At 73.9% G+C, this 57,671-nt stretch carries 51 protein-coding genes and 1 riboswitch (1 of these 52 running past the window's edge); of the genes, 27 read left to right on the top strand and 24 right to left on the bottom strand.

Annotated elements, in window-relative coordinates; translation table 11 throughout:
* Positions 1-21: 21 nt before the first annotated feature.
* On the bottom strand, positions 22-1,071 hold the full coding sequence (locus AB1207_RS09155) for a 3-isopropylmalate dehydrogenase (RefSeq protein WP_367637750.1): 1,050 nt from the start codon (positions 1,069-1,071) through the stop codon (positions 22-24).
* Positions 1,072-1,194: 123 nt separating this feature from the next.
* Between AB1207_RS09155 and AB1207_RS09160 the strand changes: the two genes are divergently transcribed.
* The 7 genes from AB1207_RS09160 (at position 1,195) to AB1207_RS09190 (ending at position 8,180) form a co-directional block, all read left to right on the top strand.
* Entirely contained in the window at positions 1,195-2,385 is a 1,191-nt protein-coding gene (locus AB1207_RS09160) for a sensor histidine kinase (protein WP_367637751.1), read from the top strand.
* Entirely contained in the window at positions 2,375-3,100 is a 726-nt protein-coding gene (locus tag AB1207_RS09165; protein WP_367637752.1) for a response regulator transcription factor, read from the top strand. Before AB1207_RS09160 ends, AB1207_RS09165 begins: the two co-directional genes overlap by 11 nt.
* Before the next feature lie 90 nt (positions 3,101-3,190).
* A complete protein-coding gene (locus AB1207_RS09170) occupies positions 3,191-3,862 on the top strand; it encodes a hypothetical protein (RefSeq protein WP_367637753.1) in 672 nt (223 codons plus the stop codon).
* Between the two features lie 147 nt (positions 3,863-4,009).
* Positions 4,010-4,783, top strand: a complete 774-nt coding sequence (locus AB1207_RS09175; RefSeq protein WP_367637755.1) for an ABC transporter ATP-binding protein — start codon at positions 4,010-4,012, stop codon at positions 4,781-4,783.
* A gap of 12 nt (positions 4,784-4,795) precedes the next feature.
* Complete coding sequence (locus AB1207_RS09180; protein WP_367637756.1) at positions 4,796-7,315, top strand: ABC transporter permease; 2,520 nt, start codon at positions 4,796-4,798, stop codon at positions 7,313-7,315.
* An 18-nt stretch (positions 7,316-7,333) separates the two neighbouring features.
* On the top strand, positions 7,334-7,639 hold the full coding sequence (locus AB1207_RS09185; RefSeq protein ID WP_367637758.1) for an antibiotic biosynthesis monooxygenase family protein: 306 nt from the start codon (positions 7,334-7,336) through the stop codon (positions 7,637-7,639).
* Between the two features lie 10 nt (positions 7,640-7,649).
* Positions 7,650-8,180 (top strand): alpha/beta hydrolase, encoded by a 531-nt coding sequence (locus tag AB1207_RS09190; RefSeq protein WP_367637759.1) that lies wholly within the window; start codon positions 7,650-7,652, stop codon positions 8,178-8,180.
* A gap of 4 nt (positions 8,181-8,184) precedes the next feature.
* On the opposite strand, the gene AB1207_RS09195 is transcribed toward AB1207_RS09190, so the two are convergent.
* Positions 8,185-9,495: an LLM class flavin-dependent oxidoreductase gene (locus AB1207_RS09195; protein ID WP_367637760.1), complete on the bottom strand. Its 1,311-nt coding sequence runs from the start codon at positions 9,493-9,495 to the stop codon at positions 8,185-8,187.
* Complete coding sequence (locus tag AB1207_RS09200; protein WP_367637762.1) at positions 9,495-10,817, bottom strand: O-acetylhomoserine aminocarboxypropyltransferase/cysteine synthase family protein; 1,323 nt, start codon at positions 10,815-10,817, stop codon at positions 9,495-9,497. Before AB1207_RS09200 ends, AB1207_RS09195 begins: the two co-directional genes overlap by 1 nt.
* A gap of 111 nt (positions 10,818-10,928) precedes the next feature.
* Positions 10,929-11,034, bottom strand: a riboswitch (SAM riboswitch).
* Positions 11,035-11,101: 67 nt separating this feature from the next.
* On the opposite strand from AB1207_RS09200, the gene AB1207_RS09205 reads away from it, so the two are divergent.
* Positions 11,102-12,409, top strand: coding sequence for an NtaA/DmoA family FMN-dependent monooxygenase (locus tag AB1207_RS09205; protein ID WP_367637764.1), 1,308 nt, complete (start codon positions 11,102-11,104; stop codon positions 12,407-12,409).
* A gap of 1 nt (position 12,410) precedes the next feature.
* Here AB1207_RS09205 and AB1207_RS09210 read toward each other — a convergent pair whose 3' ends face one another.
* The 5 genes from AB1207_RS09210 to AB1207_RS09230 are packed head-to-tail and all read right to left on the bottom strand — an operon-like array spanning position 12,411 to position 16,723.
* A complete protein-coding gene (locus AB1207_RS09210; RefSeq protein WP_367637765.1) occupies positions 12,411-13,277 on the bottom strand; it encodes an LLM class F420-dependent oxidoreductase in 867 nt (288 codons plus the stop codon).
* A 52-nt stretch (positions 13,278-13,329) separates the two neighbouring features.
* Entirely contained in the window at positions 13,330-13,725 is a 396-nt protein-coding gene (locus AB1207_RS09215) for a DUF3253 domain-containing protein (RefSeq protein ID WP_367637766.1), read from the bottom strand.
* A complete protein-coding gene (locus tag AB1207_RS09220) occupies positions 13,722-15,032 on the bottom strand; it encodes an ABC transporter substrate-binding protein (protein ID WP_367637767.1) in 1,311 nt (436 codons plus the stop codon). The genes AB1207_RS09215 and AB1207_RS09220 overlap by 4 nt, the downstream gene beginning before the upstream one ends.
* 18 nt (positions 15,033-15,050) lie before the next feature.
* Positions 15,051-15,878 carry a carbohydrate ABC transporter permease gene (locus tag AB1207_RS09225; protein WP_367637768.1) on the bottom strand — a complete coding sequence of 276 codons (828 nt, stop codon included), beginning with the start codon at positions 15,876-15,878 and terminating at the stop codon, positions 15,051-15,053.
* Positions 15,875-16,723, bottom strand: coding sequence for a carbohydrate ABC transporter permease (locus AB1207_RS09230; RefSeq protein WP_367637770.1), 849 nt, complete (start codon positions 16,721-16,723; stop codon positions 15,875-15,877). The genes AB1207_RS09225 and AB1207_RS09230 overlap by 4 nt, the downstream gene beginning before the upstream one ends.
* A gap of 139 nt (positions 16,724-16,862) precedes the next feature.
* Here AB1207_RS09230 and AB1207_RS09235 point away from each other — a divergent pair, with 139 nt between their 5' ends.
* Complete coding sequence (locus tag AB1207_RS09235) at positions 16,863-17,468, top strand: flavodoxin family protein (protein WP_367637771.1); 606 nt, start codon at positions 16,863-16,865, stop codon at positions 17,466-17,468.
* 70 nt (positions 17,469-17,538) lie between these two features.
* Here the strand turns inward: AB1207_RS09235 and ilvC are convergent, their stop codons facing one another.
* The 4 genes from ilvC to ilvD all read right to left on the bottom strand — a co-directional run bounded on the left by ilvC (position 17,539) and on the right by ilvD (position 22,943).
* Positions 17,539-18,567 carry a ketol-acid reductoisomerase gene (gene ilvC / locus AB1207_RS09240; RefSeq protein WP_367637772.1) on the bottom strand — a complete coding sequence of 343 codons (1,029 nt, stop codon included), beginning with the start codon at positions 18,565-18,567 and terminating at the stop codon, positions 17,539-17,541.
* 44 nt (positions 18,568-18,611) lie between these two features.
* A complete protein-coding gene (ilvN, locus tag AB1207_RS09245) occupies positions 18,612-19,124 on the bottom strand; it encodes an acetolactate synthase small subunit (RefSeq protein ID WP_106214130.1) in 513 nt (170 codons plus the stop codon).
* Complete coding sequence (locus tag AB1207_RS09250) at positions 19,124-20,959, bottom strand: acetolactate synthase large subunit (RefSeq protein ID WP_367637774.1); 1,836 nt, start codon at positions 20,957-20,959, stop codon at positions 19,124-19,126. The genes ilvN and AB1207_RS09250 overlap by 1 nt, the downstream gene beginning before the upstream one ends.
* 280 nt (positions 20,960-21,239) lie before the next feature.
* Positions 21,240-22,943, bottom strand: coding sequence for a dihydroxy-acid dehydratase (ilvD, locus tag AB1207_RS09255; protein WP_367637776.1), 1,704 nt, complete (start codon positions 22,941-22,943; stop codon positions 21,240-21,242).
* A gap of 126 nt (positions 22,944-23,069) precedes the next feature.
* Here ilvD and AB1207_RS09260 point away from each other — a divergent pair, with 126 nt between their 5' ends.
* Together AB1207_RS09260 and AB1207_RS09265 are read left to right on the top strand one after the other, a co-directional pair.
* Positions 23,070-25,064, top strand: coding sequence for an aldo/keto reductase (locus AB1207_RS09260; protein WP_367637777.1), 1,995 nt, complete (start codon positions 23,070-23,072; stop codon positions 25,062-25,064).
* The gene (locus tag AB1207_RS09265; RefSeq protein ID WP_367637779.1) at positions 25,061-25,951 is read left to right on the top strand and encodes a LacI family DNA-binding transcriptional regulator; all 891 of its coding nucleotides are present in this window, start codon (positions 25,061-25,063) and stop codon (positions 25,949-25,951) included. Before AB1207_RS09260 ends, AB1207_RS09265 begins: the two co-directional genes overlap by 4 nt.
* An 18-nt stretch (positions 25,952-25,969) precedes the next feature.
* Here the strand turns inward: AB1207_RS09265 and AB1207_RS09270 are convergent, their stop codons facing one another.
* Positions 25,970-26,155: a hypothetical protein gene (locus AB1207_RS09270; RefSeq protein WP_367637780.1), complete on the bottom strand. Its 186-nt coding sequence runs from the start codon at positions 26,153-26,155 to the stop codon at positions 25,970-25,972.
* Between the two features lie 141 nt (positions 26,156-26,296).
* Here AB1207_RS09270 and AB1207_RS09275 point away from each other — a divergent pair, with 141 nt between their 5' ends.
* Both AB1207_RS09275 and AB1207_RS09280 read left to right on the top strand, forming a co-directional pair.
* A complete protein-coding gene (locus AB1207_RS09275; RefSeq protein ID WP_367637781.1) occupies positions 26,297-27,262 on the top strand; it encodes an ATP-binding cassette domain-containing protein in 966 nt (321 codons plus the stop codon).
* Positions 27,259-28,080 carry an ABC transporter permease gene (locus AB1207_RS09280; RefSeq protein ID WP_367637783.1) on the top strand — a complete coding sequence of 274 codons (822 nt, stop codon included), beginning with the start codon at positions 27,259-27,261 and terminating at the stop codon, positions 28,078-28,080. The genes AB1207_RS09275 and AB1207_RS09280 overlap by 4 nt, the downstream gene beginning before the upstream one ends.
* Here AB1207_RS09280 and AB1207_RS09285 read toward each other — a convergent pair.
* Both AB1207_RS09285 and AB1207_RS09290 read right to left on the bottom strand, forming a co-directional pair.
* Positions 28,062-31,283, bottom strand: coding sequence for an ATP-binding protein (locus AB1207_RS09285; protein WP_367637784.1), 3,222 nt, complete (start codon positions 31,281-31,283; stop codon positions 28,062-28,064). The genes AB1207_RS09280 and AB1207_RS09285 overlap by 19 nt on opposite strands.
* Positions 31,284-31,323: 40 nt before the next feature.
* Complete coding sequence (locus AB1207_RS09290) at positions 31,324-35,007, bottom strand: bifunctional nitrate reductase/sulfite reductase flavoprotein subunit alpha (protein WP_367637785.1); 3,684 nt, start codon at positions 35,005-35,007, stop codon at positions 31,324-31,326.
* A 160-nt stretch (positions 35,008-35,167) separates the two neighbouring features.
* Between AB1207_RS09290 and AB1207_RS09295 the strand changes: the two genes are divergently transcribed.
* From AB1207_RS09295 to AB1207_RS09320, 6 genes are read left to right on the top strand one after another with little or no spacing between them, the layout of a single operon-like run.
* A complete protein-coding gene (locus AB1207_RS09295) occupies positions 35,168-36,541 on the top strand; it encodes an MFS transporter (protein WP_367637787.1) in 1,374 nt (457 codons plus the stop codon).
* A 10-nt stretch (positions 36,542-36,551) separates the two neighbouring features.
* The gene (gene nirB, locus AB1207_RS09300; protein WP_367637788.1) at positions 36,552-39,086 is read left to right on the top strand and encodes a nitrite reductase large subunit NirB; all 2,535 of its coding nucleotides are present in this window, start codon (positions 36,552-36,554) and stop codon (positions 39,084-39,086) included.
* The gene (locus AB1207_RS09305) at positions 39,083-39,412 is read left to right on the top strand and encodes a Rieske (2Fe-2S) protein (RefSeq protein WP_367637790.1); all 330 of its coding nucleotides are present in this window, start codon (positions 39,083-39,085) and stop codon (positions 39,410-39,412) included. The genes nirB and AB1207_RS09305 overlap by 4 nt, the downstream gene beginning before the upstream one ends.
* A 13-nt stretch (positions 39,413-39,425) precedes the next feature.
* Positions 39,426-40,685, top strand: coding sequence for a uroporphyrinogen-III C-methyltransferase (cobA, locus tag AB1207_RS09310; RefSeq protein ID WP_367637792.1), 1,260 nt, complete (start codon positions 39,426-39,428; stop codon positions 40,683-40,685).
* Positions 40,682-41,779: a uroporphyrinogen-III synthase gene (locus tag AB1207_RS09315; RefSeq protein ID WP_367637794.1), complete on the top strand. Its 1,098-nt coding sequence runs from the start codon at positions 40,682-40,684 to the stop codon at positions 41,777-41,779. Before cobA ends, AB1207_RS09315 begins: the two co-directional genes overlap by 4 nt.
* On the top strand, positions 41,779-42,483 hold the full coding sequence (locus AB1207_RS09320) for a sirohydrochlorin chelatase (protein WP_367637795.1): 705 nt from the start codon (positions 41,779-41,781) through the stop codon (positions 42,481-42,483). The genes AB1207_RS09315 and AB1207_RS09320 overlap by 1 nt, the downstream gene beginning before the upstream one ends.
* Here AB1207_RS09320 and AB1207_RS09325 read toward each other — a convergent pair.
* Positions 42,417-43,340, bottom strand: a complete 924-nt coding sequence (locus AB1207_RS09325; protein ID WP_367637796.1) for a 2-hydroxyacid dehydrogenase — start codon at positions 43,338-43,340, stop codon at positions 42,417-42,419. The genes AB1207_RS09320 and AB1207_RS09325 overlap by 67 nt on opposite strands.
* Before the next feature lie 37 nt (positions 43,341-43,377).
* Between AB1207_RS09325 and AB1207_RS09330 the strand changes: the two genes are divergently transcribed.
* Positions 43,378-44,541, top strand: a complete 1,164-nt coding sequence (locus AB1207_RS09330; RefSeq protein WP_367637797.1) for a PQQ-dependent sugar dehydrogenase — start codon at positions 43,378-43,380, stop codon at positions 44,539-44,541.
* 25 nt (positions 44,542-44,566) lie between these two features.
* Complete coding sequence (locus AB1207_RS09335; RefSeq protein WP_367637799.1) at positions 44,567-45,364, top strand: sulfite exporter TauE/SafE family protein; 798 nt, start codon at positions 44,567-44,569, stop codon at positions 45,362-45,364.
* 42 nt (positions 45,365-45,406) lie between these two features.
* Here AB1207_RS09335 and pdxY read toward each other — a convergent pair whose 3' ends face one another.
* The gene (pdxY, locus tag AB1207_RS09340; protein ID WP_367637800.1) at positions 45,407-46,258 is read right to left on the bottom strand and encodes a pyridoxal kinase PdxY; all 852 of its coding nucleotides are present in this window, start codon (positions 46,256-46,258) and stop codon (positions 45,407-45,409) included.
* Positions 46,259-46,350: 92 nt separating this feature from the next.
* Between pdxY and AB1207_RS09345 the strand changes: the two genes are divergently transcribed.
* Genes AB1207_RS09345 through AB1207_RS09355 form a run of 3 tightly spaced genes read left to right on the top strand, consistent with a single transcriptional unit; the run spans position 46,351 to position 48,756 of the window.
* Complete coding sequence (locus AB1207_RS09345; protein ID WP_367637801.1) at positions 46,351-46,935, top strand: ArsR/SmtB family transcription factor; 585 nt, start codon at positions 46,351-46,353, stop codon at positions 46,933-46,935.
* Positions 46,932-48,149 carry an MFS transporter gene (locus AB1207_RS09350; protein WP_367637803.1) on the top strand — a complete coding sequence of 406 codons (1,218 nt, stop codon included), beginning with the start codon at positions 46,932-46,934 and terminating at the stop codon, positions 48,147-48,149. The genes AB1207_RS09345 and AB1207_RS09350 overlap by 4 nt, the downstream gene beginning before the upstream one ends.
* A 4-nt stretch (positions 48,150-48,153) precedes the next feature.
* Complete coding sequence (locus AB1207_RS09355) at positions 48,154-48,756, top strand: DedA family protein (RefSeq protein WP_367637804.1); 603 nt, start codon at positions 48,154-48,156, stop codon at positions 48,754-48,756.
* Here the strand turns inward: AB1207_RS09355 and AB1207_RS09360 are convergent.
* Together AB1207_RS09360 and AB1207_RS09365 are read right to left on the bottom strand one after the other, a co-directional pair.
* Positions 48,749-49,636, bottom strand: a complete 888-nt coding sequence (locus tag AB1207_RS09360) for a serine hydrolase (protein WP_367637806.1) — start codon at positions 49,634-49,636, stop codon at positions 48,749-48,751. The two genes, AB1207_RS09355 and AB1207_RS09360, sit on opposite strands and share 8 nt — an antisense overlap.
* Entirely contained in the window at positions 49,633-50,511 is an 879-nt protein-coding gene (locus tag AB1207_RS09365; protein ID WP_367637807.1) for a LysR family transcriptional regulator, read from the bottom strand. Before AB1207_RS09365 ends, AB1207_RS09360 begins: the two co-directional genes overlap by 4 nt.
* Positions 50,512-50,604: 93 nt before the next feature.
* Here AB1207_RS09365 and bla point away from each other — a divergent pair, with 93 nt between their 5' ends.
* Entirely contained in the window at positions 50,605-51,495 is an 891-nt protein-coding gene (gene bla, locus AB1207_RS09370; RefSeq protein WP_367637809.1) for a class A beta-lactamase, read from the top strand.
* Here bla and gatB read toward each other — a convergent pair.
* Genes gatB through AB1207_RS09390 form a run of 4 tightly spaced genes read right to left on the bottom strand, consistent with a single transcriptional unit; the run spans position 51,488 to position 55,312 of the window.
* Positions 51,488-53,005 carry an Asp-tRNA(Asn)/Glu-tRNA(Gln) amidotransferase subunit GatB gene (gene gatB / locus AB1207_RS09375; RefSeq protein ID WP_367637810.1) on the bottom strand — a complete coding sequence of 506 codons (1,518 nt, stop codon included), beginning with the start codon at positions 53,003-53,005 and terminating at the stop codon, positions 51,488-51,490. The genes bla and gatB overlap by 8 nt on opposite strands.
* Positions 53,002-54,546: an Asp-tRNA(Asn)/Glu-tRNA(Gln) amidotransferase subunit GatA gene (gene gatA / locus AB1207_RS09380; RefSeq protein ID WP_367637812.1), complete on the bottom strand. Its 1,545-nt coding sequence runs from the start codon at positions 54,544-54,546 to the stop codon at positions 53,002-53,004. The genes gatB and gatA overlap by 4 nt, the downstream gene beginning before the upstream one ends.
* The gene (gatC, locus tag AB1207_RS09385) at positions 54,543-54,842 is read right to left on the bottom strand and encodes an Asp-tRNA(Asn)/Glu-tRNA(Gln) amidotransferase subunit GatC (protein ID WP_367637813.1); all 300 of its coding nucleotides are present in this window, start codon (positions 54,840-54,842) and stop codon (positions 54,543-54,545) included. The genes gatA and gatC overlap by 4 nt, the downstream gene beginning before the upstream one ends.
* Positions 54,843-54,853: 11 nt before the next feature.
* Positions 54,854-55,312, bottom strand: a complete 459-nt coding sequence (locus AB1207_RS09390; protein WP_367637815.1) for an Lrp/AsnC family transcriptional regulator — start codon at positions 55,310-55,312, stop codon at positions 54,854-54,856.
* Between the two features lie 51 nt (positions 55,313-55,363).
* Here AB1207_RS09390 and AB1207_RS09395 point away from each other — a divergent pair, with 51 nt between their 5' ends.
* Both AB1207_RS09395 and AB1207_RS09400 read left to right on the top strand, forming a co-directional pair.
* A complete protein-coding gene (locus AB1207_RS09395) occupies positions 55,364-55,594 on the top strand; it encodes a hypothetical protein (RefSeq protein ID WP_367637816.1) in 231 nt (76 codons plus the stop codon).
* A 31-nt stretch (positions 55,595-55,625) separates the two neighbouring features.
* Positions 55,626-55,907, top strand: coding sequence for a hypothetical protein (locus AB1207_RS09400; protein WP_367637818.1), 282 nt, complete (start codon positions 55,626-55,628; stop codon positions 55,905-55,907).
* Between the two features lie 6 nt (positions 55,908-55,913).
* On the opposite strand, the gene ligA is transcribed toward AB1207_RS09400, so the two are convergent.
* Positions 55,914-57,671, bottom strand: partial view of an NAD-dependent DNA ligase LigA gene (ligA, locus tag AB1207_RS09405; protein WP_437178897.1) — the 3' portion only. Its footprint extends 390 nt past the window's final position; the window shows 1,758 of its 2,148 coding nt (coding positions 391-2,148); its start codon lies off the right edge, out of view; it ends in the stop codon at positions 55,914-55,916.

The raw sequence follows: 57,671 nt of genomic DNA on the forward strand, positions 1-57,671 counted from the left end.
GGGCCCCGGGTCAGGCGCGGATCAGGAGACGGCGGCGGCCAGCGCGTCCCCGACCTCGGAGGTGGACCGCTGCCCGACCTCCCCGGCGGCGCGGCGGGACAGGTCGGACGTCACGGCGGCGTCGACGCGGGCGGCGGCGTCGGTGTGCCCGAGGTGCTCGAGCAGCAGCGCCACGGACAGCACGGCGGCGGTCGGGTCGGCGAGTTGCTTCCCGGCGATGTCGGGGGCGGAGCCGTGGACGGGCTCGAACATGCTCGGGGCCGTCCGGTCGGGGTTGACGTTGCCGGACGCCGCCAGGCCGATGCCCCCGGTCACGGCCGCCGCGAGGTCGGTGAGGATGTCGCCGAAGAGGTTGTCGGTGACGATGACGTCGAACCGCGCCGGGTCGGTCACGAGGAAGATCGTGGCGGCGTCGACGTGCAGGTAGTCGACGGCGACGTCGGGGAACTCCGCACCGACGGCCTCGACGGTGCGCCGCCACAGGTGGCCGGCGTGCACGAGGACGTTGTGCTTGTGCACCAGCGTCAGCTTCCTGCGGGGCCGCGCGGTGGCGCGGGCGAAGGCGTCGCGGACGACGCGCTCGACGCCGAACGCGGTGTTGACGCTGACCTCGGTGGCGATCTCGTGCGGGGTGCCGACGCGCAGGGCGCCGCCGTTGCCGACGTACGGACCCTCGGTGCCCTCGCGGACGACGACGAAGTCGATCTCCCCCGGGGCGGCGAGCGGGGTCGCGACGCCCGGGAAGAGCTTGGAGGGCCGCAGGTTCACGTAGTGGTCGAGGGCGAACCGCAGCTTCAGGAGCAGGCCGCGTTCGAGGACGCCGCTCGGCACGCTCGGGTCGCCGACGGCGCCGAGCAGGATCGCGTCGTGCCCGCGGACCTCCTCGAGCACGCTGTCCGGCAGCGTCTCGCCCGTGCGGTGGTAGAGGCGGGCGCCGAGGTCGTACTCGGTCGTCGCGACCTGGGTCCCGGACCCGTCCAGCACGGCGGAGAGCACCTTGAGCGCCTCGACCGTCACCTCCTGGCCGATGCCGTCGCCGGGGATGACTGCGAGTCGCACGGTGTCCGCCATGCGCCGGAGGTTATCGGAGCGCCAACCCCGGCCACGCGCCCCGACCGTCCCACCGTGGTCGGACCCCCGACGTCGTCCCCGGGGACGACGACCGGTCGGCACGCCCCTCCCTACGCTGTGGCGGTGCAGGACGAGAACACCGGGCGGACCGTCTTCGACGCGGTCGTGGCCTGGACGCGGGCGAACTCGCTCCTCATCGACGCCTTCCTCGCCCTGGGCCTGGCCGGGCTGAGCGTCCTGGCGACCGTCACCGAGCTGTCGCCGCTGGGGCTGCTCGTCGCCGCCGGGATGACCGTGCCGCTGGCCGTGCGCCGCCGGTACCCGGAGGTGTCCGGTGGGCTCGTCGCCCTGTTCGGGCTGCTGCAGCTGGCCCTGCCGACCCCCTCCTTCGGCAACGTCGGGGTGCTCATGGCCGTCTACGCCCTGGCCGCGTACGGCCGGCGCTGGGCGTCGAACGGGGGGCTGCTGCTGGGCCTGTTCGGGTCGGTGGCCTGCGCGGTGCGGTTCTTCTCCGCCACCGGGGCGGGTGCGGTGGTGATCCTCGCGGCGCTCATCGCGTTCTCCGTCGTGGCGAGCTGGTCCCTGGGCAGCCTGCGCCGCGCGCAGCGGCAGAACGAGTTCGCGCTGGTCGAGCGCGCGCGGTTGCTGGAGAACGAGCGGGAGAACGAGTCCCGGCTCGCCGCGACGTCCGAGCGCCAGCGCATCGCGCGCGAGATGCACGACGTCGTGGCGCACTCGCTGTCGGTCATCATCGCCCAGGCCGACGGCGGCCGGTACGCGGCCAAGGCCGACCCCGCGGTGGCGGCGCAGGTGCTGGAGACGATCTCCGGCACGGGTCGGCAGGCGCTGGCGGACATGCGCAACCTGCTCGGGGTGCTGCGCACCGGCCCGGGTGACGACCGCGCACCGCAACCGGACGCGACGATGATCGGGGACCTGGTTGACCAGGTCCGGGCCAGCGGGCTGGAGGTCACCGCGCAGGTGCGGGGCGAGGTCCGCGACCTGCCGCCGGCGATGGGCCTGGCGGCGTACCGGATCGTGCAGGAGTCCCTGACGAACGTCCTGAAGCACGCCGGTCCGCGGGCCCGCACGAGCGTCGAGGTCCGCTGGGAGGCGGACGCCCTGCGCATGAGCGTCGAGGACGACGGTCGTGGTGCCGCGTCGCTGGTGCAGCCGAGCCCGGGGGGCCAGGGGCTCGTGGGCATGGCCGAGCGCGCGCGGCTGCACGGCGGGTCCGTGGTGAGCGGGCCGCGCCCCGGAGGGGGTTTCTCCGTCCGCGCGACGCTTCCCTACAGTGCTCGAGGTGAACGCTGAGGTGACCGCTCCCGAGAACCCCGTCCGGGTCGTCCTCGTCGACGACCAGCAGCTCGTCCGGGCGGGTTTCCGCATGGTGATCGACTCCCAGCCGGACCTGACCGTCGTGGCGGAGGCCTCCGACGGTGCCGACGCGGTCCGCGTCGTGACCTCGACCCCGGCCGACGTGGTGCTCATGGACGTGCGCATGCCCGGTCTGGACGGGATCGAGGCGACCCGGCAGATCACCGGGCGCCTCGGCGAGGACGGCCCGAAGGTGGTGGTGCTCACCACCTTCGACCTCGACGAGTACGTCGTCTCGGCGATCGGTGCCGGCGCCAGCGGGTTCCTCCTCAAGGACGCCCCGCCCGAGGAGCTGCTCGACGCCGTGCGCACGGTCCACTCCGGCGACGCGGTCATCGCGGCGAGCTCCACGCGGCGCCTGCTGCAGCACGTCGGACCGTTGCTGCGGGCGGGGGCGGCGACCCCCGCGAGCACGGCCCCGGGCCTGCCCACCGACCTCACGCCGCGCGAGCTCGAGGTGCTCGAGTGCATGGCCCACGGGCTGACGAACTCCGAGATCGCGGCGCGGTTCGTCGTCTCCGAGGCGACGGTCAAGACGCACGTCGGTCGGGTGCTGGCGAAGACGCACTCGCGCGACCGCGTCCAGGCCGTCGTGCTGGCGTTCTCGGCCGGGTTGGTCCAACCGGGTGAGGTCCTCCGCGACGCGCGGTGACCGGTTGGCGCAAATGCATGACCGCTGAGTCACCCCTACGGCACGATGTGTGACGGCCGCGAAGTCCGCGGTCACTGAGGGGGGTCTCAGATGTTCCACCGTCGTGCGCTGACGCGCGCCCTGATCGCCGCGCCGGCCCTGCTGGCGCTCACCACCGCCGCCCTGGCCACCGCGGGTCCGGCCTCCGCCGCCTCGGGCACCCGGGCCGCACCGCACCTGACGGCGCGGGCCGCCACGCTGGAGCTGCAGGCCCCGGCGCAGACCCGGCCGATGACCGACGACTGCTACGCCGGCTGGAGCTCGGCCCTCTGCGGGTACGGGACGGTCAGCCTCACCCTCACGGGTTTCTCCGCGTTCGGTGGCGTCCCGTCGTGCGACCCCGAGGACGCGGGCTACTCGGACTCCTGCGAGGAACCGGTCGCCTCGCTGGTCGAGACGCGCGGCACCACGGTCGACGTGGTCGTCAAGTGCGGGGGGAAGCTGCTGCCGCGCGTGGCCACCGTGCCCGTCGTCACCGAGCCCTCGCACCTCGTCGGCCCCGCCGACGTCACCGGGTTCACGCGCCTGGACGCCGACAGCGCCCGGGTCCGCGTCGCCTTCACGCTGCCGACGCCCAGCGCCATCGGCGTCTGCGGGAACCGCTCGACGCAGCTGCTGTCCGCCTCGGTCCGGAACGTCACCGTCGGCTGGGCCGGAGCCGAGGGGACGTCCGTCCCGGCCGGCACGTACCGCCTCCCCGGAGCGCACCGCGTCCGCCTGTGAACTGCGCCGAGACCGTCCGGGTCCACCCGCAGGATGACGGGTGGGCACCGCGAGATCACCTCTGGACCCGACGACCGGAGCGGTCCACCTCCCTAGCCTCGAGGAGTTCGCAGGTGCTGCGAGCGACTGCGAGACAGGGAGAACCACGTGTCCGAGACCAACCAGCGGGCCGGGGCGCCGACGGTGCTGCAGGCGGCCCGTCCCGCCGTGCGGGCCGCGGGGCTGCGCAAGACGTACGGCCGGGGGGACGCGGTCGTGCACGCCCTCGCCGGGGTGGACGTGGCGTTCGCCCGCGGTGAGTTCACCGCCATCATGGGTCCCTCCGGGTCGGGCAAGTCGACGCTCATGCACTGCCTCGCCGGACTCGACACGGCGAGCGCCGGTCGCGTGTTCCTCGGCGACACCGAACTCACCGCGCTGCGCGACGCCGACCTGACGCGGCTGCGGCGCGAGCGCGTGGGTTTCGTGTTCCAGAGCTTCAACCTGCTCCCGGTCCTCGACGCCACCGAGAACGTCCTGCTGCCGCTGCGGTTGGCCGGGCGCTCCCCCGACCCCGCGTGGTTCGACGACGTCGTCCGCCGGCTCGGGCTCACCGAACGGCTGCACCACCGTCCCCACGAACTCTCCGGGGGTCAGCAGCAGCGCGTCGCGGTCGCACGGGCTCTGCTGCCGCGCCCCGACGTCGTGTTCGCCGACGAGCCCACGGGGAACCTGGACTCGCGCTCGGGTGCGGAGGTGCTCAGCCTCCTGCGCGGCAGCGTGCGGGAGGTCGGGCAGACGGTCGTCATGGTGACGCACGACCCCGTCGCCGCCAGCTACGCCGACCGCGTCGTGCTGCTGGCCGACGGGCGGATCGCCGGCGGTCTGACGAACCCCACGCCCGACGACGTCCTCGACGCGCTGCGCGACCTGGGGGCCTGAACCGTGCTCCGGGTGACCCTGGCCCAGGTGCGCGCCCACGGCGCGCGCGTCGCCGCGTCCTGCCTCGCGATCGTCATCGCGGTGGGTTTCGTCGTGGCGACGCTGTCCCTCAACGCGACCGCGAAGAACGGTGTGCTGGAGTCGATCGGCCGGCAGTTCACCTCCAGCGCCGCCGTCGTCCAGCCCGACGCGACCGGTGCGGGTGACGTCGCGCAGGACCCGCTGCCGGCCCTGCGCGAGCGTCTCGCCGCCCTGCCCGGTGTCGCGGCGGTCGCCGCGGACCGGTCCACCTACGTCTCGGTGCGCCTCCCCGGCCGGTCCGGCGCCACCACCACCAAGGTGTCCGCCCTCGGCCCCGACGGTGCGCTGCGCTGGGAGCGGGTGTCGGCGGGTCGCCTGCCCGCGAGCGCCGGCGAGGTCGCGGTCTCGGACCGGGTCGACGTCCCGGTGGGCGCCACCGTGGCCGTGACGACCTACCCGTCGTCGGGCCCGGACGGCGCCCCCGCGGACCCGGTGACGCAGGACGTCACCGTGGTGGGCACCGTGGACCTGGCCGGCGACCCGCGCGCCGGACTCAGCCCGCGCCTGTTCGCCCCCGAGGCGACCGTCGTCGCGTGGGGCGCCACCACCGTCGACCAGCTGCGGGTGGCGTCCGCCCCGGGCCGGGACGTGCTGGCCGCGGTCACGGCCGCAGCGTCCGGCGAGCCGGTCCGTGTGCTGTCCGGAACCGCTGCGGCGCAGGAGGTCGCGGACTCCTTCACCGGGGACGCGGCGTCGCTGACGTCCGTCCTGCTGGTGTTCGGCGCGGTCGCCGTGCTGGTGGCCGGTCTCGTCATCGCCAACACGTTCGCCGTCCTGCTGGCCCAGCGGACCCGGGAGCTCGCGCTCCTGCGCTGCGTCGGTGCCGACCGTGGTCAGGTCGGTCGCAGCGTCCTGCTCGAGGCGGCCGTCGTCGGCCTGCTGGCCTCCGCCGCCGGGATCCTCGCCGGCTACGGCCTGGCCGCGGCGGTCGCGGCGGTCGCCGGGCGCGTGGACTCTCCCGTCCCCCTGGGCGACGTCGTGGTGCCACCGACCGCCGTCGCCGCCGGGCTCGCCCTCGGCACGGTCGTGACCGTCCTCGCGGCCGCCGCGCCGGCCCGCGCGGCGACCCGGGTGGCGCCGCTGGCCGCCCTCCGTCCGGTCCTGGCGGTCCCCGTCGGCTCCCGGGCCGGCCTGCTCCGCCTCGTGGCGGGCCTCGTGCTGGCGGTGCCCGCCACGGCCGCCCTGGTCCTGTTCGCCCGGCAGGGCGATCTGGTGCCCGCCGTCGGTGCGGGCGCGGTGAGCTTCCTCGGCGTCCTGCTGCTCGCGCAGCGGTTCGTGCCCGCGGCGGTGGCCCTGGCGGGGCGGCCGTTCCGGCGCGTCGGCGGTGTCCCGGCCCGGCTGGCGGCGGGCAACGCCGTGCGCAACCCGCGCCGGACGGCGGCCACGGCCACGGCCCTGGTCATCGGGGTCACGCTGACGACGGCGATGGTCGTGGGCACGGCCTCCACGCGGTCCTCGGCCGCCGCCGGGATCGACGCCTCGTACCCGACGGACGTCGTCGTCACCTCCCCGCAGGCGCTGGGCGCCGAGGCGGTCGCGGCCGTCCGCGGCACGGGTCACGTCGCGGCGATGACCCTCGTCGACTCGCTGTCCCTCACCACCGCCGACGGGTCGCAGGGGCTGTCGGTGACCGGGGTCGATCCCACGCAGGCCGCGGAGGTGGTGCGCTCGCAGGGCCGCACCCCGCTGCCGCGGGACGGGGAGCTCGTCGTCTCCCGGCAGTGGGCGCGGGACTCCGGCACGGCCGACGGCAGCACGCTGACGCTGCACCGCGTCGACGAGACCACGGGCTCGGCCACCGGCGCGGGGGTGCCGTTGCGCGTGCGGGTCGCGACCCGGTCCTCCGCCGAGGCCACCGTGACCCTGGCCGACGCCCGCCGCCTCGACCCGGCGGCCACCCCGACGGGGGCGTGGATCCGCCTCGTCGACGGCGGTACCGCGCAGCAGGCGGCGGCGACGGACGACCTGTCCGAGGCCCTCGCGAAGGTCCTGCCCACCAGCGACGTCACCGGCATCGCCTCGGTGCGCAACTCACTCGACGACCTCCTCACGACGATGCTGCTCGTGGTGACGGGCCTGCTCGCCGTCGCCGTCGTCATCGCCCTCATCGGAGTCGGCAACACCCTGGCGCTGTCGGTCGTGGAGCGGCGGCAGGAGTCCGGGCTCCTGCGGGCGCTGGGCCTGACCCGCCGCCAGCTGCGGGCGCTGCTGGCCTGGGAGGCCCTGCTCGTGGCCGGGGTGGCCGCCGTCCTCGGGGTGGCCCTCGGGACGGGCTACGGCCTGGCCGGCACGACGTCGGTGCTGGTCCGCGAGACCCCCGTGCAGCTCACCGTCCCGTGGCTGCAGGTCGCCGGCATCGTCGTGGTCGCGGCCGCTGCCGGGGTGCTCGCGTCGGTGCTGCCGGCCCGGCGGGCGGCGCGGACACCCCCGGTGGCCGCGATCGCGGACTGATCCTGGGATCCTGCCCCCATGGCTGTCGTGAAGATCAACGCGATCGAGGTGCCCGAGGGGTCCGGGGCGGAACTGGAACGCCGGTTCGCCCACCGGATGGGGGCCGTGGAGGGCACTGCGGGGTTCCTCGGGTTCGAGCTCCTCCGGCCCGTCGCCGGGGAGACCCGCTACTTCGTCTACACGAAGTGGGAGACCGAGGAGGCCTACCAGGCCTGGGCCGGCGGCGGGGCCCGCGAGGCGCACGCCGGTGAGAGGCAGCGGCCCGTCGCGACCGGCGCCACGCTCCTGGAGTTCGAGGTCGTGCTGGGCGCCGACCCGAGCTGAGGAACCACCCGTGCGCATCGTCGAGGAAGGTCACGCCCCGGGAGCACCCGCGCTGGTGCTGCCGGGGCGCGGCTACGACGTGGACCAGCCCGTCCTGCGGGCCGTCCGGGACGAACTCGTGGCCGCGGGGCACCGGGTCCTGGCGCTGTCCTGGGCCGAAGGCGCGCCGGCGCCGCAGGACGTGCCCGCGCTCGTCCGGTTCCTGCTCGACGACCTGCGCCCCTGCCTGGTCGTGGCGAAGTCGCTCACGACGCTGGCGCTGCCGGTGGCGGCCGACCGGGGGCTGAGCGGGATCTGGCTCACACCGTTGCTGGACCGTCCCGAGGTGGGACTGGCCGCGGCCCGGTCCCACCCGCGGACGCTGCTCGTGGGCGGGACGGCCGACCCGACCTGGAACCGCACGCTCGCGCACGAGAGCGACCGCGAGGTGCTCGAGTTCGACGGCGCGGACCACTCACTGGGGCACCCCGGGGACCCGGCCGGCACGGCGTCGGTCCTGCAGGAGCTGCGCACCGGCGTCCGCGCGTTCCTCGCGGGCTGAGCGCTCAGAACTCGAACAGGTTGCCGCGCAGCCCTCCTCCGCCGTACCCGCTGCGCAGGACCCCGCGTCGGCGCAGGACCGGGACGAGGTCGTCCAGGTAGCGGTGCAGCGTCACGGGGTGCAGGTCACCGGAGAGCAGGAACCCGTCGTTGCCGGCGTCCTCGCCGTACTCCTCGACGAGGTCGGCGAACTCCGCGGCCGTCCCGACGAGGCCGCTGCGGTCGGCGAGCCGTCCCTTGCGCGCCTTGCGCGCCAGCAGTTCCCGCAGCGGCGCGTCGGGCGTCCCGCCCCGCAGCGCCGCGACGGTCCCCCGGGACACGTGGTCGCCGAACACCGCCGGGTCCAGCGGACGGTCCAGCGGGAGCACCGTGAGGTCGGTCTCGAGGTCGCTGGACCAGTGCAGCGCCACCTCGCGCAGGACCTCCTCGGAGGGGGTGCGGGACGCGGCGACGACCCGGTCCGCCTCCTCCCGGCTGCTCACGAGCTCGGGTTTGACGACGAACAGCACGCGGACGTCGTCGGCCTTGCGCCCCGCCGCCGCGGCGGCGTCGAGAACGCGGGAGCGGTACGCGCGGACCTGCGCGACGTCCAACGGTGCGAGGGCGAGCTGGACGTCCGAGCGGGACCCCGCGAACGCCAGCCCCCGCGGCGAACCCCCGGGGGAGACCAGCACGGGTTCTCCCCCGGCGAAGGGCAGCGCGTTGAGCGGACCGTCGAGCGCGAAGTGCTCGCCGCGGTGCTGGAAGGCGTCGATGCGGGACCCGTCGGCGAACCGCCCCGTGACGGGGTCGGCGACGAGGGCCCCCTCGTCCCAGCTGTGCCACAACCGGCGGACGACGTCGATCCACTCCTCCGCCCGGTCGTAGGCGACGTCGTGCGCGACGGGTTCGCGTCCGACGTGCCGGGCGCTGCCGACGTCGGTGACGAGGTTCAGCCCGAACCGGTCACCCGACAGGTGCTGCAGCGTCGCCGCCTGCCGCGCAGCGAGGTAGGGCGGGGTGATCCCCGCGTTCACCGTGGGCACGATGCCGAGGTGGCTCGTCGCGGCGAACAGGTAGGGCGCCAGCAGCAGCGGGTCGTGCTTCGGCCCGCCGTACGCCGCGCGCACCCGCAGGTCCAGCGTGGCGGGGTTCCCGAGCGAGACGGCGTCCTCGACCACGACGAGGTCGAACCCGGCGCGCTCGAGGTCGCGGACGGCGTGCGCGTACAGGTCGGGCCGGGTCCAGTCGTCGTTCCACGCCTGGTAGTCCCGGCCCCAGCCCTGCGGGCCGAAACCTCGGGAGAAGAAGTACCCGAAGTGCTGCAACCGGCCCATCAGGACCCCACCTCCACCAGGGTCTCCTCGGGTGCGGGTTCGTGCGTCGCGGCCAGCGCCCGTTCCAGGTCGGCGACGAGGTCGGCGGATTCCTCCAGGCCGATCGACAGGCGCAGCAGACCGGGCCAGATCCCCGTCTCGAGCCGTTCGGTCTCGGTGCGGTGCGCGTGGGTGGTGCTGGCCGGGTGGATGACCAGCGACCGCACGTCCCCGACGTGCGTCATCCGCGTGAACAGCTCGACGGCGTCCACGAACCGTTGCGCCGCAGACCGTCCGCCGGCGAGCGTGACGGACAGGACCGCCCCGGTGCCGAGCGGCAGCAGACGCTGCGCGACGGCGTGGGAGGGGTGGTCGGGCAGGGCCGCGTGGTCGACGGACACGACCTCGGGACGCGCCAGCAGCCACCGGGCCAGGAGTTCGGCCGTCGCGCTCTGGCGGGCCACCCGCAGCGAGAGCGTCTCCAGGCCCTGCTGGACGAGGAACGCGTTGAAGGGCGAGATGGCCGGTCCCAGGCGAGACGCGACGACCCCGCGGGTGTGCTCGACGTAGGCGCGGCGCGGCCCGTACCGGTCGACCCAGCTCACCCCGCCGAGGACCCCGACGGGGGAGGTGAGGTGCTCGAACCCCGACCAGTCGAACCCCTCCCCCGTCACGACGACGCCCCCCAAGGCGGACCCGTGTCCGGCGAGGAACTTGCTGGCGGAGTGCACGACGACATCGGCCCCGTGCTCCAGGGGGCGCAGCAGGTACGGCGTCGCGAAGGTGTTGTCCACGACGAGCGGGACGCCGTGGCGGTGGGCCACGGCGGCGACGGCCGGGACGTCGAGGACGGCGTTCTTGGGGTTGGCGATCGACTCGGCGAAGAAGGCGCGCGTCGTGGGGCGCACCAACCGTTCCCAGTCGTCGGGACCGGCGGCGAAGTCGACGGCGATCCCGAGCCGGGCGAAGTTCTCCAGGAACAGCCCGCGCGACCCCTCGTAGAGGTCCGCGGCGGCCACGAGGTGGTCCCCGGCCCCGAGGATCCCGAGCAGGGCGACGGTGAGGGCGGCCTGCCCCGTGCCGAGCAGCAGCGCGTCCGTCCCGCCCTCCAGGGCGGCGAGGCGTCGCTCGACGGCGGCCGTGGTCGGGTTCCCCATCCGGGTGTAGACGAACCCGTCGTCCTCCCCGGCGAAGCGGGCCCGGGCCTGCTCGAAGTCGTCGAAGACGAAACCCGCCGTCAGGTGGACGGGGGTGACGCGGGCGCCCGTCACGGGGTCGGGTTCGGCGCCGGCGTGGACCTGCCGGGTGGCGAAGGACAGGGGGGTGCTCGGGACGTGCGGCATCGCAGGGCCTTCCGGGTGCGGGGCGGGTGAGGTGTCGGGGCGGTCAGGCCCGACAGGTCATCCCGGCGCTGCGCAGCAGGTCGATCACGAGACGTCGCGTCAGCGGTGCGTGCTCCATCGGTGGTCCTCTCCCATCGGTCCTGGCGGGAGCACCGACCCGGTGGGGCGGTTGCTGCGGCGTCGACGAGCCAGGTCTCTCGGCCGCTCTGGATGGCACCTCCAGTGGAGAGCACCGCGGCCCGGACTGTCAAGCGCTTCACACGATCGGGGTAGCGTGCGGCGGCGTGATCCTCACGGCGATGCTCTTCTACCCCGGCGGCGAGCACCTCACGAGCTGGCGGCTGCCGGGCGGCCGACCCGCCGACTACCTCTCGGTCGGCTACTACGAGGACTTCGCGCGGACGGCGGAACGGGCCGGGTTCGCCGCTCTCTTCTACGCCGACGAGCTCTACGTGTGGGACCGGTTCCCGTCGGGGGTCGAGCACGTCGCGAACCTGCGGCCCGAACCCTTCGGGCTGCTCGGGGCCCTGACGCGGTGCACCGAGCGCATCGGCCTGGTGGCGACCGTGTCCACGACGTACAACGAGCCGTTCCACACCGCCCGCCAGGTCGGGTCCCTGGACTTCCTCAGCTCCGGCCGCGCGGGCTGGAACCTCGTGACGTCCGCGAGCGATGAGGAGGCGCGCAACTTCGGCCTGGACCGCAACCTCGACCACGCGGCGCGGTACCGCCGCGGCGCGGAGTTCGTCGAGGTCGTGCACGGTCTGTGGGACAGCTGGGACGACGGAGCCGTGGCCCCGGACGTGGCGAGCGGCCGGTACGCCGACCCGGCCGGGATGCACGTGCTCGACCACGAGGGCGAGTTCTTCCGGGTCCGCGGTCCCCTGAACCTGCCCCGGCCGCCCCAGGGCCGGCACGTGCTGTTCCAGGCCGGGTCCTCGGAGGACGGGCGCCGGCTCGCGGGGCAGCACGCCGAGGCGGTCTTCGTCCCCGGGTCGGCCCCGCTGCCCGGCGCGCAGCGGCTGTACGAGGACTACAAGTCCCGCGCCGTCGCGGCCGGCCGCGCGCGGTCGGACCTGCTGGTCCTGCCGGCCCTGTCCCCCGTCCTCGGCGCCACGACCGCCCAGGCGCACGAACGGGTGGACGAGATCGAGGCCCTCACACCGGACCGGCTGAGCCTGGACTGGCTGTCCCACCACCTCGGCGTCGACCTGTCCGACCGCCCCCTCGACGAGGAGTTCCGCTTCGACTTCGCGGGCGGCTCGAACCAGGTCCAGACCGTCTACGAGGGGATCCGCAAGCTCGTCGACCGCGACCGGTTCACGCTGCGCGAGCTGTACCGCGTGATGCTGCGGCGGCGGTTCCTGCCCGGGACCCCCGAGGAGGTCGCGGACTGGATGACGGAGCGGTTCACGGCCGGCGCCGCCGACGGGTTCACGCTCGCGTTCTCCTCCGTCCCCCAGGGGTTGACGGAGTTCGCCGACCAGGTCGTGCCGCTGCTCGTGCGTCGCGGTGTGCTGGCCCCGGAACTGCCGGAGGCGACGCTGCGGGGGAACCTGGGCCTGCCGGTCCCCCGCAGCCGCTGGGCCTGACTCAGGCGCCGAGCTCGGCCAGCCGCGGGACGACCTCCTCGCCGAAGCGGCGGACGCTGCCGGGCTCGAAGTACCCGCGGAACCCGCCGTGGACGTGGGTCACGCCGAGCGCGGCGAAACCTCGGCACTTCTCGACGAACCCGTCGACGTCGGCCGGGTCGGCGACGTCCATGACGGTCTTCTCGATCTCGCCGTAGTCACGGCCGAGGTCGTCGCAGTGGCGTTTGAGCACCTCGAGCTTGTGGGCGATGTCGTCACCCCCGAACAGGTTGCACGCGTCGCCGTACTGCGCGACGAGGCGCAGGGTCTTGCGCTCGCCCCCGCCGCCGATGAGGACCGGCGGGTGCGGCCGGCGCAGCGGCTGCGGGCTGTTCAGCGTGCGGCCCAGCGTGTAGTGGGTCCCCTCGAAGGGTTCCTCCGACTCCGACCACATCTGCCGGCAGACGCGCAGGGTCTCCTCGAGCCGCTCGAACCGTTCGGCCGTGGGGGGGAACGGCAGCCCCAGGCCGGTGGCCTCCTGCTCGAACCACGCCGCGCCGATGCCGAGCCAGGCCCGTCCACCGGACAGGACGTCGAGGGTGGTGACGAGCTTGGCGAGCACCCCCGGTTCCCGGTAGGTGACCGCGGTGACCCAGGCGAGCAGTTCCACGCGTTCGGTGCGGGCCGCGATGAACCCCAGGGTCGTGTACGCCTCGAGCATCGCGCGCTCGGCGTCCCCGATGGGCGGGATCTGCCACAGGTGGTCCATGACGCTGACGGAGCGGAACCCGGACTCCTCGGCCTCGGTGACGACGCGGACGAGGTCCTCGCGGAGGGTGGCGGGGCCGCCCGGGTTGGTGAAGTCGGAGACGTGCAGACCGATGTGCATGGGAACTCCTGACGCGCGGTGGGTCCGGTCGTCCGGACGCTACGCCTGCCCCTCAGCGCAGGCGCACGCGGATGGGTCCCTTCGCGGTCGACGGGTCGACGACGCGGCCGCCCTGGGTGATCTCGGCCTCGCCGGCCGCCACGAGCCGCCGCGCGGCCGACCGGGCCGGTTCCATGAGGTCGCGCCAGTCCTCGCCGCCGACCGCTCGGGCTACCTCGCTCGGGCACACCGTCTTCGACCGACCGCGTTCGTCGAGCAGCCGGCGCAGCGTCGTCTCGAGGTCCGCGTCGACACCGCTGGACGACTTCGCCCGGCGGCGGCAGGCGTCGGAGCAGTACTTCACCGCCTCCCAGTCGCGTTCCCACTTCTTGCGCCATGTGATGGTCCGCCCGCAGACGGCGCAGTCCTTGGTCGGGACCTGGGGCGTGCCTCTCGTGCGCCCGCTCATCCGCGGATCGCCGCGTTGGCCGCGTCCTGGGCCTGCTTCATCCCCTGGGCGACGGGGATGCGCCCGAGGAACACCTCCTTGAGGACCTCGTCGGCCGCGGACTGCCCCGTCTGCGCGCGGGGCCCGTGCGGGGCGGGCATGACGTCTGTCGCGGCGGCGGCGTCCAGGAACGGCTGGACGTCCACGCCCTTGCCCTTCCAGTAGTCGAGGTAGGACTGCTGGGCGGCCGTGACGGCGGGGAAGGCGGCCCCCTCGGCCCCGATGGGTGCGGCCCCCTCCTCGCTGCCGAGCCACTCCAGCACCTTGAGGGCCGCGTCCTTGTCCTTCGTCTTCGCGTTGCCCACCGCCACGATGCCGTTGGTGACGAGGACGCGTCCGGCGGGTCCGGTGAGGCCGGGCGCGATGCCCCACTCGAACTGGGCGCCGTCCGCGACGTTCTTGAGGTTGTACGTCCCGGACTGGAACAGGGCCATGGTCCCCTGGGTGAACTGGTCGCGGGAGAAGTCGCCGTTGTCGTTCGTGTCGGCGGCCGAGGGGGACACCTTGTCGCGGTTGATGAGGTCCACCACGTACTGCATGGCCTCCACGGACTTCGGATCGTCGCCGAACACGTAGGTGTCGTCGTCGGCCTGCCACCGGCCGCCGTTGGACCCGACGAAGTCGTAGAAGATCGCCTGCAGGTCGTAGGCCGCGTTGAAGCCGTACTGCGTCCTGGCCCCCTCGGTGCGCGTCAGCGCCTTCGCCGCGGGCAGGAACGTGTCGCCGGTCCCGGCGGGGTTCCACGTGAGGATCGAGGGGTCGACACCCGCGGCCTGGACGAGCTGGCGGTTGTAGAACAACCCGATGGCGTCCGACAGCTGCGGGACGCCCCAGAGCGACCCCTTGCGCGTGTACTGGTCGACGACGGTCTTCTGCCACCCGCCGACCGCGTCGGGCAGCTCCTCGCCGACGTTGAGGAACGTGCCCGAGTCGACGTAGACCCCGAAGTTCGAGCTGTTGACCCACAGGACGTCCGGCAGCGTGCCGCCGGCCACGTCGGCGGGCAGCTTGTCCCAGTAGCTGGCCCACGGGACCATCTCGATCTTCGGCGTGATGCCCGGGTTCTTCGCGCGGAACGCCTCGAAGCTCTTCTCGTAGGCGGGCTGGACGGTGTCGTCCCAGAGCCGGACGGTCACGGTCGTCCCGCCCCCGGAGGACCCGCCACCCGAGGAACCGTCGTCGGCGATGGAGCAACCGCTCAGGGCCGCGGTGCCGAGGCCCGCCGCCAGTCCACCGCGCAGCAGGTTCCGCCTCGTGACAGTGCTCATGTCGATTCCTCCCGTGGCTCAGCGGAATCCGGTGAGCGAGATGGACTCCGTGACGTGCTTGTTGACGAGCAGGAACAGGACGACGAGCGGCGCCATGGCGAGGGTCGTGGCCGCGGTGACGAGCGTCCAGTTGCCGTTGTACTGGCTCTGCAGGTTCGCGGTGGCGACCGTCAGCGTCTGCCACGTCGGTCCGGTCGTGATGATGAGCGGCCAGAGGAAGTTGTTCCACTGGCTGACGACGGTGATGACGGCGAGCGTGGCCAGCACCGGCCGGGACAACGGCACGACGACGTGCCGCAGGATGCGCAGGGTGCCGCACCCGTCGAGGCGGGCCGCGTCCTCGAGGTCCTGCGGGACGGCGCGGAAGTGCTCGCGCAGCAGGTACACCGCGAACGGCGACCCGAAGAGGGTCGGGAGCACGATCCCCCAGAACGTGTTCCGCAGTCCCGCCTGGGCGAACATGACGTACAGCGGGACGATGGTCACCACCTGGGGGACCATCATCGTCGCGAGGTAGCCCCCGAACAGCACGCGCCGGCCCGGAAACTGCAACCGGGCGAACGCGTAGGCCGCGAGGACCGAGCAGACGAGCTGCCCGACGAGCAGGACGACCACGACCTGGACCGTCACGACGAGCGCCGGCACCAGCGTGTACTGACCGCCGAGGACGTCGGCGTAGTTCTGCCCCGTCCACGGCGCCGGCCACGTCAGGGTCGCCCGGCGCGCCAGTTGCGCGGGCTCCTTCAGCGACGTCAGCAGGCTCAGGACGTACGGCCCGAGCGCGAGGACGGCGCCGGCCAGCAGGACGAGGTAGGTCCCCACGACCCCTGCGGTGCGACGGGTCACGAGGCCACCTCGTAGGTGGTGCGGCGTCCGAACCACCACCGCTGCGCGAGGGTCAGGACCACGAGGAAGACCGTCAGGACCACCGCGATCGCGGCCGCCCGACCCATCCGCAGGGCGGTGAAGGCCTCGGAATAGATCTCGTACGCCAGCAGGGAGGTCGCCCCGCCCGGGCCCCCGCCCGTCATGGCGTAGACCGTGTCGAAGACCTGGAAGCTGGAGATGATCCCGGTGATGAGGACGAAGGAGGTCGTCGGCCGCAGCAGCGGCAGCGTGATGCTCCAGAAGACCCGCCAGGGTCCGGCCCCGTCGACGCGGGCTGCGTCGGCCAGTTGCGCCGGGATGCCCGCCAGACCGGCGAGGAAGAACAGGGCGACGTACCCCACCTGCGTCCAGACCGTCACGAACGCCACGGCCGGCAGCGCCAGGGAGTGGCTCGTCAGCCACTCCACGCGCGTCCCGAGGATCGCGTTCAGGGCTCCCGTCGACGGGTCGAACATCCACCGCCACACCAGGCCGACGACGAGCGGGGCGCAGACCCACGGGACCACGTAGAGGACGCGGAAGAAGGTGGACCCCGGGAGCCGGCGCGCGAGGAGGACGGCGACGAACAACCCCAGCGCCGTCTGGACGGGGATGACGAGGACGGTGAACAGGAGGGTGACGGCGAAGGAGTGCCGGATGCCCGCGTCGCTCAGGACGGTGGCGTAGTTGTCCAGGCCCGCCCAGCGGGCCGGTGAGACGAGGTCCCAGCGCTGCAGGCTGAGCCACAGCGCGACACCGACGGGGACGAGGAGGAACACGACGGTCCCGAGCAGGCTCGGCGCGAGCAGGGCCCACCCCGTCACCGCGTCCCTCGTCCGGCGTGTGCGCACCCGTCACCTCCCGCTCGCCCGGTGGTCAACATGCCACGCCCGCAGTGCGCTCGCGACGGGAGGGGGCTAGGTTGGTGAGGCCCTTGCACGTTCAACGAAACTGGAGGACCCAGTGAGCGACGTGAAGCTCGCGATCGTCTACTACTCCGCGACCGGGACGGTCCGCGCGATGGCCGAGCGCCTCGCCGCCGCCGGCGAGCAGGCCGGCGCCGAGGTGCGCCTGCGCCAGGTCGACCGTCAGCCCACCGGCGGCGAGAAGGCCGCCACCGACGCCCAGCAGGCCGAGGCGGAGGAGTCGCGGGGCGCCGAGGGCGTCACCGCCGACGACATCGTCTGGGCCGACGCCGTGCTGTTCGGCTCCCCCACGCGTTACGGCAACATCGCCGGCCAGCTCAAGGTCTTCATCGACTCCCTCGGCCCGCAGTGGGCCCAGGGTCAGCTCGCCGACAAGGTGTACGCCGGCTTCACGTCCTCCCAGACCGCGCACGGCGGCCAGGAGACGACCCTGCTGGCGCTGTACAACTCCATCTACCACTTCGGCGGCATCATCGTCCCGCCCGGGTACACCGACGGCTCGAAGTTTGTCGACGGCAACCCCTACGGCGTCAGCCACGTCACCGGCGGCGGCAACGACATCCCCCTCGGCGACGTGGAGTTCACCGCCCTGGACCACCTCGCGAACCGCGTCGTCGGGATCGCCCGCAAGTTCAAGGGCTGAGCCCGCAGTCGGGCCGACGCACGAGACCCCCGCACCGGAGCCCGGTGCGGGGGTCTCGTCGTCCTCGGGGTCAGCGCGCGGCGGAACCCTCGACGTAGTCGCTGTCGTCAGACTTCACCCACGCCATGAGCTTGCGCAGCTCACGGCCGGTGGCCTCGATCGGGTGCTGCTCGCCCTGGGCGCGCAGCTCCTTGAACTTCGGGGCGCCGGCGTCCTGGTCCTCGATGAAGTTCTTGGCGAAGGTGCCGTCCTGGATGTCCTTGAGGACGTCCTTCATGCGCTCCTTGACCGACGCGTCGATGACGCGCGGGCCGGAGATGTAGTCGCCCCACTCGGCGGTGTCGGAGACCGACCAGCGCTGCTTGGCGATGCCGCCCTCGTACATGAGGTCGACGATGAGCTTCAGCTCGTGCAGGCACTCGAAGTACGCGACCTCGGGCTGGTAGCCGGCCTCGGTGAGCACCTCGAAACCGGTCTGCACCAGCGCGGAGGCGCCACCGCACAGGACGGCCTGCTCACCGAACAGGTCGGTCTCGGTCTCCTCGGTGAAGGTCGTCTTGATGCCGCCGGCGCGCAGGCCGCCGATCGCCCTGGCGTAGGCCAGCGCCAGGTCCCAGGCGTTGCCGGTGGCGTCCTGCTCCACGGCGACGATCACGGGGACACCGCGGCCGTCGACGTACTCGCGGCGCACCAGGTGACCGGGGCCCTTGGGGGCGACCATGACGACGTCGACGTCGGCCGGGGGCTTGATGTAGCCGAAGCGGATGTTGAAGCCGTGGCTGAAGAACAGCGCCTTGCCGGCGGTGAGGTTCGGCTCGATCGCCTCGGCGTACAGACCGCGCTGCAGGTGGTCCGGCACGAGGATCATGATCACGTCCGCGGCCTTTGCGGCCTCGAACGGGGTGGCGACGGCGAGACCCTGCTCCTGCGCCTTGTCGCGGCTCTTCGAGCCCTCCTTGAGGCCGACGACGACGTCGACGCCGGAGTCGCGCAGCGACAGCGCGTGGGCGTGGCCCTGGCTGCCGAAGCCGATGACGGCCACCTTCTTGCCGGTGATCTTGGACAGGTCGGCGTCGTCGTCGTAGAACATCTCGGCCACGTGGGGTTCTCTCCTCGGTTTCTTCGTGCGGTTGCGAAAGGGTCTCAGGCGGAGCGGAGCGCGCGGTCGGAGATCGCGCGCCCACCACGGGCGAGCGCCACCGAACCGGACTGCACCAGTTCCCGGATGCCGAACGGCTCGAGCACGCGCAGCAGCGCGGCCAGCTTGTCGGGGCTGCCGGTCGCCTCCACCGTCACCGCGTCGGGGGCGACGTCGACGACGTGCGCGCGGAACAGCTGCACGGTGTCGAGCACCTCCCCGCGCGCCGAGGCGTCGGCCCGGACCTTGACGAGCAGGAGCTCGCGCTGGACCGAGGCGTCGTCCTCGAGCTCGACGATCTTCAGGACGTTGATGAGCTTGTTGAGCTGCTTCGTCACCTGCTCCAACGGCTGCCGCTCCACGTCCACGACGATGGTCATGCGGGAGATCTCGGCGCGCTCGGTCGGTCCGACCGTGAGGGAGTGGATGTTGAAGTTCCTGCGCGCGAACAGCGACGTGACGCGCATCAGGACACCGGGTCGGTTCTCGACCAGGACGGACAGGGTGTGCTGGGACATCAGGAGATCACCTTCTCCTCGCCGGAGACGGTGTCGCCGGACTCCTCGCGGTCCCACTGGGGCGAGACCCCGCGGGCGTACTGGATGGCGTCGTTGCTCACGCCGGCCTCGACCATCGGCCAGACCATGGCGTCGCGGTGGACGCGGAAGTCGATGACGACGGGGACGTCGTTGATGGCCATGGCCTTCTCGATCGTCGCGTCGACGTCCTCGGGCTTGTCGCAACGCAGACCCACGCAGCCGTAGGCGTCGGCGAGCTTGACGAAGTCCGGGACCGGGGCCGCGTGCGTCCCGTGGTGGTCACCGGAGTGCAGGTCGGTGTTGGAGTAGCGCTCGGAGTAGAAGAGCGTCTGCCACTGCCGCACCATGCCGAGCGAGGAGTTGTTGATGATCGCGACCTTCAGCGGGATCCCGTTGAGGGTGCACGTCGCCAGTTCCTGGTTCGTCATCTGGAAGCAGCCGTCGCCGTCGATCGCCCACACGACGGTGTCCGGTAGGCCCACCTTGGCGCCCATGGCGGCCGGGATGGAGAACCCCATGGTCCCCAGGCCCCCGGAGTTGATCCAGGTGCGCGGGTTCTCGTACTGGACGAACTGAGCGGACCACATCTGGTGCTGCCCGACACCCGCGACGTAGACGGCCTCGGGACCGGCGATGGCGCCGAGGCGCTCGATGACGTACTGCGGCGCCAGCGTCCCGTCCTCGGAGTCGGCGTACCCCAGCGGGTACGTCGCCTTCCAGGACTGCGTCAGCTCGTGCCACGCGGACAGGTCGGCGCGGCCCTTCTCGAACTCCGCGGCCACGGCAGCCGTCAGCTCGGCGATGACGAGCTTGGCGTCGCCCACGATCGGCACGTCGACCGCGCGGTTCTTGCCGATCTCCGCCGGGTCGATGTCGGCGTGGACCACCTTGGCCTCGGGGGCGAAGCTCGACAGCTCCCCCGTGACGCGGTCGTCGAAGCGGGCGCCGAGGGTGATGAGCAGGTCGGCCTTCTGCAGCGCCGTGACGGCCGCGACCGTCCCGTGCATCCCCGGCATGCCGAGGTGGTTCGGGTGCGAGTCGGGCAGCGCGCCGCGGGCCATGAGCGTCGTGACGGCCGGGATGCCGGTGAGGTCGGCCAGGGCCCGCAGCTCGGCCGAGGCGTCGGCCTTGATGACGCCGCCGCCGACGTAGAGCACGGGACGCTCGGAGGCGGCGATGAGCCGGGCGGCCTCGCGGATCTGCTTGCTGTGCGGGCGGACGACGGGTCGGTAGCCGGGCAGGTCGACCGTCTCGGGCCAGGCGTAGGACGTGATCGCCGTCTGCACCGACTTCGGGATGTCGACCAGGACCGGACCGGGTCGGCCGGTCGAGGCGAGGTGGAAGGCCTCGGCGATCGTGCGCGGGATCTCCGCCGGGTCGGTCACCAGGTAGTTGTGCTTGGTGATCGGGATCGTGATCCCGGTGATGTCCGCCTCCTGGAAGGCGTCCGTGCCGATGGCCTTCGTGCCGACCTGGCCGGTGATCGCGACGAGGGGGACGGAGTCCATGTAGGCGTCCGCGATCGGGGTCACGAGGTTCGTCGCACCCGGGCCGGAGGTGGCCATGCAGACGCCGACCTTGCCGGTGGCCTGGGCGTAGCCCTCGGCCGCGTGCCCGGCGCCCTGCTCGTGCCGCACGAGGATGTGCTGGACGGTCGGGGAGTCCATGAGCGGGTCGTAGCTCGGGAGGATCGTTCCGCCCGGGTAGCCGAAGACGACCTCGACCCCTACCGCCTCGAGCGAACGGACGAGGCTCTGCGCGCCGGTGAGCCGGGCGACGGGGAGCTTGGGGTCCAGGGGCAGTTGCTCTGGCATCTCGGTGTCCTCCTCGGGCGGTGCCGTTCACGGTGGTCGTGCTTCCCGGACGCCCGGCGTGTTCGGTCCGCCGGACGCAAAAAGACCCCTCAGCCAGGGATGGCGTGTGAGGGGTCGCGCGCTCGGCCGAACTGACTCAGCCGGCGCGCTGTCCGATGGCTACGAGGAACCGCATGGGTGGAAAGGTAGCCGTCCCGCGGCGCGCTGTCAGCCGACAGCGCGCCGCGTCTCACATCGTGGACATCCCGTCTCAGAACCGGGACGTCCGGTCGAGCGCAGGTCAGCTGCAGACCGCGCCGACCGAGGCCGACTGCACCTGCTTGGCGTACTTGGCCAGGACCCCGCGCGTGAACACGGGCGGCAGCGGGGCCCAGCCCTCGCGCCGGGCCGCCAGCTCCTCGTCGTCGACGAGGACCTCGAGCGTCTTGCCCGCGACGTCGAGGCGGATGCGGTCGCCGTCGCGGACGAACGCGACCGGTCCCCCGTCGACGGCCTCGGGGGCGATGTGCCCCACGCACAGGCCCGTCGTCCCGCCGGAGAAGCGGCCGTCAGTGAGCAGGAGCACGTCCTTGCCCAGCCCCGCGCCCTTGATCGCCCCGGTGATCGCGAGCATCTCGCGCATCCCCGGACCGCCCTTGGGGCCCTCGTAGCGGATGACGACGACGTCGCCGGCCGAGATCGTGCCGTCCTCGAGGGCGTCGAGGGCCGCGCGCTCGCGCTCGAAGACGCGGGCCGTGCCCTCGAACACCTCCGAGTCGAACCCGGCGCTCTTCACCACGGCCCCGCCCGGGGCGAGGTTGCCCGTGAGGATCGTGATGCCGCCGGTCTTGTGGATCGGGTTGTCCAGGGCGCGCAGCACGACCCCGTCGACGTCCGGCGGCGCGATGTCGGCGAGGTTCTCGGCCATCGTCTTCCCGGTCACCGTCAGCACGTCGCCGTGCAGCAGACCGGCGTCCAGCAGCGCGCGCATGACGACGGGGATCCCGCCGATGCGGTCGACGTCGACCATGACGTGCTTGCCGAACGGCTTGAGGTCGCCCAGGTGCGGCACCTTGCCCGCGACGCGGTCGAAGTCGGCGAGGGTGAGGTCGACCTCGGCCTCGTAGGCGATGGCCAGCAGGTGCAGCACGGCGTTGGTCGAGCCGCCGAGGGCCATGACGACGGCGATGGCGTTCTCGAACGCCTCCTTGGTGAGGATCTGCCGGGCCGTGATGCCGTGGCGCAGCAGGTTGACCACGGCCTCGCCCGAGCGGCGGGCGAACCCGTCGCGGCGGCGGTCGGTCGCAGGCGGCGCGGCGCTGCCGGGCAGCGACATGCCGAGCGCCTCGGCGGCGGCGGCCATCGTGTTGGCGGTGTACATGCCGCCGCAGGCGCCCTCGCCCGGGCAGATCGCGCGCTCGATGACGTCGACGTCCTCACGCGACATGAGCCCGCGGGCGCAGGCCCCGACGGCCTCGAAGGCGTCGATGAGCGTGACCTCGTGCTCGCTGCCGTCGGAGAGCTTGGCCCGGCCCGGCAGGATCGTCCCGGCGTAGAGGAAGACGCTCGCGAGGTCGAGGCGCGCGGCGGCCATGAGCATGCCGGGCAGCGACTTGTCGCAGCCGGCGAGCAGGACCGAGCCGTCGAGGCGCTCGGCGCTCATGACCGTCTCGACGGAGTCGGCGATGACCTCGCGCGAGACGAGGGAGAAGTGCATCCCCTGGTGGCCCATGGAGATGCCGTCGGAGACGGAGATGGTGCCGAACTCCAGCGGGTACCCGCGGGCGGCGTGCACCCCGTCCTTGACGGCCTTGGCGAGGCGGTCCAGGGGCAGGTTGCAGGGGGTGATCTCGTTCCAGCTCGAGGCGACGCCGATCTGGGGCTTCTCCCAGTCGTCGTCCCCCATGCCGACGGCGCGGAGCATGCCGCGCGAGGCGGTCGCCTCCAGCCCGTCGGTGACCTGCCGGCTGCGCGGTTTGACGTCGATCTCATCGGCTGGGCTCACGGTCGGAGTGTAGGCAACCGGGGGCGGCGGGGAGCCGGGGCGTTGACCGCACGCGCGGCCGAGGATACCGTCGGCCGCGTCGTGAACGTTCACGACGTCCCTCCCCCCGGCTCGAAGGAGCGCCAGATGTCGACCCCCACCCGCTGGGCCGTGCTCGGTCCCGGTGGCATCGCCCACCGGTTCGCCTCCCAGCTGCCCTTCGCCGACGCGCAGCTCACGGCCGTCGGCGGCTCCCCCACGGCCGGTGGCCAGGAGCGGGCCCGGGCCTTCGCCGAGGAGTTCGCCGCCCTGTCCGACGGGGGCGCCTTCGTCGGCGACTACGACGCCGTCCTGGCCCGCGACGACGTCGACGCCGTCTACGTCAGCACCGTCCACGTCACGCACGCCCGCCTGGCCCTGGCCGCGATCCGCGCCGGCAAGCACGTGCTGTGCGAGAAGCCGTTCGCCCCGAACAACGGCAGCGTCATGGCCGTCGTCGACGCGGCCCGCGCCTCCGGCGTGAACGTCCTCGAGGCGTACATGTACGCCCACCACCCGCAGACGCAGAAGCTGCTCGACCTCGTCCGCTCCGGCGCGATCGGCACCGTCCAGCACGTCGACGCGAGCTTCGCCTTCGCCACGGGCGCGAAGCAGGGGCGCCTGTACGACGCCGACCTCGCCGGTGGCGGCATCCTCGACGTCGGCGGCTACCCCGTCTCCGCCGCGTACCTCGTCGCGAGCGCGGCCCTCGGCCGCCCGGCCGCGGTGCAGGAGTTCTCCGCCCAGGGCACGGTCGGCGAGACCGGCGTCGACGAGTGGGCGACGGCCTCGATCGTCTTCGCCGGGGGCGTCACCGCCGCCGTCCGCACGGGCGTCGCCCTGTCCGACCCGCAGACGATCACGGTCTACGGTTCGGCGGGCCGCATCCACCTGCCGGACCCGTGGACGATCCTCGGCGACACCCGCGTCGTGCTCACCCGGCCGGGCGCCGAACCGGAGGAGTTCGCGTTCGACCCGGAACTGCCGGAGAACAAGGCCTACGCCCTCGAGGCGAAGGCGCTCGTCGGCGACGACACGCCCGCGTTCACGCTCGACGACACGCTCGCCGTCAACGCCGTGCTGGACCGCTGGCGCGCCGAGATCGGACTGCGCTACCCGTTCGAGACCGACACCGCGGACATCCCCACCGTCTCGGGCCTGCCGCTGCGGCGCACCGAACCCACGGCCATGAAGTACGGCCGCATCCCCGGCCTGGACCGCGAGGTCTCCCGCCTCGTCATGGGGTGCGACAACCAGCCCGACCTCGCGCACGCCTCCGCCATCTTCGACGCGTTCGTTGAGGCCGGCGGGAACACGTTCGACACGGCGTGGCTGTACGGCTCGGGCAAGTACGAGAAGCTGCTCGGCCGGTGGATGGCCAACCGCGGGAACCGCGACGACCTGAACATCATCGTCAAGGGCTGCCACACCCCGCACTGCGACCCCGAGTCCCTCACCCGCCAGCTCTTCGAGTCCTTCGAGCGGCAGGGCCACGAGCACGCGGACATCTACATGATGCACCGCGACAACGAGGACATCCCCGTCGGTGAGTTCGTCGACGTCCTCGACGAGCACGCCGCGGCCGGCCGCATCACCGTCTACGGCGGCTCGAACTGGTCGACCGCCCGCGTCGACGAGGCCAACGAGTACGCCCGCAAGAACGGCAAGCGGCCGTTCTCGGTGCTGTCCAACCACTTCGGGCTCGCCGAGGCGTACGACGTGCCGTGGGCGGGCTGCCGCCACGTGACCGACCCGGCGTCCAAGCAGTGGCTCTCCGAACGCGACATCGCCCTGCTGCCCTGGAGCTCGCAGGCTCGCGGCTTCTTCGCCCGGGCGAACCCGGAGGACCGCAGCGACGCCGAGCTCGTGCGCTGCTACTACTCCGAGGCGAACTTCGAGCGCAAGGCGCGCGCTGAGAAGCTGGGCCGCGAACTCGGTGTCCCGGCCACGGCCATCGCCCTGGCCTTCGTGCTGGCCCAGCCGTTCCAGGTGTTCGCGCTGTTCGGCCCCCGTACGATCGCCGAGGCGCGGTCGTCGATGACCGGCCTCGGCGTCGAGCTCGACGAGCAGCAGGTGGCTTGGCTGGACCTGCGCGAGGGGTGAGCCGCACCCCGGCCGGGGTGTCCCGGCAGACGGTCACCCGGGCGGTCAACGACATGCCCGGCATCAACCCCGGGACGCGCGAGCGGGTCCTCGCCGCCGCCCGGGAGCTGAACTACCACCCGTCGCGGTTCGGACGCGGGCTCGTCAAACCCTCGGCCCGCACCCTGGGGCTGGTCGTGGGCGACCTCACGAACCCCTACTACGCCGACCTCGCCGCCACCGTGCTGCGGCTCGCGGCCGAACGCGGGTGGAACGTCGTCATGGCCGAACCCGGGTCCGTGGCCGACCTCGTCGGCGCGGCCGACGCCGTCGTGGGTTTCACGGGCCTGGCGCTGGAACCCCCAGGGGCCGGTGCCCCCAACCTGCCCGTCGTGGAGATCGACCCGCCCCGCGTCCACCCGGGGCACGGCCGCATCGAGTTCGAGCGGCTCACCGCCACGCGGGACGCAGTGCGGCACCTGCTGGAGCGGGGGACGCGCAGGCCGGTTGTGCTCGACGCGGCGTCCCGGTCCTCGCGCGGCCGGACGTTCCTCGAGGCCTTCGGCGAGGCGGGGGTCGACGCCGTCGTCGTCGACCGCGACACCCCCTGGGCGGACCTGGCCGAGCTCTCCCCCGACGCGCTCGTCGCGTTCAACGACCTCGAGGGTTTCCGGCTGCTGCGCGAACTCCGGGCGCACGGCGTGGACGTGCCCGGGGACGTGCGGGTCGTCGGCGTCGACGGCCTGGCGGTGGGCGACTTCGTCACTCCCCGGCTCTCGACGCTGGCCATCGACCTGGCCGAGGTCGGGCGAGCCGCCCTCGACCTCGTCGCCGAGCTGTCCGAGGGACCGGGCCGGAACCTCACCCGGGTGGTCCCGCACCGGTTCGTGGTGCGCGACTCGACCTGAGGCGTCGACGGGGGAACGTCAGGCGCGCTGCGCCAGGGCCCGCAACCGGGTCCGGACCTCGTGCTCGTGCCAGCCGAGCCGTCCCTGGGACCACGTCGGGGCCGGCAGGGCGCCGCGGCCCACGAGCGCGTGCAGGGTCGCCACGTCCACGTCGTAGCGGTGGCTGACCTGGAGCAGGGTGAGCTTGTCGAGCGGGGCGTCCACGGGGGATCCGATCTCGGGGAGGTGGGGAGGCAAACGTCCCCACTGTACCGGCACAGCCATTGCCAGCGGGACGCCAGCGGGACGCCAGCGGGAGCCGGCCCGCGCCAGCCCCCCGCCAGCGCCGGACGCGACGGTTCCCCCATGACGACACCCGCGATCGAGGCCGAGGGCCTCCGCAAGCGCTTCGGGACGACGCAGGCGCTCGACGGCGTCTCGCTGCAGGTCCCCGCCGGCCGCGTGCTCGGCGTCCTGGGCCCCAACGGCGCCGGCAAGACCACCGCCGTCCGCATCCTGGCGACCCTCCTCGCCCCCGACGAGGGCACCGCCCGCATCGGCGGCCTCGACGTCGTCCGCGACGCGGCCCGGGTGCGCCGCTCGATCGGCCTCACCGGCCAGTACGCCTCGGTCGACGAGGACCTCACGGGGATGCAGAACCTGCTCCTCATCGGCACGCTCCTGGACCTGTCCCGCCGCGACGCCCGCCGCCGCGCCGCCGAGCTGCTCGAGTGGTTCGACCTCGCCGACGCGGCCTCCCGCCGCGCGGGCACCTACTCCGGCGGCATGCGCCGCCGCCTCGACCTCGCCGCCTCCCTCGTCGGCCGGCCCGCGGTGGTGTTCCTCGACGAACCGACGACCGGGCTCGACCCGGCCAAGCGCGACGCCATGTGGGACGTCGTGCGGACCCTGGTCCGCGACGGGTCCACCGTCCTGCTGACGACCCAGTACCTCGAGGAGGCGGACCAGCTGGCCGACGAGATCACCGTCATCGACCACGGCCAGGTCATCGCCCACGACACCCCCGGCGGGCTCAAGCGGCAGGCGGGGAACCGCACCCTCACCGTCGTCCCGCTCGACGCCGCGGACGGGCCCGTGGTGCGGTCCCTGCTCGCCGCGATCTCCGGCGAGGATCCCCAGCCGCTGGCCGACGGGGGTTTCTCGGCCCCCGTCCCCGACGAACGCGCCATGACCGCCACCGTGGCGGCCCTGGCCGACCGCGGTGTGGAGGTCAGCGAACTCTCGCTGCACCTGCCCACGCTCGACGAGGTGTTCGCCAGCCTCACCCAGACCTCCGCACGACCCACCGGCACGAAGGAGTTCGCGGCATGACCACCGTCCTCGACCGCCCCGTCCCCACCGGTTCCGCGAGCACCCCGGCCGCCGGGCCGTTCCGCTCCCTGCGGCACGCCGGTGCCCTCGCGGTCCGCAACCTCGTCAAGACCGTCCGGACGCCCGAGGCGCTCATCGACGTGACGATCCAGCCGATCATCTTCCTGCTGCTGTTCACCTACATCTTCGGCGGCGCCCTCGGCGGCGGGGACCGCTCGACCTACCTGCAGTACCTGCTCCCCGGGATCCTGGCCCAGTCGATCTCGCTGGCCGGTGTCTCGTTGGGCCAGAACCTCAACAGCGACATCCAGAAGGGGGTCTTCGACCGGTTCCGGTCGTTGCCGATCGCGCGCTCGGCGCCCCTCGTGGGCGCCGTGCTGGCCGACGTCGTGCGCTACCTCATCCTGTTCGCCGTCATCATGACGGCCGCCACGGTCATGGGTTTCCGGGTGCAGACCGGGTTCTGGCCCACGCTCGCGGCGCTCGGCGTCTCGATGGCGTTCGCCCTCTCGTTCTGCTGGGTCTCGGTGTTCGTGGGACTGCTGGTCCGCACCCCCGGGGCCGTGCAGGGGCTGATGTTCCTGCTCGTGATGCCCCTCAGCTTCGGCAGCAACGTGTTCGTCGACACGGCGAGCATGCCGGGGTGGTTGCAGCACTTCGTCCACGTCAACCCGATCACGCACCTGGTCGGGGTCGTCCGCGGGTTGATGCTCGGCGGTCCGGTGGCCGGTGACCTCGCGTGGACCGGCGGCTGGATCGCGGTGTTCCTCGCCGTGTTCGTCCCGCTGGCCCTGCGCGCCTACACCCGCCGCGCCTGATCCCCCGCCACCCCCGCCGCCATCCCCACCGCGGCGCGGAGGTCGGCGACCGCCGCCTCCCGGTCCTGGTCCCGGGCGGCGGCGTAGAGGGCTGCGAGGGCCGGGGAACCGTCGGCCTCGAGCGCCGCCCGGACCCGCTGGACCTCGGGTTCGGTCGGGTCCTCGGCCCCGCGCAGGTTCGCGGCGGTGCCGAGGACCCGGGCCGCGCCCGCGGTGTCCCCCTCCTGCAGCCGCCACCGCGCGACCGCCACGGCCACCATCGCGACGATGGGCATGTCGTGGGTCCCGAGCGCCAGGTCGACGGCCTCGGCGAGCACCGCGCGGACCCGGTCGCGCTCCGGGCCGGCGCCCTCGAGCAGCACGTGCGCGGCGGCGGCGAGCAACCCCGCCCTCTCGTGCTCCCACACGCCGGTCCGGCCGCGGTCGGCCAGGTCGGCCAGCTGCCCGTCGACGAGGGCCCGGGCCTCGTCGTGGCGTCCCCGGCCGCGCAGCGAGGCGACCTGGGCGAGGACGAGCCAGGTGCGCGTGGTGGTCGAGGCCGCCGCCGCCACGGCCTCCATGCGGCGCACCTCCTCCGCGGCCTCGGCCGCCGCCCCACGGCGTTGCAGGACGTCGACGAGGCGCATGCGCAGCTGCACCTCGTCGTCGGCGTTGCCGAACGGTGCGACGAGGTCGCCGGCCTGGCGGTACCGCCGTTCGGCGAGGTCCAGGTCGCCCGTGACGACCGCGTGCTGGGCGAGCAGGCGCAGCGCCCCGGCGCGGCCCCAGCTCTCCCCCGCGGCGGCGAAGCCGTCGGCCGACCGCCCCGCGTGGTGCGCCATCGCGCAGACGTCGCCGTCGTTCTCGGCCCCGGCGGCGCACATGAGGTGCACGAGGGCCGTGAGCCACGGGTCGGCGGGCGGTTCGGCGAGGAACGGCTGCACCCGCGGGTCCCGGGCGACGTCGAACCAGACGCCCTCGGTCTCGACGCTGAAGCGGTCGAGGAACACGGCCAGCAGCACCGAGAGCGGGTCGGAGCCGCCGCCGGTGCCGTCGTCCAGCGCGCGGTGCAGCGCCTGCATGCGCACGCGCCCGGCCTCCCACTCCCCCTGCCCCTCCATGAGCCCGTTGACGACCTCCAGCGCCTCGCCGACGAGGTCCAGCGGGGTGCCGGTGGGACCGGCCGAACGGGCCACGGTCGTCCACTCCCGGACCTCGGCGTGCCGGCCGAGGGCCGACCACCACAGGGCGACGGGGACGGTCGTGCGCAGCGCCCGCTCCGCCAGTCCGGCCGCGGCGAGGTGGCGCAGGGCTGCCAGGAGGTCGTCTGCCTCGGCGTCCAGCCGCTGCGACCACGCCAGCTGGGCGGGACCGCGCAGACCCGACGCCGCACCGGCCGCGACACCCTCGGCCCACCGCGTCCGGGCCTCCAGGACGGCCTCGACCTGCCCCGAGGCGGCCAGGCGATCGGCGCCGTACTCCCGGATCGTCTCCAGCAGCGCGTACCTCGCGACGGGCCCGGGACGCAGCTGCAGCAACGACTTCTCGACGAGGGAGCCCAGCAGGTCGGCCACGGTCAGCTCGTCGCCGAGATCGGCGGCCACCGCGGCGGCGGCGTCCACCGCCACCGGGGCGTGGAACACCGACAGCCGCTGCAGCAGGACCTTCTCGTCGGCCGCGAGGAGCTCCCAGCTCCAGTCCACGACGGCGCGCAGCGTGCGGTGCCGGGCGACGGCCGTCCGCCGGCCACCGGTCAGCAGGCGGAACCGGTCGGACAAGCGGCCCAGGAGGTCGGCCGGGGTCATCGTCCGCACGCGGGCCGCCGCGAGCTCCAGGGCCAGCGGCAACCCGTCGAGGCGGTCCACGACCTGCTGGACGACCGCCCGGTCCGCGGGGTCGGTCAGGGAGAACCCCGGCGAGACGGCGGCCGCCCGGTCGGTGAACAGTTGCAGCGCAGCCGTTCGCGGCAACGGCCCGAGCGGGTGCAGCACCTCGCCCTCGACCCCGAGGGCCTCGCGCGAGGTGGCCAGGACGACGAGCGCGGGGCAGGCGTGCAGGAAGTCCTCGACGAGGTGGGCCACGTCGTCGAGGAGGTGCTCGCAGTTGTCGAGCACGAGGACCGTCCGGCCCCCACCGAGGGCCGCGACGACGCGGGAGCGCTGATCGGCATCGGCCACGGGTCGCCGGTCGCGGCCGGTGTCGCGGGCGCCCACCGCCGCGGCGACCGCGCCCAGGACGTCCGCCCCCTCGGCCACGGGGGCGAGCGCGACGACGGCCACCGCGGTCCCCGCCGCGGTCAAGCCCGCGGCGACCTCCGTCGACAACCGCGTCTTGCCCGCTCCCCCGGGCCCCACGACGGTGACGCAGCGGACCTCCTCGAGGAGGCCGCGGACGCGGACGACGTCGTCCTGGCGCCCGACGAACGAGGTGAGCGGCCGCGCGGGCGGGGGTCCGGGCACGGGCGCCGCCGACGCGGTGTCCCCCACCGCCAGCGCCACGCGGTGGGCCTCGCGCAAACCCGCGGAGGGATCGGTCCCGAACTGCTCGGCGAGCAACCGCCGCGTCCCCTCGTAGGCCGCGAGGGCCTCGGCGGACCGCCCCTCGGCGGCCAGGACGCGCACGAGCAGTTCGGCGAGGCGCTCCCGCACCGGGTGCGCGCGCAGGAGCCCCTCCAGCTCGGCGGCCAGCCCGTCCGTGCGCCCCAGCGCGAGCCGCGCCGCCGCCCGGTCCGCGACCGCCTCGAGCCGGGACTCCTCCAGGCGCACCGCGTCCGGCGCCGAGGCGATCTCGGCGAGCGGTCCGCGCCAGCGGCCCAGGGCGGCGTCGAGCACGGCCTCGGCCCGGTCGGGGCGTCCGGCCCGCAGCTCCGCGTGACCCTGGGCGAAGGCGGCCTCGACCTCGGGGACGTCGACGGCGACGCCGCGCAGGGCGTACCCGGCGGGGCCGGCCTCCACGGTCGCGGCCGTGCCCAGCGTCCGCCGGAGCCGGGACACGAGGGACTGCAGCGCACCGGGTCCCGTCGGTCCGTCGCCGGACCACAGCAGGTCCTCCAGGACGCCGGTGGCCACGGGCCGGCCCGCGCGGAGGGCGAGCTCGGCCAGCAGGAGGCGCAGCCGCGTCCCGGCGACGGCCACCTCGGTGCCGTCGGCGGCCTCGACCCGCAGGGGGCCGAGCAGCTCGATCCGCAGGGACGCGGAGACGGGGGCGGACACGGGGACGGCCACGGGGACAGACTGCCACCCGGTGCCGCTGGTGGACGCCGCGTCAGTAGACGTCGCGCACGTACCGCCCCGCCGCGGCCATCGCCTGCACGTGCGCGGCCGCCGCGTCCGGCGACATCCCCCCGTGCTCGGCGACGACGTCGCGCAGGGCCCGGTCCACGTCCCGGGCCATCCGCGCGGCGTCCCCGCACACGTAGAGGTGGGCGCCCTCGTCGATCCACCGCCACAACTCCCGGCCCTGGCGGCGCATCCGGTCCTGGACGTAGACCTTCTCCGGCTGGTCACGGGAGAACGCCAGGCTCAGCCGGGTGAGGGAGCCGTCCTGGCGCCACGCCTCGAACTCCTCGCGGTAGTACCAGTCGGTGGCCGAACTGCGCTCGCCGAAGAACAGCCAGTTCCGGCCGCCCCCGCCGTGGGCGCGGCGCTCCTGCAGGAAACCCCGGAACGGGGCGACGCCCGTGCCCGGGCCGACCATGACGACGGGCACGCTGGGGTCGGCCGGGGGCCGGAAGGCCGGGCTGGGCTGGACGAACACCCGCAGGTCCTGCCCGTCGGCCCGGTCGGCCAGGAACGAGGAGCAGACCCCGTGCCGCACCGGGTCACCGAACCGGACGACCGACACCGTCAGCTGCACCTCGTCCGGGTGGGCCTCCGGCGCCGAGGAGATCGAGTACTGCCGCGGCTGCAGGGGCCGGAGGAGGTTGCGCCACTCGAGCGGTTCGGCGCGCACCGGGAACGCTCGCAGCACGTCCACCGTCTGCCGTCCCCAGCACCAGTCGGCGGTGAGTCCCGGTTCCCGCGAGTGCCGGCCGACGAAGTCCAGCAGGGCCGCGGAGGGACGGGTGACGTCGAGCTCGGCGAGGTCCTCCGGGGCGTTCCCGGTCAGCCGCGCCACCTCCTCCACGACGCGGGGGTCGTTGACGGGCCAGATCCCCAGGGAGTCCCCGGCCCGGTAGGCCAGCCCCTCGTCGCGATGGATCCCGATCTGCCGCACCTCCTTCGAGGACCCCGGCCGGTTCAACCGGACGTTGCGCACGAGGTGGGACCGGTAGGGGTTCCGACGGGTCGGCCGGTCGGACGCCACCCGCGGTGCGGGCACCACCGGCCGGTCGGCCAGCAGGTGCAGGACCCGGGTGCTCCAGTCCTCCGCGCGCTCGACCTGGTCGGGTTCGCAGTCCACGCGCGGCAGCAGCCGGGTGGCGCCGAGTTCGGCGAACCGCTCGTCGAGGCGCCGACCGTGGCCGCAGAAGTCGGCGTAGGAGGAGTCCCCGAACGCCAGCACCGCGAACCGGCGGTCCTCCAGCCGCGGGGCGTCCGGCGCGGACACGCTCGCCCAGAACGCGGCCCCGTTGTCGGGTGGGCCGCCGTCCCCGAACGTGCTGGCGACGAGCAGCGTCGTCGGCGCCAGCCGGGCCGGGTCGGCGCGGTCCATGCCCACCGCCCCGGCACGGACGCCGGAGGCCACGAGGGCGGCCGCGGTGGACCGGGCGTGCTCGGCCGCCCCGCCGGTCTGGGAGGCGTACAGGACGAGCACGTCGAGGTCGTCCTCCTCCTCGTCCTCCGCCCCGGGGGCCGTCACCGGCGCCGTCGCCACCGAGACCCGCCGCAACGCCACCGCGCAGACCTTGAACTCCGGTTGCAGGCTGTCGGGGTCCACGGCGTCGTGCGTCACGGCGTTGACGGCGACGTCCTCGCCGAACGTGTCGTTCCAGTGGAACGGCGCGAAGCAGCAACCGGGCAGGACCCGATCGGTCACGACGGCGGGGAGCACGACCCGGCCCCGCCGCGATCGCACCTCCACACCGTCACCCTCGGCGATGCCGAGCCGCTCGGCGTCCTGCGGGTGCACCTCGACGAACGGCCCGGGGTTCAAGGCCTCCAGCTGCGGGACCTTCCCCGTCTTGGTGCGGGTGTGCCACTGGTGCTGCACGCGGCCGGTGCCCAGGACGAAGGGGTGCTCGTCGTCGGGCAGTTCGGCGGCGGGCACGAAGGGCCGGGGCCAGAACACCGCGCGGCCGTCCGCCGTCGGGAACCGGAACCCGTCGCCCTCGCGGTACCGGACCGGGTTGCGGTCCGGGCCGCCGGGGGCGGCCGGCCACTGCACGGGCCCGGACCGCAGCCGGTCGTGGTCCACACCCCGCAGGTCGTACCCCGTCCGCGGGTTGGAGAACCCCCGCACCTCCTCGAACACCTCGGCGGCGCTGGAGAACGCGAAGTCCGCGGAGAAGCCCATGCGCTGCGCGACCCCGGCGACGAGCGCCCAGTCCGGCCGGGCGTCGCCGACGGGGTCGACGGCCTGGGGCAGCAGGGTCATGGTCCGTTCGGAGTTCACGGCGACCTGGTCGGACTCCGCCCACAGCGCCGCGGGCAGCAGGACGTCGGCGAACGGCGTCGTCTCGGTGTCGGCGAAGGCGTCCTGGACCACGACGAAGTCGCAGCGCTGCAACGCCTCCACGACGACGGACCGGTTCGCGACGGAGGCGACGGGATTCGTGCAGACGATCCAGCAGGCCTTGACCTCCCCTGCCGCCATCCGGCGGAAGAGGTCGATCGTGCCCGTACCCGCGTCGGTGCGCAGGGTTCCGGGCGGCAGACCCCACCGCTCCTCGACGAAGGCACGGTCCCCGGGGTCCAGCGCCGTCCGCTGACCGGGCAACCCCGGTCCCATGTACCCCATCTCCCGGCCGCCCATGGCGTTCGGCTGCCCCGTCAGGGAGAACGGGCCGCTGCCGGGGCGGCCGATGGCCCCCGTCGCCAGGTGCAGGTTCACGAGGGCGTTCGTGTTCCACGTCCCGTGCACGCTCTGGTTCAGCCCCATCGTCCAGCAGCTCATCCAGTTCCGTGCCCCGGCGATGAGCTCGGCGGCCCGGCGCAGGTCCGCCTCGGGGATCCCCGTGATCTCCGCCACCCGGGCCGGCGGGTGGTCCGCGACGACCCCGGCCATGCCGTCCCAGCCGCGTGTGCTGGACCGCACGAACTCCTCGTCCACCGCGCCCGCCTCGACCAGCAGGTGCAGCAACCCGTTCAGCAGGGCGAGGTCGGTGCCCGGGCGCACCGGCAGGAACAGGTCGGCGGCGTCGGCCGTCGGGGTGCGCCGGGGGTCGACGACGACGAGCGTGGCCCCCGCCCGGACCCGCTCCATCATCCGCAGGAACAGGATCGGGTGGCAGTCGGCCATGTTGGAACCGATGACGAGGAACACGTCGGCGTGGTCGAAGTCGTCGTAGGACCCCGGCGGCCCGTCGGCCCCGAGGGACTGCTTGTAGCCCGTGCCGGCGCTGGCCATGCACAGGCGCGAGTTCGACTCGATCTGGTTCGTCCCCCAGAAGCCCTTCACGAGCTTGTTGGCCAGGTACTGCGCCTCCAGCGACATCTGACCGGAGACGTAGACGGCGACGGAGTCCGGCCCGTGCTCGACGATCGTGGCCGCGAAGCGGTCCGCGACCCGGTCCAGCGCCTCGTCGAGGGGCACGTCCCGCGCCGCCCCGCCCCGCTCGTCGCGCAGGGCGGCCCGTTCGAGCCGGCCGGGCGCCGTCATGAAGGCCGCGCTCGTCGCGCCCTTGGTGCACAGCCGCCCCCGGTTGACGGGGTGCTCGCGGTCGCCCGTGACCCCGGCCAGGGTCCGCCGGCCGGTGACCGGGTCCGTCGCGACGTCGAGGACGACACCGCAGCCGACGCCGCAGTAGGAGCACGCGCTGCGCACGGAGGTCGGGGCGGGAGCCGTCACGGGAGCAGTAGAGCGGGGCGCCGTTGCCACCCCGTTTCCCGCGTGTTGCGGCCGTGGTGCGGCCTCCTCACAGCCCCGCCGCGGGGGCGTGAGGACACCGTGACGCACCCGCAACGGCACGCGCCACTGCCCGCAACACGAGGCCCCTAGCGTCGCCGACATGACCCTGGACACCCGCACCATCCCGGCTCCCCGGTCCGGCCGCTGGGTCGACGACCACGACCCCGAGGACGTCCGGCAGTGGGAGTCGACCGGCCGCCGGCGGGCCCAGCGCAACCTGTGGCTGTCGATCTTCGCCGAGTTCCTCGGCTTCTCCGTCTGGCAGCTCTGGACGATCGTCACGCCGTCGCTGAACAGCGCGGGGTTCGCCCTCACCGCCGACCAGATGTTCTGGCTCATCGCCGTGCCGAACCTCGTCGGGGCGACCCTGCGCTTCCCCTACACGTTCGCGGTCCCGCGCTTCGGCGGCCGGAACTGGACCGTCGTCTCGGCCCTGCTGCTGCTCGTCCCCTGCATCGGGCTCGCCGTCGTCGTGCAGAACCCCCAGACGCCGTTCTGGGTCATGGTCCTCGTGGCGGCCACGGCCGGTGTCGGGGGCGGGAACTTCGCCAGCAGCATGGCGAACATCTCGTTCTTCTACCCCGAGCGCGAGAAGGGTGCGGCGCTGGGGCTGAACGCGGCGGGCGGGAACCTCGGGGTCGCCGTCGTGCAGCTCGTCATCCCGGTCGTCGTGGTCGTCGGCGGAGGTCTGGCCCTGGACCGGGCCGGACTCGTCGTCGTCCCGCTGGCGGTGCTCGCGGCGGTCCTGGCCTGGCGCTCCATGGACAACCTGTCCACCGCCAAGGCCGACCTCGCCGGGTACGCCGCCGCGGTGCGGAACAAGCACACGTGGATCGTGTCGTTCCTCTACATCGGGACGTTCGGGTCCTTCATCGGCTACGCCGGGGTGTTCCCGCTGCTCATCAAGCAGCAGTTCCCGGAGATCGGTTTCTCCTGGGGTTTCGTCGGTCTGCCGCAGGTTCCGCTGACGCTGGCCTTCCTCGGGGCGCTCGTCGGATCGCTCGCCCGTCCCACCGGCGGGCGGCTCGCCGACCGCTGGTCCGGCGCCGACGTCGGCGTCGCGGCCTACGCCGTCATGGCCCTGGGGGCCCTCGGGGTCATCGCCTCCCTGGCCGCCGGCAGCTTCGCCGGGTTCTTCGCCTCCTTCCTCCTCCTGTTCGTGGCCAGCGGGGTCGGCAACGGCGCGGTGTACCGGATGATCCCGGCGATCTTCCGGGCGGGCATCGACGTGGCCGCGGACCCGCAGGGCCTGGTCCTGGCCAAGCGCCAGGCCGCCGCCTGCATCGGCATCGCGTCCGGCATCGGGGCCTACGGGGGGTTCATCATCCCCCGGGTGTTCGCCGAGTCGCTCAAGACCGGTTCGCTGCAACCCGCCCTGCTGGCGTTCGTCGGGTTCTACGCCGTCTGCGCGGTCGTCACGGTCGCCGTCTACAAGGTCGGCAGCGCCCAGCGCTTCGCCGGTACCCGGATCTGAGGAGGACACCGTGACCGACACCACCCAGCGCACCGCGCAGAGCGTCACCGTTCCCGCCCCCCGGGGCCACCGCCGTCGCCTGGTCGTCGTCGGCAACGGCATGGCCGGCATCCGTGCCGTCGAGGAAGTCCTGGAGCGCGGCGGCGCCGGCGCCTTCGACGTCACCGTCTTCGGCGACGAACCGTACGGGAACTACAACAGGATCATGCTCTCCCACGTGCTGTCCGGGGAGGAGGCAGAAGACGGCATCGTCCTGAACCCCCTGTCCTGGTACGAGGAGAACGGCATCGACCTGCGCGCCGGGGTGCGCGTGGACCACGTCGACCACGCCGCCCGCGTCGTGCACGACGCCGCCGGTGGCCGCACGCCGTACGACACGCTCCTGATCGCCACGGGGTCCACGCCGTTCTTCCCCCCGATGGAGGGTCTGCACCGCGGTGACGGATCCCTGCTCGAGGGGGTGTTCGCGTTCCGCACGCTCGACGACGCCCGGGCGTTGCTGGAGAACGCCCGCACCCACCGGCGCGCGGTCGTCATCGGCGGCGGTCTGCTCGGACTGGAGGCGGCGCACGGGCTCGTGACGCACGGCCTCGAGGTCGACCTCGTGCACTCCCCGCCGCACCTCATGAACCAGCAGCTCGGTTCCGACGCCGGTCGGGTGCTGCGGCGCAAGGTCGAGCAGCTGGGCATCCGGGTGCACACCGGCGTGCGGACGCGGGGACTGCTGGGCACCGACCGCGTGAGCGGCGTGGAACTGCCGGACGGCACCGTCCTGGCCGCGGACTTCGTGGTTGTCGCGGCCGGCATCCGGCCCAACGTCGAGGTCGGCGTGAGCGCGGGCCTCGACGTCGACCGCGGGATCCTCGTCGACGACCGCATGCGCACCAGCGCCGAGGACGTCTACGCCGTCGGCGAGTGCGTCCAGCACCGCGGCCAGACCTACGGCCTCGTGGCCCCGCTGTGGGACCAGGCGAGCGTGCTGGCCGACCACCTCACCGGTGCGGCCCCGGACGCGGAGTACCACGGGTCCCGCACGTCGACGAAGCTCAAGGTCGCCGGCGTCGACGTGGTGGCGATGGGCCTGTCCGGCCCCGAGCGCGACGAGGACGAGTTCGTCGTGTTCTCCGAACCGCACCGCGGTGTCTACCTCAACGCCGTGGTCCGCGACGACCGGCTCGTGGGAGCCACCCTCCTCGGGGACGTCCGCAAGGCGGCCGTCCTCGCCCAGCACTACGACCTCGGCACACCGCTGCCGGAGGAACGGACCCGGCTGCTCCTCGACCTCGGAGAGGTGCAGGAGGGCGCCGGCGCCGGTGACCTCGCCGACCTCGACGACGCGGTTCAGGTCTGCCACTGCAACGGCGTCACGAAGGGCCGCATCGTCGGTGCCGTCGCGGACGGCTGCACGTCGACGACCGCGGTGATGGCGAAGACCAAGGCCGGCAAGGGCTGCGGTTCCTGCAAGGACCTCGTCGAGCGGATCACCGAGTGGGCCGCGGGCGGGAACCTCACGGTCGACGAGACGGTCGGCTGGTACGTCCCGGGGGTTCCGCTGGCCAAACCGGAGCTCATGGCGGCCATCCGCGAGCGCGGCCTGAAGTCCGTGTCGGCGGTGTTCCGCGAACTCGCCCCGGGCGGCGTCGAGGACGCCAAGTCGAAGATGGGCCTGACCTCGCTGCTGCGGATGATGTGGCCCGAGGGGATCGTCGAGGAACGCGACGGGCGGTTCGTCAACGACCGCGTCCACGCGAACATCCAGCGCGACGGCACGTTCTCCGTCGTCCCGCAGATGAAGGGCGGGGTCACCACCGCCGACCAGCTCCGGACGATCGCCGACGTCGCGGACAAGTACGACGTCGGGATGATCAAGGTCACGGGCGGACAGCGGATCGACCTGCTGGGCGTGCCGAAGGAGGACCTGCCGAAGGTGTGGGCGGACCTCGGGATGCCGTCGGGGTACGCGTACGGCAAGAGCTTCCGGACCGTGAAGACCTGCGTCGGGACCGACTTCTGCCGGTTCGGCCTCGGCGACTCCACCCAGCTCGGCATCGACCTCGAGACCCGGTACCAGGGCGTCGAGGCACCGGCCAAGCTCAAGCTCGGTGTCGTCGGCTGCCCGCGGAACTGCGCCGAGGCGTACGTCAAGGACGTCGGTGTCGTCGCCGTCGGGTCCGGCCGGTGGGAGGTCTACGTCGGCGGCGCGGCCGGGGCCACCGTCCGCAAGGGCGACCTCCTGACCACCGTCACCTCCCCGGAGGAGGTCGTCACGCTCGTCGGCCGGTTCATCCAGTTCTACCGGGAGTGGGGGAACTGGCTGGAACGCACCTACGAGTTCGTCCCGCGCCTCGGGATCGAACGCGTGCGCGCCGTCCTGGTCGACGACTCCGACGGCATGGCCGCCGGGCTGGACGAGCGCATGCAGACCACCGTGGAGAACTACCGCGACCCCTGGCAGGAAGGCGCCGAGCCCGTGACCACCGGACAGTTCCGTCCCGCCCTCCCCCTCGGCATGCCGACGGTCCGCCCCTCGCAGGTGCGGTCGTGAACGCCCCGGCCGACGTCCTGCAGGACGTGTGCCGCGTCGAGGACCTGCCCGTCGGGGAGGGCCGCACCTACGTGGTCGACGGCGAGCAGGTCGCGCTGTTCCGGCACCGCAGCGGCCGCGTCAGCGCGGTCCAGGCCGCCTGCCCGCACGCCGGTGGGCCGCTGGCCGACGGGCAGGTCGACGAGTCCGTCGTCATCTGCCCCCTGCACCTGACGGCCTTCGACCTCGCCACGGGCGAGGCGACGGGGGGTGGGGAGGGAACGATCGCGGTGCATCCTTGTCGGGTCGAGGCCGGCGTGGTCAGGGTGGGCGTCGATGTCCGCTGAGAGAGGGGTTCCGGTGGCACCGCTGTACCCCCTGCACCTCGACGTCACCGGACGGCGCGTCCTCGTCGCCGGCGGTGGGCCCGTCGCGGCGCGGCGGGCCCGGGACCTCGTGGAGGCCGGCGCCGACGTCCTCGTCGTCGCCCCGGCGGTGTGCGAGGACCTGCGCGACCTGCTGCCCCTCCTGACGTGGGAGGCGCGTGACGTGGACCCGGCCGACGTCGCCGACGTCTGGCTCGTCCACACCGCCACGGGCGACCCCGCGGCCGACGCCGCCGTCGCCGCGGCCGCCGAGGCCCTGCACGTGTGGTGCGTCGTCGCGGCGGAGGCGGCCGCCGGCAGCGCCTGGACCCCCGTCGTCGTGCGGCGCGACGTGGGCGGGGCGCCCGTCACCGTCTCGGCCACCGCGGGTGGTGACCCGCGGCGGGCCACCGGGTTGCGCGAGGCGCTGTCGCGATGGCTGGACTCCGGCGCCGCACCCCTGCGCCGCCGCCGCCCGGGCCGGGGTCGCGTGACCCTCGTCGGCGGCGGGCCGGGCGAGGTGGACCTGCTGACGCTGCGCGGCCGCCGCCGGCTCGCCGAGGCGGACGTCGTCGTCGTGGACCGCCTCGCGCCCACGGCCGTGCTCGTCGACCTCGACCCCGACGTGGTGGTCGTCGACGTCGGAAAGACCCCCGACCACCACCCCGTCCCCCAGGACGAGATCAACCGCCTCCTCGTCGAGCACGCGCAGGCGGGCCGGCACGTCGTGCGCCTCAAGGGCGGCGACCCCTACCTGCTCGGCCGCGGCGGCGAGGAGGTCCTCGCCTGCCGCGCCGCCGGCGTGGACGTCGAGGTGGTCCCGGGCGTCACGAGCGCCTTCGCCGTGCCCGCGGCGGCGGGTGTGCCCGTGACCCACCGCGGCCTGTCCCGCTCGGTCACGGTCGTGAGCGGCCACGAGGACGTCGACGCGGCCGCGCTGGCCTCGCTCGACGGGACCCTGGTCCTCCTCATGGGCGTGACGATGCTGCCGCGCACCGCCGACGGCCTCCTCGCAGCCGGCAAGGCCCCGGACACCCCCGTCGCGATCGTCGAGAACGGCTGGCGCGCAGGGCAACGCACCACCCGGGGAACGCTGGCCGACATCGCGGTCCGGGCCGCGCAGGAGGGCGTCCGCAACCCGGCGGTCATCGTCGTCGGCGCGGTCGCCGCGCTGGAGGGCCTGGCCGACACGACGGGCGAGGTCACGGGAGAGGTGACGGGGACGACGACGGTCGCCTACCGTCCGCACTCGTGACGGAACTCCTGGGCGTGACGATCGGCATCACCAGCGACCGCCGCTCGGGCGACATGATCGCCACCTTCGAACGCAAGGGCGCGCGCGTCCTGCACGCGCCGACCATGCGGATCGTCCCCCTGACCGAGGACGACCAGCTGCTGGCGGACACCCGCGACGTCATCGCCGACCCGCCGGACGTCGTCCTGGTGACGACGGGGATCGGGCTGCGGGGCTGGGTGGAGGCCGCGGACGCCGCCGGCCTCGCCGGGCCGCTGCTGGAGACGATGGGGCGGGCCCGCGTGGTCGCCCGCGGTCCGAAGGCGACGGGCGTCATCCGGGCCAACGGGTTGCGGGAGGCGTGGTCCGCGGCCTCGGAGCAGACCGCGGAGGCCGTGGAGCGGCTCGTGGCGGACGGGGTCGACGGGTGCTCGGTCGTCGTGCAGCTGCACGGGGCCGCTGACGAGCACCAGCTCGCCCCGCTCGTCGCCGCCGGCGCCCGTGTGCGGGGGGTGTCGGTGTACCGGTGGCTGCCGCCCGCGGACCCCGACGCCGTCGACCGGCTCGTCGACCTCGTCGCCGAGCGCGCCCTCGACGCGGTGACGTTCACGAGCGCCCCCGGCGCGGTCGCGCTGCTCGAGGTCGCGCAGCGGCGGGGCCGGCACGAGGAGCTCGTCGCGGCCTTCGGTGACGGCGTCGTCGCGTGCGCCGTCGGCGACGTGACCGCGGAACCGTTGCGGGCCGTGGGGATCGAGCCGCTGATCCCCGACCGGTGGCGGCTGGGCGCCCTGCTGCGGACGCTGACGGCGCACCTGGCCGAGAACCCCGTCGCCGACGTGGCCACCGTGCAGGGACGCCTGGTCGTGCGGGCGCAGACCGCCGTCCTCGACGGTGTCCTGCTGGAACTGGCCCCCGGGCCCCGGGCCCTGCTGCGCCGGCTCGCGGAGGCCGGGGGCGCCGTGCTGAGCCGGGAGGACCTGCTGCCGGCCCTGCCCGGGGCGGCCGACGTCCACGCCGTCGAGGTGACGATCGGCAGGCTGCGCGCCGCCCTCCCGGACGCCTCGCTCGTCCGCACCGTCGTCAAGCGCGGCTACCGACTGGAGACCACCACCTGATGGAACCCGTCTTGATCGCCTGCTCGCACGGGACCCGTTCCGCCGCAGGGCAGCAGGTCGTCGACGCGCTGCGCGACGCCGTCCGGGCCGCGCGGCCGGGGCTGGTGGTGGAAGGCGCGCAGGTCGACGTCCACGGCCCGTACCTGGCCGACGTGGTGGACCGCGTCTGCCGGGACCGGGACGCCGTCGTCGTGCCGCTGCTGCTGTCGAGCGGCTACCACGTGCGGGTGGACATCGCGCAGGCCCTCGAGCGGGGCGGTGGCCGCGCGGTGGCGGCGCCCGCGCTGGGCCCGGGCCCGGAGGTCGTCGACATCCTGCTCGAACGGCTGGGCTCCCACGACGGGCCGGTCGTCCTCGCGGCGGCCGGGTCCTCGGACGCGCGGGCCCAGGCCGACGTCGAGGCGGCCGTCGGGCTGCTCGCCGAGCGGCTGGGGCGGCCCGTCACGTCGGGGTTCCTGTCCGCGCAGGAACCCACCGTCGCGGACGCCGTCGCCGCGGCCGGCCCGCGACCCGTGGCCGTCGTGAGCTACCTGCTGGCGCCCGGGGTGTTCTCGGCGCGACTCGCGTCCGTCGGGGCCGACGTCGTCACCGACCCCCTCGGGGTGCACCCCGGCCTCGTCGACCTCGTGCTGGCGCGCTACGACGCGACGGTGCGGGACACCACGTTCGCGAGGTCCTCCCCCGCCACCAGCCGCGCGACCTGAGCACGCAGCAGCGCCACCATCCGCGGCCGGAACGCCGTGGAGTTCCCGCCGACGTGCGGCGTGACGACGACGCCGGGCGAGGACCACAACGGGTGGTCGGCCGGGAGGGGTTCGGGATCGGTGACGTCGAGCGCGGCGCGGATCCGCCCGTCCCGCACCGCCTCCACGAGCGCTGCGGTGTCCACGACGGGGCCGCGGGCCACGTTGACGAGCAGCGCTCCGTCGGGCATCGCGGCGAGGAACCCCGCGCCCACCAGGCCGCGCGTGCGGTCGGTCAGCGGGCAGGCCAGGACGACGACGTCGTGCTGCGGCAGCAGGTCGGGGAGTTCCTCGACCGCGTGGACCTGGACGCCGTCCTGGACGCGCGCGCGGGTCCCGACCGCCGTGACGGAGCACTCGAACGGGGCGAGGCGGGCGGCGACGGCGCGGCCGACCCCGCCCCAGCCGACGACGAGGACGGACCGGTCGGCCAGGGACGTGCGCCGGGACGGCTTCCACTCCCCCGACGCCATCGAGCGGACGTCGTCGTCCAGGCCGCGCAGGGACAGGACCGCCAGTCCCACGGCGAGCTCGGCCGTCGACGTCTCGTGGACGCCGGAGGCGTTGCACAGCAGCACGTCCGGGGGCAGCTGCTCGGGCACTCCGTCGTAGCCGATGGTCAGGAGCTGGACCGCGCGCACGCCGTCGGGCAGCGCCGAGACGTCGGGGGTCGCGACGTAGGGCGGGACAACGAGGGCCGGCGCGGGATCGGGGGCCGGGCCCGTGCCGTCCCAGACGACGACCTCGGCGCCGTCGAGGGTCCCGAGCGCACGGGCCCAGGACTCGGAGGGGACGCTCACCACGACGTGCTCGCTCACGCGGGCACGCTAGCCGCATCCGGGTGAGGATGGACCGGTGACCCGCAGACGCACGGCCCTCGCCCCGGCGGCCCTCGTCGGGACCCTCCTGCTCGGCTGCTCGGACTCGGCGCAGTCCCCCGGCACCCCGACCCCCACCGCGGCGCAGCCCGCTCCCTCGACGTCGGCCTCCACGCCGGTGGACCCCTCGGAGATCGTCGCGGCCGCCGTCGGGCTGCCCGGCGACCCCGTGGACGTCGCCACGGGGCTCGACGTGCCCTGGGGGATGGCGGTGCTGCCCGACGGGACAGCGTTGGTCACGCTGCGGGACGAGGCCCGCGTTGTGCAGGTCGGTCCCGGGGTCTCGACGGTCCTGGGCGCGGACGGTCCGGACGGGCGGGTCCCGGACGTCGTGCCCGGCGGCGAGGGCGGGCTGCTGGGGATCGCGCTGTCGCCGGAGTTCTCGAGCGACCAGCACGTGTTCCTCTACCAGACGGCCCGCGACGACAACCGCGTCGTGCGGTACACGCTGGCGCAGAACCGCCTCGGCGAGGCGACGCCCGTCCTGACGGGCATCCCGAAGAACTCGACCCACAACGGCGGGCGGATCGCCTTCGGCCCGGACGGCAAGCTCTACGTCGGCACGGGGGACGCCCAGAACCGTCCCGCGGCCCAGGACCCGACGTCGCTCGGCGGCAAGATCCTGCGGCTGAACCCCGACGGGACCGTCCCTCCGGACAACCCGACGGCCGGTTCACCCCTGTGGTCCCTGGGCCACCGCAACCCGCAGGGTCTGGGCTGGGACTCCACGGGTCGCCTCATCGCCGCGGAGTTCGGCCAGGACGAGTGGGACGAGCTCAACGTCATCCGGCCCGGCGGGAACTACGGCTGGCCCGAGGTCGAGGGGCCCGGGGACGGCGGCGGGAGGTTCGTCGCCCCCGTGCAGACGTGGGCCACCGACGACGCCTCGCCCTCGGGGATCACGGTCACCCCCGACGCCGTGTACGTCGCGGCGCTGCGCGGAGAACGCCTGTGGCGGGTGCCGCTGAACCCCGACGGACCGACCGGGACCCCCGACGCGTACCTGCAGGGAGCCCTCGGCCGGCTGCGGACGGTCGAGGTCGGGCCGGACGGGTCGCTGTGGGTCCTCACGTCCAACACGTTCCGCGGGGAACCCCGTTCCGGGGACGACCGCCTGGTGTCGGTGCCGTTGTCGTCCTGAGGTTCCCGGACGGCAGGATGGGCCCGTGCCTCCCGACCTGACGGTTCCGGTCCTCCTGCTCCTGCTGCTCGCCGCGTTCGCCGCGGGCTGGATCGACGCCGTGGTGGGTGGCGGCGGGTTGTTGCAACTGCCGGCCCTCCTGCTCGTGCCGGGCCTGAGCCCCGTGCAGGCGCTCGCGACGAACAAGCTCGGGTCCATCTTCGGCACCAGCACGAGCGCCCTGACGTACTACCGGCGCGCCAGACCCGACCTGCGGACCGCGCTGCCGATGGCGGCGGTCGCCCTCGTCGGGAGTTTCGGCGGAGCCTCCATCGCGGCGGCGCTGCCCGTCGCCGTGTTCAAACCCGTCATCGTCGTGGCGCTCATCACCGTCGCCACCATCACCGTGCTCCGGCCGGCGCTGGGAGCCTCGACGTCCCTGCGGTTCTCCGGCCACGCCCACTACCGCGCGGCGATCGCCGTCGGCCTCGCGATCGGCGTCTACGACGGGGTGCTCGGTCCGGGCACCGGGACGTTCCTCGTCATCGCCATGGTGAGCCTGCTCGGGTACGACTTCGTCCAGGCCAGTGCCAAGGCGAAGATCGTGAACTTCTCCACGAACCTCGGCGCGCTGCTGTACTTCGCGCCGCACGGGGCGGTCCTGTGGGGGCTCGGGCTGCTGCTCGGGATCGCGAACACGAGCGGGAGCTACCTGGGGTCCCGGATGGCGATCTCGCAAGGGACGCGGTTCATCCGCACGGTGTTCCTCGTCGTCGTGGCCGCCCTCATCGTCAAGGTGGGCCACGACGTGTGGGTCGAGAACCTCTCCCCGCTGTTCTCCTGAGGGCCGGCGCCGCGCCCGCGCGGGGCGGCGCCGGCGGCGGGTTCAGCGCACGCGTTCGGCGGTGAACTGCATCCGGGGGTTCGCGTAGACCTCCTGCGACTCCACGAGCCGCAGTTCGCGCTCCCCGGAGCGGTAGGTGTTCTCGATGAGGTCGAACACGCTGGACACCGTGCGCTCCAGCGCCACCCGCGCCTCGCCGGTGCTGCGGTAGTGGGCCGTGAAGAGGGCGGCGGTGACGTCCCCGGACCCGTTCGCCTTGAACGGCAGCATCGGGGTGCGGACGATCCAGGCGCCGGCGTCGTCGGCGACGAGCACCTCGACGGTCCCCTCCTCGCGGTCGGGGCGTTCGACGCTCGTCACCAGGACGGTCGAGGGGCCCATGGCCCGCGCGGCGTCGACCGAGGCGAGCGTCGACTCCAGCGTGTCGGGTTCGGTGCCGGTGAGGTAGCCGAGCTCGAACTGGTTCGGCGTGATGATGTCGGCGACGGGGACGACCCGGTCGCGCAGCAGCTCCGGGATCTCGGGCGCGACGAAGCAACCGGACTTGGCGTTCCCCATCACCGGGTCGCACGCGTACACCGCGGAGGGGTTCGCCGCCTTCACCCGGCGGACCGCGTCGACGATGACGTCGCCGATCCCGACCCCGCCCTGGTACCCCGACAGGACCACGTCCACCTGGGGGAAGACACCGCGCTCCTCGACCCCGGTGAGGACGTCGGCGACGTCCGACGGCGCGATGAGCGGACCGCGCCAGGCCCCGTACCCCGTGTGGTTGGAGAAGTTCACGGTGTAGACGGGCACGACCTCGACCCCGATGCGCTGCAGTGGGAAGACGGCCGCGGAGTTGCCGACGTGGCCGTGCGCGACGGCGGACTGGATGGAGAGCACCTTCACGCGCCGGACGATACGCGCCCCCGCCCCACGGGGCCGTCCGACTTCCACAAGAGGTCTTGTGGAAGATGTCTTGTGGTTCTACCGTCGACGTCGTGGACGACTTCCCTCCTCCCGACCTGCCCAGCGTCGAGCTCACCGACCCGGCCACGATGCGCGTGCTGGCGCACCCCACCCGGCTGCGCCTCCTCGGCGAGCTGCGGGTCCACGGGCCGTGCAGCGTCGGGATGCTCAGCCGCGCCGTCGACGAGGCCCCGGGCTCGGTCAGCTACCACCTGTCGCGCCTCGCCGAGGTCGGCCTGGTGGCCGAGGCGCCCGACCACGCACCGGACCGCCGGCAACGCTGGTGGCGCTCGGTCCACGCCTTCACCCGCACGCCCTCCCCCACCGACACGAGCGACCCCGAGCGCTCGGCGGCCTCCACCGCGCTGCGCAAGAGCTTCGTGCGGGGCCTCGCCACCGCGCACGAGGCCTACCTCGACGCCGAGCACGACCTGCCACCGGAGTGGGCCGAGGCCGCCTCCACCGGGGACCTGTACCTCGACCTCACGGCCGACGAGCTCGCCGAGATGGCCGCCGAGGTCCGACAGGTCTTCGGCCGGTGGCTGGAGCGCTCGAACCGGGACCGCGCCGGGACCCGCCCCGTGCTCGCCCTCCACGCGCTGTTCCCGCGGCCGTGAGACCGCTCCGCGCGCTGGTCGTCGCGCACACCGCGAGCGCCGCGGGGAACGCGGCGACCCAGGTGGCCGTCCCGCTGCACGTCCTGGCCACGGGCGGCAGCGGCCTGCAGCTCGGGATCGCCTCCGCCGCAGCGGTCGTGCCGGTCATCGTCGGCGGTGTGTTCGGCGGGACGGTCGTCGACCGCATCGGCTACCGCCGCACGAGCATCACCAGCGACGTCGTCGGGGCCGTCACGATCGCCGCGGTCCCGCTGCTGGCCGGCACCGTCGGCCTGCCGTTCTGGGGGCTCGTCCTGCTGCTCGTGGCGACGGGCCTGCTGGACGCCCCGGGCCAGGCCGCGCGGCACGCGATGCTGCCCGAGGTCTGCGCGGTCGACGACGTGCCGCTGCTCAAGGCCACGGGCGCCCTCAACGGGGCCGAACGCCTCGCCCAGCTGCTGGGGGTCGCCGCGACGGCCGCCCTCGTCGGGTGGCTCGGCGCCCTGCCCGTCCTGTGGCTGGACGCGGCGACGTTCGCCGCCAGCGCGACGCTCGTGCTGATCGCCGTGCCCCACACGTCCACCGCCGCCACTCCCGCGGGGTCCTACCTGCGTCGCCTGCGGGAGGGGTTCGACGTGGTGCGCCGCGACGGGTTGCTGCGCGCCGTCGTCCTCCTCGTGCTGGCGACCAACGCCTTCGACACGGGGCTGACCGTCCTGCTGCCGCTCGTGGCGCGCGACACCTGGCACCACCCCGCAGCGTTCGGCTGGGTCAGTGCCGTCTTCGGCGTGGGCGCGGCGGTGGGAGCCCTGCAGGCGCACCGCCTCACCCGGCGCTGGTCGCGCCGTCGGGTCTTCGCCCTGTCCTTCCTGCTCGCCGGGTCGCCGCGCTTCCTGCTGCTGGCCACGGGCCCCTCCCTGGAGCTCACCCTCGTCGTCGTCCTCGCCTGCGGCCTCGCCGCGGGGGCCATCAACCCGGTGCTGGGCGCCGTGCAGCTCGAGCGGGTGGCCCCGCGGATGCGCGCCCGCGTCGCCGGTCTCGTGGCGGCGGGCGCGTGGGCGGGGATGCCGGCCGGGTCGCTGCTCGCGGGGTGGGGTGCGGACCGGGTCGGCGTCGTGCCGGTGCTGTGGACCGTGGGGGCCCTGTACCTCGTCGTCACGCTCGCCCCCTTCGTCGGCCGGTCGTGGAAGGACATGGACCGTCCTGCCCGGCGGGAGTCGGCCGTGGCAGGGTGAGCGGGTGTTCGACCAGCTCAACGCGCTCGTCACCGAGCACGCGGGATCGCCGTGGGTGCTGGCCGCGGTGCTCACCCTCGCCGCCCTCGACGCCTTCGTCCCGCCGCTGCCGAGCGAGTCGGTCGTCATCGGCCTGTCGGCCATCGCGGCCGACACCGGGCACCCGAACCGGTGGGCGCTGTTCGCCTGCGCGGTGGTCGGCGCCTTCCTCGGCGACAACCTCACCTACACGATGGGCCGGCACTCCCCGTTGCGGCGCTGGATCGCCGGGCACCCGCGGCTGGAGAAGGCGTTCAGCCGCGCCGCCGTGGAACTGCAGAAGCGGGGGGCGTTCGCGATCCTGGCCGCCCGGTACGTCCCGATCGGCCGCATCGCCGTGAACCTGACGGCCGGGGCGGTGCAGTTCCCGCGGGCGCGCTTCGTCGGGTTGAGCGCGCTGGCGGCGCTGACGTGGGCGGCGTACTCGGTGGCGATCGGTTCGCTCGCCGGGCACTGGATCGAGTCGACACCGTTGGCCGGCGCCGCCCTCGGCATCGTCATCGCCCTGGCGCTGGGTTTCCTCGTGGACCTCGTGCTCAACCGCGTCGTCCGCCGCCGGGTCAGCTGAGGTCGTCGTCGAGGAGGGCGTCGAGGAGGATCCGGGCGGAGAGGCCGAGGGCCGCCTCGGCCTCCGGTTGGTGCGTCGCCGCCACGGTCGAGGCACTGAGGACGACGACCGCGACGGTCGGGCCGTAGGCGTGCTCGACGACCCCCGCCTCGTGCCGCAGCGTCAGCAGGGTTCCCGTCTTGGACGACCAGCGGGAGGCGTCGGTCCGCAGGTCCGGGGCCAGCCGGTGACCGAAGACGTTGCCGCCCAGCAGGTCGCGCATCCGCGCGGCGACCACCTCGGGGACGGTGGTGGGTCGCCACAGCTGGGTCAGCAGCTCCGTGAAACCCTCGGCCGAGCCGGAGTTCGCGCGTCCGACGTCGAACTGCTCGAGGGCGTGGCCGTCGCCGGCGGTTCCGGAGCGGCTCGCCAGCAGGTGGCCGAGCGGGCGTTCCACCCGCAGTGCCGGAGTGGCGGTCAGGTCGGCCAACCGGTGCCGCACCGCGACGCCCCGGACGCCGAGGGCGCGCAGTTCCGCGTCCACGGCCGCCGGTGGTGTGAGGTCGAACAACGCGTCGGCGGCGACGTTGTCGCTGATGGTGACGGCGAGTTCGAGGAGGTCCTCGACCGCGACGTGCGCGGGGTGGCGGAACCGCCCGAGACCGGTGTCGGCCGGCGTCGTCGGCGGTTGCACCGCGACCACCTCGTCCGCCGCGAGTTCCCCGCGGTGGATGCGCAGGAGGGTCGCCAGGGCCAGCGGGACCTTCACCAGGGATGCGCACGGGAACGGCCGGGCGGGATCGAGGCCGACGGCGCGCCCGGCGTCGAGGTCGCGCACGACGATGCCGGCCTCCAGGCCCGCGTCCGCGAGGACGTCCCGCACCCGCTCGAGCGCCCTCACACCTCCTCCCACAGGCCGGCCACCGCGTCCGCGAACTCCCCGCGCAGGCGGTGGGCGTCCTCGTCCCGGCCGGCCAGCACCGCCAGGCCGCGGACGAGGACGCACCCCGACACCGGGCACCAGTCCAAGCCCCAGGTGCGCGCCTCGGGCCGGGTGACCAGGACGACGTCGCCGCCGCCGAGGGCGTCGGCCAACGCGGCGACCGGGGAGTCGGCGACGCCCACCTGCACGGGTTGCAGACCCGCCGCCGCGGCCGCCCGCACGACGACGTCCCGCACGTGCGGGACGTCGTCCTCCGGCAGCAACCAGCAGCGGCGCAACCCCTCCTGCCGCGCCGACCGTCCCGACGCGCGACCCCGCCGCAGCGAGGACCACCGGAAGGAGGGGGCGCGCAGGAGGCCCGGAACCGCGGCCACCCCGAGCACGCTCGTCCACTCGGCCTCGTCCGGCGGCACCGGGACGAGGGCGACGGGCAGGTCGCGCTGGCGGACCGCCTCGACCCGGCCTGCCCGCGGGAGCGGCACGGGGTCCACGACGTGTCCGGTGCGCGCCGCGAACCGGGCCAGGTCCGGCACCGCCAGCGTGTCCGGCACCCCGCACCGCAGGGGCCGCCGGCGGGCCCGTTCGGCGCCCTCGACGAGGGCGTCGGCCAGGTCCACGAGACGGCGGGCCGTGGGCAGCAGGTCCCGTCCCACGCTCGTCACGGCGACGGTGCGCGACGACCGCTCCAGCAGTCGCGCCCCGAGGTGGGCCTCCAGCGCGGCCACCCGGCGGCTCGCGACGGACTGCGGGATGCGCACGGAGGCAGCCCCCGCCGTGAAGCTGCCCTGGGTCGCGACGGCCAGGAAGGCGCGGCACCCGGCGACGACGTCCACGGCCCGACCGTACCGCTCGGCCATGCTCGTTCGGCATGGATCGGACCGCCGCCTGCTTGGACAGCATGGCCGGACTGCGGTGGGGTGGGGACCGTGAGACGAACCGCCGCCCTCCTGTCCGCCCCGCTGTCCGCGCTGGTGATCCTGGCCGGCTGCTCCGAACCGGCCCCGCCCACCTCGTCCGCCCCGGCTCCGGCGAGCTCCTCCTCCGCACCGGCGCCCGACTTCGCCGCCCTGGAGCAGCAGTCCGGTGCCCGCCTGGGCGTGTTCGCGGTCGACACCGGCAGCGGCCGCACCGTCGCGCACCGGGCCGACGAGCGGTTCGCCTTCGCCTCCACGTACAAGGCGCTCGCGGCCGCGGCGGTCTTGGACTCCGGCGCCGACCTCGCGACGCAGGTCCCGGTGACCGACCTGGTCGACTACTCCCCCGTCACGCAGGAGCACGTCGGCGGGACCCTGTCGCTCGGCGAGGTCGCCGAGGCGGCGGTGACCGTGAGCGACAACACCGCGGGCAACCTGCTCTTCGACCAGCTCGGTGGACCCGCCGGTTTCGAGGCCGACCTGCGGGCCCTGGGCGACACCGTGACGGAGTCCGCGCGCACCGAACCCGGGTTGAACGGGTGGAACCCCGGCGAGGTCGACGACACGAGTTCGCCGCGCGCGTTCGCCACCGACCTGCAGGCCTACGCCGTGGGCGACGCCCTGGACGCCGCCGACCGGGACGTCTTCACCGGGTGGCTCAGGGGGAACACGACCGGGGCGGAGCAGATCCGTGCGGGGGTTCCTGCGGGCTGGGTCGTGGGCGACAAGACCGGCCACGCGGGCCGCTACGGCAACCAGAACGACGTCGGTGTCGTGTGGCCGTCGGGGGGCCGGGCCCCGTGGGTCGTCGTGGTGTTCTCCGACAAGCCGGGCCTCGACGACGAGTCCGACCCCGCGCTCGTGGCGCGGGCGACCGGACTCGTCGTCGACGCGCTCAGCTGACCCGTGCGGTGATGAGCTCGCGGATGCGCGCGGCGTCCGCCTTGCCCTGCATCTCCTTCATGACCTGACCGATGAGGGCACCGGCCGCCTGCGCCTTGCCGCCGCGGATCTTCTCCACGACGTCGGGATTGGCGGCGATGACCTTGTCGACCGCGGCGTTCAGGGCGCCGTCGTCCTGGACGACGACGAGACCGCGGGCCTGGACCACCGTCGCGACGTCCCCCTCCCCGGCCAGCACGCCCTCGAGGGCCTCGCGCGCGAGGCGGTCGGTGAGCTTGCCGTCGTCGACGAGCTGGGCCAGTTCGGCCACGTCGGCGGGGGTGACGCGCAGGTCGGTGAGCTCGACCCCGTCGGCGTTGGCGCGGCGGGCCAGTTCCCCGGACCACCACTTGCGGGCCGCCGCGGGCGAGGCGCCCGCGGCCACCGTCGCCTCGACGACGTCCAGCGCCCCGGCGTTGACGAGATCGCGGAACTCCAGGTCGGAGAAACCCCACTCGGCGTGCAAGCGCTTGCGGCGTTGCGAGGGCGGCTCGGGCAGCGAGGCGCGCAGCTCCTCGACCCACGCCCGGTCCGGGACGATCGGGACGAGGTCGGGTTCGGGGAAGTACCGGTAGTCCTCGGCGTCGGACTTCTCCCGGCCCGACGTCGTGAGCCCGGTGTCCTCGTGCCAGTGGCGCGTCTCCTGCACGACCTTCTCACCCGCCCGCAGGACGGCCGCGTGCCGGGAGACCTCGTAGCGCACGGCCCGTTCGACCGAGCGCAGCGAGTTGACGTTCTTCGTCTCCGACCGCGTGCCGAGCTTCGCCTCCGGCGACGGGCGCAGCGAGAGGTTGACGTCGCAGCGCAGCGACCCCTGCTCCATCTTGACGTCGGAGACGTCGAGCGCGCGGAGCAGGTCGCGCAGGGCCGCGACGTAGGCGCGGGCCACGTCGGGGGCCCGGTCCCCGGTGCCCTCCAGGGGCTTGGTGACGATCTCGATGAGCGGGATGCCCGCGCGGTTGTAGTCCACGAGGGAGAACTCGGCGCCGTGGATGCGGCCCGTGGAACCCCCGACGTGCAGGGACTTCCCGGTGTCCTCCTCCATGTGGGCGCGCTCGATGAGCACCCGGTAGGTGAACGCCGGCTTCGACCCGTCCTCCGACGCCGGGACGTCGACGTCGAGGTACCCCTCGTACGCGATCGGCTCGTCGTACTGCGACGTCTGGAAGTTCTTCGGCATGTCCGGGTAGAAGTAGTTCTTCCGGGCGAACCGGCAGCGCTCGGCGATGGAACAGTTCAACGCCAGCCCGATGCGGATCGCCGACTCCAGCGCCTTGGCGTTCAGGACCGGCATCGCGCCGGGCAGACCGAGGGACGTCGGGTCCACCTGCGTGTTCGGCTCGGCGCCGAACTCCGTCGGCGCACCGGAGAACATCTTCGTCTGGGTGTTGAGCTCGACGTGCACCTCGAGGCCGAGGACGGGGTCGAACTCCGCCACCGCCTCGTCGTACTCCACCAGTTCGACGGTCATGCCGACACCCCCTGCCACGCCGGAACCTCCGCGAGCAACGGCCCGCCCCACTTGTCCACCAACCGCGTCTCCAGCGCCGCGCCGACCCGGTACAGCCGGTCGTCGGCCTGCTGCGGCGCGAGGATCTGCAACCCCACGGGCAGCCCGTCGGACAGGCCCGCCGGCAGGGACATCCCGGGGATGCCCGCCAGGTTCGCCGGGATCGTCGCGACGTCCCCGGCGTACATCGCCAGGGGGTCGTCGAGCTTGGCGCCCAGGGGGTACGCGACCGTCGGCGCGGTCGGCGAGACCAGCACGTCGACGGAGCCGAAGGCCGCGTCGAAGTCGCGCTGGACGAGCGTGCGCACCTTCTGGGCGCTGCCGTAGTAGGCGTCGTAGTAGCCGGCCGACAACGCGTAGGTGCCGAGGATGATGCGGCGCTTGGCCTCGTCCCCGAACCCGGCGGCGCGGGTGGCGCGCATGACGGTCTCGGCCGTCACGTTCTCGCCCTCCGGCACGACCCGCAGGCCGTAGCGCATCCCGTCGAACTTGGCGAGGTTGCTCGACGCCTCGCTCGGCAGGATCAGGTAGTACGCGGCGAGCGCGTGCACGATGTTCGGCAGGCTCAGCTCGACGACCTCGGCCCCGGCGGCGCGGAACTCCGCGAGCGCCTCCTCGAACCGCGCGACGACACCGGGTTCGTACCCCTCGCCCGACAGTTCGGCGACGACCCCGATGCGGACGCCGGTGAGGTCGCCGGTCGCGCCCTGGCGGGCGGCGCCGACGACGTCCGGCACCGCACCCGGCAGCGACGTCGAGTCGTACGGGTCGTGGCCTGCGATGACCGCGTGCAGCAGCGCCGTGTCCATGACCGTCCGGGCGCAGGGCCCGGCCTGGTCCAGGGAGCTGGCGAGGGCGATGAGGCCGTAGCGGGAGACCGCGCCGTAGGTGGGCTTGACGCCGACCGTGCCGGTGACGGCCGCGGGCTGGCGGATCGAACCACCCGTGTCCGACCCGATCGTCAGGGGGGCCTCGAAGGCCGCGAGCGCCGCCGCGGAACCGCCGCCGGAACCGCCCGGGATGCGGGTGGGGTCCCACGGGTTGCGCGTGACGCCGTACGCGGAGTGCTCGGTCGTCGAGCCCATCGCGAACTCGTCCATGTTCGTCTTGCCGAGCACGACGAGGCCCGCGGCGTGCAGCTCGCGCACGACGGTGGCGTCGTACGGCGGGACCCAGCCCTGCAGCATCCGGGACCCGGCAGTGGTCGGCAGGCCCTTCGTCGTCAGCACGTCCTTGACGCCGATGGGGACACCGGCGAGCGGCCCGAGGTCGGCCCCGGCCGCGCGGTCGGCGTCGATCTGCCGGGCGCGGGCGAGGGCGCCCTCGTGGTCGACGTGCAGGAAGGCGTGGACGCCGGAGTCGTTGGGGCCGGACGTCGGGCCGTCGACCGCGTCGATGCGGTCGAGGTGGGCGCGGGTGACCTCCTCGGCGGAGACGACCTTGCTGCGCAGGCCGTCGGCGAGGCGGGTGGCGTCCCACTGGACCAGTTCGTTGACGCTCACGCCTCCTCCCCCAGGATCATCGGGACGCGGAAGCGACCGTCCTCGGCCGCGGGAGCGCCCGCGAGCGCCTCCTCCGCGGTCAGGCCCGGCCGGACGACGTCCGGTCGGGTGACGTTCGTCAGCGGCACGGGGTGCGAGGTGGCGGGTACGTCGTCGGTGGCGACCTTCGCGACGGCCGCGACGGCATCGAGGACCGCGTCGAGCTGACCCGCCATGCGGTCCAGCTCCTCGTCGGACATGTCGATGCGCGCCAGGCGCGCGAGGTGCTCGACCTCGGATCGGGAGATGGCGGACACGATCGGTGAGTCTATTGCGCCGGTCCGGGGTGCCCACGGTCCACCAGCCGGGACAGGACGATGACGGAGTCCGTGGCGGCGATGGACGCCTCGTCCCGCACCCGCTCGACGGCCTCCTCCAGGTGGCTCACGTCCCGGGCCCGCAGGTGCAGGAGCGCGTCCGCGGGGCCGGTCACGGTGTAGGCGCCGACGATCTCGGGGACGCCCTGCCAGAGCCGGCGCAGCTCGGCGGGCGAGACGGTGCCGTGGCAGCGGACCTCGACGAAGGCCTCGGTCCCCCACCCGAGCGCGGCCGGGTCGACGACGGCCGTGAAGCCCGCGATGACGCCGTCGGCGACGAGCCGGTCGACGCGGCGCTTCGTCGCCGGGGCGGACAGCCCGACGCGGTGACCGACCTGCGCGAACGTGGCGCGCCCGTCGGCTTCGAGGGCCGCGATGATGCCGCGGTCGATGTCGTCCAGCTCCCGCACCGGACCTCCCGTTCCCGTGGCGCGACGACGCCACGGTGCCACAGTGCTGGCGTGGTGACGTTGGGAGCCGGTGGGACGCGCTGGGGGCTGCTGCGCGCCGCGGCCGTCCTCCTCGTGCTGGGGGCGGTCGCGTGGTGGCGCCGGCAGGACACGTCCTTCGCGCTGTACGCCGTGTCCTGGGGCGCCGTCCTCGTCGCCTCGGTGGTGTGGACCGCCGTCCGGCACCGCGCGGACGTCGTCGAGCTGGCGCCCGACGCGCTGCGCGTGCGGACCCGACGGTGAGCGCCGCTTCGCGTGGGAGGACGTCCTGGAGGTGTCCTGGACTTCCGGGACGTGGCCGAACCTGGGCAGCGGGCCGGTGCTGCGGGTCAAGGGCGGGCCGTACGACGACCCCGGCCCCAACGTCCCGGCGCAGGTCGCCCAGCTCGCCCTCTTCGGCCGGCGCGACACGCGCCGCGCCGCCCGCGCTCTGGCGCAGGCCGCGGCCGACCACGGCGTCCCCTTCACCCCCGGGCTCGTCGAGCTCGTCAACTCCGGCAAGCGCAGCCCGCGGCTGCCGGGCGAGCGCCGCGACGCCCGGGGCGGCTCGCTCTAGGCCGGCTCACCCCGCCTCGCCCGCCGCCGGGTCCGCGCTCCCCTCCCCCTCGGCCGGGAGCGCCACCGCGTCCGGGCCCCCCTCGAGCAGCGCGGTGAACCCCGCCTCGTCGAGGATGCGCAGGCCCAGCTGCTCGGCCTTGTCGGCCTTCGATCCGGCGGCCTCCCCCACGACGACGAAGTCGGTCTTCTTCGAGACCGAGCTCGACGCCTTCCCGCCGCGGGCGAGGATCGACTCCTTCGCCTCGTCGCGGGAGTACCCGGCCAGCGATCCGGTGACGACCACGGTCAGCCCCTCCAGGGTCCGCGGCGTCGACTCGTCCCGCTCGTCCTCCATGCGCACGCCGGCCTCGCGCCACTTGCGCACCACCTCGCGGTGCCAGTCGACGGCGAGCCACTCCACGACCGCGTCGGCGATCGTGGGGCCGACGCCCTCGGAGGAGGCGATCTCCTCAGCGCTCGCGGCCTCGATCGCCTCCATCGACCCGAACCGGTCGGCCAGGGCGCGGGCCGCGGTCGGGCCGACGTGGCGGATCGACAACCCGACGAGGACGCGCCACAACGGCTGGGACCTGCGGTCGGCGAGGTTCTGCAGCAACCGCCGGCCGTTCGCCGAGACGGCCCCCGCCTTCGTCGTGAAGAGCGGGACCGTCGCCAGGTCCTCCTCGGTCAGCGTGAACAGGTCGCCCTCGTCCTCGATGACGCCGGCCTGCAGGAGAGCCGTGGAGGCCTCGTACCCGAGGGCCTCGATGTCGAACGCCCCCCGGCCCGCGACGTGGAACACCCGCTCGCGCAGCTGGGCCGGGCAGGAGCGGGAGTTCGGGCAGCGGATGTCGACGTCGTCGGCGCGCTGGTGCGCGAGCGTCGTCCCGCACTCCGGGCACTGCGTCGGCATGACGAACTCCCGCTCGTCGCCCGTCCGCGCGTCGGCGACCGGCCCGAGCACCTCGGGGATCACGTCGCCGGCCTTGCGGACGACGACGGTGTCGCCGATGAGAACGCCCTTGCGCTTGACCTCGTCGGCGTTGTGCAGGGTGGCCATCTTCACCGTCGAGCCGGCGACGAGCACCGGTCGGAGCACCGCGAAGGGCGTGACCCGGCCGGTGCGGCCGACGTTCACCTGGACGTCGAGGAGCGTCGTCGTGACCTCCTCCGGCGGGTACTTGAACGCGATGGCCCAGCGCGGGGCGCGCGACGTCGACCCCAGCCGGCGCTGCAGCGGGACCTGGTCCACCTTGACGACGACGCCGTCGATCTCGTGCTCGACGTCGTGCCGGTGCTCGCCGTAGTAGGAGATGTACTCGGCCACCTCGGGCAGGGTGTCGAGCACCTTCACGCGCGAGGACGTCGGCAGGCCCCACGCCGCGAGCTTCTCGTACGCCTCGAACTGCGAGCCGTTCTCCATGCCGCGGCGGGACCCGATGCCGTGCACGAGCATCCGCAGCGGCCGGGTGGCGGTGACGCGGGGGTCCTTCTGCCGCAAGGATCCCGCCGCCGCGTTGCGCGGGTTCGCGAACGGCGGTTTGCCGGCCTCGACCAGCCCGGCGTTGATCGCGGCGAACCCCTCGAGGAGGAAGAACACCTCGCCGCGGACCTCGAGGAACTCCGGCACGTCCTCGCCCGTGAGGCGGTGCGGGACGTCGGCGATGGTGCGGACGTTGAACGTCACGTCCTCGCCCGTCCGCCCGTCGCCGCGCGTCACACCGCGGACGAGGCGCCCCTGCTCGTAGACGAGGTCGATGGCGAGGCCGTCGATCTTCGGCTC

Source organism: Kineococcus endophyticus, assembly GCF_040796495.1.
Taxonomy (GTDB): Bacteria; Actinomycetota; Actinomycetes; order Actinomycetales; family Kineococcaceae; genus Kineococcus; species Kineococcus endophyticus.

What these genes read in the sequence shown, in the direction of transcription:
- AB1207_RS09170 (WP_367637753.1), top strand. Translation starts at nt 3,191, where the DNA reads ATGTTCCACCGTCGTGCGCTGACGCGCGCCCTGATCGCCGCGCCGGCC.
- AB1207_RS09155 (WP_367637750.1), bottom strand. Translation starts at nt 1,071, where the DNA reads ATGGCGGACACCGTGCGACTCGCAGTCATCCCCGGCGACGGCATCGGC.
- AB1207_RS09295 (WP_367637787.1), top strand. Translation starts at nt 35,168, where the DNA reads ATGACCCTGGACACCCGCACCATCCCGGCTCCCCGGTCCGGCCGCTGG.
- AB1207_RS09260 (WP_367637777.1), top strand. Translation starts at nt 23,070, where the DNA reads ATGTCGACCCCCACCCGCTGGGCCGTGCTCGGTCCCGGTGGCATCGCC.
- AB1207_RS09210 (WP_367637765.1), bottom strand. Translation starts at nt 13,277, where the DNA reads ATGCACATCGGTCTGCACGTCTCCGACTTCACCAACCCGGGCGGCCCC.
- AB1207_RS09280 (WP_367637783.1), top strand. Translation starts at nt 27,259, where the DNA reads ATGACCACCGTCCTCGACCGCCCCGTCCCCACCGGTTCCGCGAGCACC.
- gatB (WP_367637810.1), bottom strand. Translation starts at nt 53,005, where the DNA reads ATGACCGTCGAACTGGTGGAGTACGACGAGGCGGTGGCGGAGTTCGAC.
- AB1207_RS09320 (WP_367637795.1), top strand. Translation starts at nt 41,779, where the DNA reads ATGGAACCCGTCTTGATCGCCTGCTCGCACGGGACCCGTTCCGCCGCA.
- AB1207_RS09195 (WP_367637760.1), bottom strand. Translation starts at nt 9,495, where the DNA reads ATGGGCCGGTTGCAGCACTTCGGGTACTTCTTCTCCCGAGGTTTCGGC.
- AB1207_RS09275 (WP_367637781.1), top strand. Translation starts at nt 26,297, where the DNA reads ATGACGACACCCGCGATCGAGGCCGAGGGCCTCCGCAAGCGCTTCGGG.
- AB1207_RS09185 (WP_367637758.1), top strand. Translation starts at nt 7,334, where the DNA reads ATGGCTGTCGTGAAGATCAACGCGATCGAGGTGCCCGAGGGGTCCGGG.
- AB1207_RS09250 (WP_367637774.1), bottom strand. Translation starts at nt 20,959, where the DNA reads ATGCCAGAGCAACTGCCCCTGGACCCCAAGCTCCCCGTCGCCCGGCTC.
- AB1207_RS09220 (WP_367637767.1), bottom strand. Translation starts at nt 15,032, where the DNA reads ATGAGCACTGTCACGAGGCGGAACCTGCTGCGCGGTGGACTGGCGGCG.
- ilvN (WP_106214130.1), bottom strand. Translation starts at nt 19,124, where the DNA reads ATGTCCCAGCACACCCTGTCCGTCCTGGTCGAGAACCGACCCGGTGTC.
- AB1207_RS09200 (WP_367637762.1), bottom strand. Translation starts at nt 10,817, where the DNA reads ATGCCGCACGTCCCGAGCACCCCCCTGTCCTTCGCCACCCGGCAGGTC.
- AB1207_RS09215 (WP_367637766.1), bottom strand. Translation starts at nt 13,725, where the DNA reads ATGAGCGGGCGCACGAGAGGCACGCCCCAGGTCCCGACCAAGGACTGC.